A 57,671-nucleotide genomic window follows, 5' to 3' on the forward strand; every position below is an offset into this window, starting at 1 on the left:
AGATAGCATTGTCACTAATGGACGAACATTGCTAAATGCCGCTGATTTTGCGAAAGATTTATCTGTGATAAAGCAGCTGCTCAAGGAAAACGAGGTGAATATATTTATCAATGTCAGAACCGACCCGTTTTTATTGGGGCGCAATAACGCGCTGATGGAAACCAAAGAGCGTATTAAACGTTATGAGTCAGTGGGGATAGATGGCATTTTTGTGCCGTGCATAACCAATGAGAGTGATATCAGTGTCGTTGTTAATCATACAACACTTCCAATCAATGTCATGTGTATGCCAGACTTGCCTGATTTTAACGCTCTTAAAAAGTTAAACGTTAAACGCATCAGTATGGGAAATTTTGTCTTTGATAGCTTGTCTGACCGGTTTGAAGATGCTTTAGGTTCTATTGTCGAGTCGCAATCATTCAAACCTGTATTTTAACCTATTGAATGAATCATTGTTTGTGGAGCAGAGCGTTCATTAGATGTTATGAATCTAAGCAGAATTCTAAAATATAATAAAACGGCACTTCATCGTAAAGTGCCGCTCAACCGTCGAAAGCAATAAACTCAGATACTGGCCTCAGCGACATTGTTTAGTAATATTTAGGGTTACTTTTATCGTTTTGTTACGTGGCGATAAAATTACCATGAAACCCAAGTGGTAAATGATGATTCAACCACGCTCTGGCAATAGGTCCGTCGGCGATACTACTAGCGTTAAAGATATTCAGGCAAGTACGTTTGCTCGGTACATGCAAAGCTGTGCCAATTAAGTAACCTGTGCCTTCTTGGTTTGTTGGACAAACGGAAATGTGCTCTTCCACTAAGTATTCTTTACCAAAGTCAAACCTGTCTTCTTTACCTGTGCTTACATTAAAGCTGCTTACACTATCGCTCCATAGGCTATTGCGCTGTGAAGACAGGTGATATAAATACTCATTTTTCAAGCCAACTAGGTGATCACACACGCGTGGAAACTCGCTGTTAACGTCTAAAATAGCATGATTGGCCTTGCCGTTTGGCAATAAAGTATAAAGTGCTGTTTTCGCATCTATATTGACATTATTCATTTCGCCTTTCATCACATTGGCCAAGTTATGTAGCACATCTACATTAGGGTACAAACTGGCATCAAAATGTATGGTGCCATTATTCTCTTCCCATGCATTGCCATAATGAAACGCAAAACCGGCAGGTAATTCATATTCTTTGGTTAGGGTTAAATCACTTTTACTGACTACTAACACTCGCATAGCTTGATTTTTATCAAAACCTACTCTTGAAAAATAGCCACGTTGATTGTTACCAAACTCTCGGGTTGTGGTGAGTGATGGTAAAATTATCAACAGGTGTTTTTCGGTCAGTAAAAAATCATGCAACATACCGCCTTTATAGTTGGCATTTAGTATCCCCACGTTTTTTACTTGCCCAGTTGCAGCTAAATGATATAGCACAACATGACCCGATTGGTTTAAACCAAAATTCCAAATATCGCCATTTGCTTCTACTTTAGGGTGAGCAGAAAAGGGCAGTCCTTTTAAACTCTGACCGTATTTACTATCTGCACCTAAGGTGATTTGTTGTTGAAACTCTAATGTTTCGCTATTAACGCTTGTGGCTGTGCCGCCTTCCCATAATGCCCATAAGTCATCACCAACCGGGATCACGTTAGTATTCGCCGTGTTGACCATATTTGAGTTTGAAACTGGTAAGGAATCATTGAATTTTGTTTCAGGACCCGAATATAAAAATTGCTCAGCGAGTTGTTCTTGTTGAAATTTAGGGGTTTCGATAAACTTGCCCTGATGAACAATTTTTCCCTCGGCTATTTTAAAGCTTTGCAGCATGCCATCACCTTCAAAAAGGTGCTGGTAGCGTTGTTCGCCGCGTTCGTGTTTACCTGGGCCATTACGAAAAAAGATACCGACAAGATCATTAGGAATTTTTCCCTCAATAGATAATTCTTGCTTTGAAAAGTTATCTTCAATATTCGCAAAACCAATTAAATCAGGCTCACTCGCTAAGGCCTTATTAAACAGGTCTTTATAGTTAACAACTAGGCTATTACTTTTATCTGAATTGGCTAAAGCCTGAAAAGGTGAGTTAAGTAACAATGAACCAAGGCCAACGGCGCTCATGCTTTTTAATAATTCTCTGCGTTGCATGCTATATCTCCTAAAGGTATTCAACTGATCTATTATTTAATAAATAACGCTACTTTCATTAATGACTTTGCTATTTTCATCGCTAAGCATAAATTTTATTTCACTGTAACTCACCGGGCCAAAATTCGGTTTGGCATTGTTAGAAAAACCATAACCTTCAACCGGCATGCCAAATAGATTGGTTTCTAATTTACCGTTGTTATTTTGATCATGAAAAAAACGCAGGGCGTAATCTCCCTTGGGTAAATTATTGAAAGTGATAGTGGCTTTTCCTGCCACCGCTTTAGTCATGGTGGCGGATTCTGGATTTCCTGCTTGGTAATTTTTTTCACCGTTAAAGAGTTGAATGTACAGTTTGCTCGAATCATCATTAACCCCTGAAATGTTAAATTCGATTTCGCCTGCTCCAGCATTGGATGTTACAAAAAGAGCTGCGAGTATGGCTAAAAAGTATGATGAGTGTTTCATAGTGATTCCTTAAACTTTAATGTTAACTTCTAATTAATGCGATATTTACAATTGCGTCGTGTTGAAAAGACGATAGAATGGAAAAAACAAAATAAACAGCTGAGTTTCGTGAAGCAACGTAAACAATTCGTAAGTTGCTCACTTTTGGAAAATGTACCATTGACGAATCGTGAAATAAACCATGAAAATCAACCGATAAGAGCGTTGATTAGCAAAAAACAACTCATTCATGACATGTTCATAGTGTTAGTGGTTGGTATATTGTTAGGCTTTTTGGCACCGTTTGGGATGAATGAAGTGCCATTGGTTTGGGCGGTTTTTTATTGGATTTTTACTTGTGCTTGTGGTTATTTTATTTTCATGCCCTGCACCCAGTTAGGTGAGCGTTACTTAATTAAGATAGTTCCTCACTATTTTGGTCGGTTGGTAATTACTATGTTTATTGCCAGCATTGTGATGAGTTTTTTTGTGCCTTTTTCTGTGTGGTTGTTTTTTGATATTGCGATAAATTATCAGCAACAATTTTGGCAGGTTTTTCCAAAAGTCATCGTTATCGGTGGGATCTTAACTTTTATTGGCTTCGTTAAAGACTATATTCATCGACAAAACTCCAAGCTTAATGAATCTGAACAACTCATTGAACAGCAGCTAAAAAAGAATGCTAGCCAAGATGATTTGCAGCTGGAGAAGTTTATGGCGCAGCTACCTGTTGATAAGCGCGGCAAACTGTACTGTTTAGAAATGTCCGATCATTATCTGAAAGTGTACACTGATAAAGGTCATCATTTATTATTAATGCGCTTTAAAGATGCATTAGAGTTGTTGAGTGATTATAAGGGCATTCAAACACACCGCTCTTGGTGGGTGGCGTTAGACGCGATTGTAAAAGTGAATAAAGATGGTCGGAAAATTTCATTACAATTGTCCAACCAATTGCAAGTACCTGTCTCTAGAACATATGCTGAAGCAATTAGAGCGGCAGATATCCATTAAGGTTTTGCTTGAGTTATAGATGGTTCAAATGGTGTTACAAGAACGACTAAAGTGATTGCTCTACTTCATTAGCGTCTTTGATCCGTTCTAAACGGGCTTCTTCCTCTGCAAACGCCGCTTTTATTTCTTCCAGTACACTATCAACATCTGCGTTATCAGTTGCTTCAGCAAAATAGCCGGTTAATTCGCTTTCCGGGGTTAGTTCACTTTTTTCATACAGTGCCCACATCTCTTGCGCATACTTGCTACCCAGCAAATCAGGGGCAAATTGACCATAATAATTGGTCATGTTGTCCACATCACGAATTAACATAGCTTTGGCATTATTGTTAGCAGAAGCGTCTACTGCTTGCGGTAAATCGATAATTACCGGTCCGTAGGCATCAACCAATACGTTAAATTCAGATAAATCTCCATGTACAACGCCAGCGCAAAGCATACGTAAAACGTAGATCATCACTTCTTCATGATCTTCTCTGGCTTGTTCGGCAGACATACCTACATCGTTTAAACGAGGGGCTACATCGCCGTCATCATCGGTGATTAATTCCATTAATAACACCCCGTCATAACAACCGTAAGGTTGGGGCACACGAACACCTGCTTCTGCCAATAGGTACAAAGCATCTACTTCAGCATTTTGCCAAGCCTCTTCTTGTTGGGCACGGCCAAATTTAGAACCTTTTTCCATCGCGCGAGCGCGTCGGCTATTTCGACTTTTGCGACCTTCTTGATATTGTGCGGCTTTTTTAAAGCTGCGTTTATTCGCTTCTTTGTACACTTTTGCACAAACAATTTCTTCGCCGCAGCGCACCATATAGACCGTGGCTTCTTTGCCGCTCATTAATTGACAAATTACTTCGTCAACCAAGCCATCATCTACAAGGGGTTGTATTCGTTTAGGGATTTTCATAACGCCGTTATACCGTAGTTAGAAAGGAATTAACATAGTTAACAGAAATTATTTAAATGAAAAGGCTCTAGAGATCAAGCTAGAGCCTTTGGTTGTTAGATTAAATTGCAGCCAATATTAATTACTTTTCAGAAATTACCACCACAACACGCCTGTTTAAGCGGCGACCTTCCTTAGTAGTATTATCAGCAATAGGCTTTAACTCACCAAAGCCAATAGTTGTATAGGTTTTATCACTATTAGGCGTTTTTTCTTCTAAAAGAGTAGCTACAGCCTTGGCTCTGGCTTCTGATAAAATTTGGTTTTTATCTTCCTTACCTTCCCAGTCAGTGTGACCTTCAACAACAACATCAATTTCGTCATGTTGATCAATAAATTTTGCCACCCGATCAATTTCAGCTAAATATTGCTCTTTTACATTAGATTTCCAGCTATCAAATTGAATCTTAAGGGTGATAGTAGCCATGAGAGCACAGCCTTTAGCATTAACCTTAGTGTTTGCTATTGTTTCAGGGCATTTATCTGACTCATTTATAACACCATCATTATCTAAGTCAGGGTTAACGGTAACGACTTCTTCAACAACCGCTACAGGAGTTGGTTTGTGAATTGGCGCTTTTTTCACTGTTTTCTTTTTAGGCATCGCTTTTGTTGTAGAGCCAAAATATCTTGAGATACTTAAACCGATCACTTGCGCGTCTTCGTCATATGCAGTTAATTCTAAGCGAGCAAACCATTTCTCGTTAAAGTGCCATTGCGCGCCAGCACCAAAGGTTAATTGCGTACCATGATCTTGTTCAACGTTTTCACCTGTGTCGGTATCTAAAAATGACACGCCGGCTTTTGCATAAACATTCCAGGTCGATTTACGCTCATTTAGCCAAAAACCAACATTGGCACCGAAAGCAGAGTAATCAATATTTAAGGTGTCGGTAATGCTTGGATTCAAATTGTATAATTCTGCCGCGCCCATGTCTTCATAGCTTATCTCAGTAAATAAGTGATCAGATAAGGCAAGGCCAGCAAGTAACTTAAATGATGTGTCATTATCATCTGAAACTCTCCAGCTAGTGTTTTTATGTTTAGGATCTAAAGTGGAGTAACCCAAACCGGCACCAGCATACCAACAATTAACATTAGTAAACGACTTGCCTAATTCACAATTGTCGCTAGCTTGCGCATTTGATATTAGCAGTAATGGGGCAGCTAGCAGTATCAAAGTGAATTTTTTACTACTGCGAATTAAAACGATAAATATCAACAGCATGATAGCAAGAAATCCAGTTGCTCCTGCGCCTTTTACTCCAGTCTCAACTTTACCTGATGCTTGTAAACGATCATTAATGCCATCGTTATTGAAATCACCATTTTCATCACTGTCTAGAATGCCATCATTATCTGAGTCAGTATCTAAATAATCAGGAGTGCCGTCACCATCGGTGTCTACAGTGCCTTCATCGCTGTCTAAAATACCATCTGAATCACTATCTTGATTGATATCGGTAGCGACTAAATCGCTATCTAAATAATCAGGGATACCGTCACCATCGGTATCTAAAGTACCTTCATCTACATCAGGAATTCCGTCATTATCAGAGTCGGTGTCAATGTAATCTGCTTCACCATCGCCGTCGGTATCGTTGGTACCTTCATCTACATCAGGGATCCCGTCATTATCAGAGTCGGTGTCAATATAATCTGCATCACCATCTCCGTCAGTATCGTTGCTACCTTCATCTACATCAGGGATCCCGTCATTATCGGAATCAGTGTCAATGTAATCTGCTTCCCCATCACCGTCAGTATCGTTGCTACCTTCATCTACATCAGGGATCCCGTCATTATCAGAGTCAGTATCGGTATAATCTGCATCACCATCGCCGTCAGTATCGTTGGTACCTTCATCTACATCAGGAATTCCGTCATTATCAGAGTCGGTGTCGATATAATCGGCATTACCATCATCGTCGGTATCCGTTGTACCTTCTTCTACATCTGGAATTCCGTCATTATCAGAGTCGGTGTCAATGTAATCTGCTTCACCATCGCCGTCGGTATCAGTAGTGCCCTCGTCACTATCTGGAATACCATCATTATCAGAGTCAGTGTCTAAATAATTTGGCACACCATCACCGTCTGTATCAGCGACGCCTTCTTCAGTATCAGGGATACCATCTACGTCTTGATCGTTATTGTTTTTAGCTGTGCCATGTTGCTCTGGTAACATATCTTGAGCATCATCAATACCGTCACCGTCATTATCTACGCTGCTATCAATTTGACCATCATTATTTTCATCTAACGTTGACCATACTGTGGTGTCGATATCATTAATGCTATCATTGTCGCTATCAATGTCTCTGAAGTCACTAATGCCGTCATTATCACTATCAAGAGGAATTTCAACTAAAACATTTTCTAAGTCTACTAAAGCATCATTATCTAAATCGGTAGCGCCCGCTTCTGTGACATCAAAGATACTGTCATTATCGCTATCAAGATCGTGTAAGTCTGGAACACCATCAACGTCAGTATCAACAACGGTAGCGTTATCATCTATACCATCATTATTCGTATCAGTACCATTGGTTGCGTCAACGTCATAATTGTCATCAATACCATCACCATCGTAATCCAAACCTGTCATGCCAGCCTCAACAGTGTCACTTATGCCGTCATTATCGCTATCTAGGTCTAAATGATCAGGTGTACCGTCATTATCTCTATCGCTTAGTGGGAGAAGAATATCGTCAATACCATCGAGGTTTGCGTCAATGCCATCGGTGTAAGTAACATCAAACGCATCATCAATGCCATCACTATCCAGATCGACTTCTAATGTAAGCTCAACATCTATTAGATCATTAATGCCGTTATTATTAACATCCTCTAAGCGAAGGTGAGCCTCTATTACATCAGGAATAGCATCATTGTCACTATCATTATCAGTATGATCAGGAATGCCATCATTATCTGTATCCTGTAGCTGCACGTCGTCATCAATGCCATCATTATTTATATCTGTACCACCTGTTTGATCGACATCGAAGGTATCATCAATGCCGTCATTGTCAGTATCTTTACCGCTTATATTTGCTTCTCTACTGTCAGGTATCCCATCGTTATCACTGTCTGAATCTAAGTGATTTCTGATGCCATCATTATCACTATCATCAGTGCCTTCTACGATGTCTGGAATACCGTCATTGTCTTCATCAACAGTAGAATCAAGATAATCTTCAATGCCATCGCCATCTGAATCATTAGTACCTTCATCAAGATCAGAAATGCCATCACCATCAGAATCTAAATCAAGATAATTGGCAGTGCCGTCACCATCGGTATCTTCTATACCTTCTTCAGTATCAGAAATACCATCACCATCAGTATCATCGTCAGTGATATTTGGTATGCCATCTTTGTCTAAATCGGCAAGAACATTAATTGTGATGGTTGCAATTTCTGAATCTTCGGTACCGTCATTGGCATTAATCGTGAAACTGTCTGAACCGACAAAATCGGTATTAGGGCTATAGGTAAAAGTTGGAGATGCACCTGATAGACCACCATTTTCTGGGGCATTCACAATATTGAAGGTTAACTCATCTGCATCTTCATCCAAGCCGGAAAGGGCGATTTCTATTGCAATATTTTCAACTACATCGATGGTCAAGCTGTCAGCAGTTGGTCGTTGATTGGTTTCAGTAACGTTGATGTTAAATGCAGGCAATGAAACTGTATCGTCGGCATCTGTAACTGAAATTTGAATGTTATTATAATCTCCCGCATCTGAAAACCCTGGTGTACCGTTTAATGCGCCAGTTGCTGTGTCAAAATCTGCCCACGACGGTTTATTTGTAATACTAAATAGCAAGGAGTCGCCATCGGCATCGTTAAACGTTGGGCTAAAACCGTAGTTACTATTTTCAGCGATTGTCGTTGCCGGCGTACCCGAAATGGTTGGTGCCTGATTAGTCTCGGTTACACTAATACTAAACGCAGGTAGAGACACTGGTGTACCGCCATCACTGACCGAGATCACGATATTGCTGTAGGTACCCGCATCAGTAAAACCTGGGGTGCCGGTAAGGGAGCCATCGGCAGTATTGAACGTTGCCCAGTCAGGTTTGTTGCTAATGCTAAAGGTCAGGGCGTCGCCATCGGCATCGTTAAACGTTGGGCTAAAGCCGTAGTTACTATTTTCAGCGATTGTCGATGCTGGCGTACCTGAAATGGTTGGTGCCTGATTAGTGTTGGTTACACTAATGCTAAATGCAGGTAGAGACTCTGGCGTCCCCCCATCACTGACCGAGATCACGATATTGCTGTAGGTACCCGCATCAGTAAAACCTGGGGTGCCGGTAAGGGATCCATCGGCAGTATTGAACGTCGCCCAGGCAGGTTTATTGCTAATGCTAAAGGTCAGCGTGTCGCCATCGGCATCGTTAAACGTTGGGCTAAAACCGTAGTTACTATTTTCAGCGATTGTCGTTACCGGCGTACCCGAAATGGTTGGTGCCTGATTAGTGTTGGTTACACTAATACTAAACGCAGGTAGAGACACTGGTGTACCGCCATCACTGACCGAGATCACGATATTGCTGTAGGTACCCGCATCAGTAAAACCTGGGGTGCCGGTAAGGGAGCCATCGGCAGTATTGAACGTTGCCCAGTCAGGTTTGTTGCTAATGCTAAAGGTCAGGGCGTCGCCATCGGCATCGTTAAACGTTGGGCTAAAACCGTAGTTACTATTTTCAGCGATTGTCGTTGCCGGCATACCCGAAATGGTTGGTGCCTGATTAGTGTTGGTTACACTAATACTAAACGTAGGTAGAGACACTGGCGTCCCCCCATCACTGACCGAGATCACGATATTGCTGTAGGTACCCGCATCAGTAAAACCTGGGGTGCCGGTAAGGGAGCCATCGGCAGTATTGAACGTTGCCCAGTCAGGTTTATTGCTAATGCTAAAAGTCAGGGCGTCGCCATCGGCATCGTTAAACGTTGGGCTAAAGCCGTAGTTACTATTTTCAGCGATTGTCGTTGCTGGCGTACCCGAAATCGTTGGTGCCTGATTAGTCTCGGTTACACTAATACTAAACGTAGGTAGAGACACTGGCGTACCGCCATCACTGACCGAGATCACTATATTGCTGTAGGTACCCGCATCAGTAAAACCTGGGGTGCCGGTAAGGGAGCCATCGGCAGTATTGAACGTTGCCCAGTCAGGTTTATTGCTAATGCTAAAAGTCAGGGCGTCGCCATCGGCATCGTTAAATGTTGGGCTAAAGCCGTAGTTACTATTTTCAGCGATTGTCGTTGCCGGCGTACCTGAAATGGTTGGTGCCTGATTAGTGTTGGTTACACTAATGCTAAATGCAGGTAGAGACACTGGCGTCCCCCCATCACTGACCGAGATCACGATATTGCTGTAGGTACCCGCATCAGTAAAACCTGGGGTGCCGGTAAGGGAGCCATCGGCAGTATTGAACGTTGCCCAGTCAGGTTTATTGCTAATGCTAAAAGTCAGGGCGTCGCCATCGGCATCGTTAAACGTTGGGCTAAAGCCGTAGTTACTATTTTCAGCGATTGTCGTTGCTGGCGTACCCGAAATCGTTGGTGCCTGATTAGTCTCGGTTACACTAATACTAAACGTAGGTAGAGACACTGGCGTCCCCCCATCACTGACCGAGATCACGATATTGCTGTAGGTACCCGCATCAGTAAAACCTGGGGTGCCGGTAAGGGAGCCATCGGCAGTATTGAACGTTGCCCAGTCAGGTTTATTGCTAATGCTAAAAGTCAGGGCGTCGCCATCGGCATCGTTAAACGTTGGGCTAAAACCGTAGTTACTATTTTCAGCGATTGTCGTTGCCGGTGTACCTGAAATTGTTGGTGGTATATTACCACCGCCTTCATTGATATCTTGTACATTTACCGTAATGGTTTGGGTATCTGCAAGTGCACCATCACTCGCCGAAACTTCAACTATGTAAGCATTGCTTCCCGCATTTGACAATGGAGTTTCAAAATCGGGTGCACTAACAAATACTAATGCGCCACTGTTATCTATAGAGAAAAAAGAGCTATCGACTCCCCCCGAGATAGAGAAGGTGATACTGTCGTTTTCGGGATCTGTTGCTACAATGTCAGTAACAGCGGTTGTATTTTCACTGACATTTAACGAGGAAGTAGCGGCGCTGCCATCATTAGAAATAACAGGGGCTAAATTCGATAAACTCAATGGTGGACTTAACATGCCTAAATCTGCGTATGTTGCATCCCAGTCGTCAACCTTATCGTCAATACCACCAACATCGCCATTAATCGAACTGCTTTGAGTTAAAGAAACCAAGATGTATTGCATGATGGTATTCTCGTCAACATTAAGCCCCGCAATGTTGACCATCTCGGTTTGTAAGTCTGAAAAAGGAAATTCAAAAGAGATAAAATGATCTAACTTTCCGTTGGGTCCTATGTCTGTGGTAACACTATTACCATCGATGGTTTGCACAGAGTCAAAATTATAATTTAACCCTGTATAGGCAATTTCAAAGCTTGAATTATTTTCCATGCTAGTCGTATTTGGGGAAATATTGGCACCATTACCCGGATCTACGAACTCAATTGCTCTGCCATTTTGTTTGCCATTGGCATTTAAAAAGAGATCTATTTTGCCATCAAGGTTTGCATCTATACCAATAACGTATACCGCGGAGTCTTTGGTGCCACCAAGTCGAATACGGTAAGCTATGGAATCATCTGCATTGGTAACAGTCCCTTGGTCATCATATAAGGTGTAGAGCACACTGTGATCGGCATCGCCAACTAATTCTACAGCTTCTGCGCCTGCTTGCGTGTCGCCATTTGGGTCAAAATTGGAGCCTTTCATGATGGCTTTCCAGGCAGAGGATGCACCACCTAAATCTATAGTTATATCTTCTGCTTGTGCAGTGCAGGTAATAAACAGTAATGAGAAAGTGGTTAGATAAACCTTTTTGAATAAACCTAATGATTTGAAGTGCATTTTTGTCCCTAAAAACTCTACTTTTCGATTAACTATCCAATTATGTCATATCTTGAAAAATTCAATTGATTAGCGCAATGAATTCAACAGTTTGACTGGTAGCTTACTTAATCTACGTAGGTGATTTGTTTAATTATTATTCAAATTAGAATGTAAATGTTTTGTAACGACAAGTAAATAGCTGGAGGCCAATATCTAGCTTATAAAATTATATATACTGGCAAAAATGATTAAATAACTTGTCTATTTATAAATGTACTATATTTAGTGAGCGACAATCGCACATTCGTCTTTACTCATAGTTGGCATTTCACTGAAGTAGGTGATAGTCAATTACAATGGAGTTAGTAAGCCGTGGCGAACTATATTGAAGGAATAAAAAGATGAAATACTGTGTAAAAATAATAAGCCTATTAATGGTTTTTACCGCATTTACAAGTGCTGCCAATCAACTAACCAAAGAGCAATCTGAAGTTTGGGAAGTAGTAATTGCTTCTTATGCGGATATTGAAAAACAAGACTCAAATTGGACCAATAAATGGGCAACTGAAGATCTGTTAGCATGGGGTAATGCCACACCTATGCCACGTAACCGCGCGTCCATTCAACGATGGGAAAAGTTTCAATTTTCTAATGGTGGTAAAAATGTGGTTTCTGATTACACTCCTACTGGAATTGTAGTGCATGGAGATACAGCCGTAGCGCATTATTACTTTTCTAATGGTACCATTTCTAAAGACGGAAAGGCTGATACTTCCCATGGTCGCTGTAGTGATGTGTTAGTAAGAGATGGCAAATCCTGGAAGTTTGTGGCTTGGCATTGCGCTGACGAGCCTGAAAGTTAAGAGGATTAAATTAATATAAAGGAGGAGGTTCATGATAATGAATATTCCTCTTTTTTATTGTGGTCTATACTTTGATTAAACTTTGTTATTTAAGGAATTCACATAATGTTTATTACAACTAAAAAAATAATAAATATAACCCTCATCACTGCTTTAGCAGCATGTTCAAGTGATGGAGGTAATGAAGGTCCGCCACCAATTCCAGATTGTGACTACAGCACACACTCAAATTTGAATGATCAAATAAACCAGTTCATTTGGGCTGACTCTAGTCATGCAACATTTACCTCTCAGTGGCAACAAGTTGCGGTCGAACAAATCATTAAAAAATACGGTTATTTACAACGCAAAAGTTTGCCTGATGCGCAAGCCGCAGAAAAGCAGTTTCTGAAGTTCCAAAGTCAAGTAGAAGGTTTGTTGTTTACTAATAAAGATATACAAACAGGTATAGAAACTAAGCAATGCGTAGTAGGTCAAAATGGTGAACCTAGCACTAAGCTAGAAGTGCAAAATGAAAGCGTTGAATATGTACTAGCTGCTTTACCTGCCATTTTAAAGACAATACAGACTAAAAAGAATAAAATTATCCAAACTTTAGAGAAACGTTAGTTGCTGTTGTTAAAATTATTTGGCTTATTAGTGAAAAACTAATTAAAATCCATCTATTGAATACAATGAGCAAAGACATTTACTATGACCACTGAATTATTTTTTATTTACGACTCACATTGTCCATGGAGTTATGCGACTACTGCCTTGGTAAACAGCATTAGCAAAGCTTATCCTGAAATGCCAATCCACCTGTGGCACACTGCCTATTACGAAGGTAATGACAGCCCAGGTAAAAGTTCTGCTGAAACAGTGTCACGGCAAAGTGCAGCTAATTTTGGTATGGACTACATCCGTGATGCCGATAACGCTAAAGACAGTTATATGGCTGCTAATGTTATGGCATGGGTACAAAATAAACAACCTGATAAAGCTTTAGAATTGTTAAATACACTGCAGCATCAGCACTTTGTTGAAAATAACCCTTTAACCGATAAAGACGATTTTGATGCAGTTATTGAACAATTTAAATTTTCGCCACCGGCGAAGGTATTTAAATCAGAGCTAAGTAAAGATGCAGATTACTTACTTGCTGATATCGCTGAAATTCAAGAAATTATCCAAACAACGGCATTTCCTGCGTTAATGCTGGCGGTAGATGACCGCTTAGTATTGTTAAATCATAACTTGTATTTAACCAAACCCGAAAAAATTGTCGAAGCGGTTGAACTAGAACTTAAATGAGCAGCTTAAATACATGAAACGCGTCGTACTATTTACTAAGAATAGTTGCCCACATTGCGACAGCGCTAAAAAATATTTAGACCAAAATGGTATTAAGTATAGGCTTTGTAATGTGAGCACTGCCGCGGGGCGAAAAGAATACAGTTTAACTGGATATCGGGGCGTACCAGTGTTGAAAATTGGCGATCAATTTTTAAATGGCTTTACGGTAAAAGGCTTTCAAAACTTATACAGTAAGTAGCTAAACTCAACCCCAAAAGTAATAACTAAAAGAGCCTTATTAATAAGGCTCTTTTTTTACTTCAAGGACGAAGGAATGCCAACTAAACATGGATGTTATATAGTTGGCTCACTTCAGGGACGAAGGAATGCCAATCTAACATGGGTGTTAAAATATTGGCTAATGTTTATCAAAGTTAAATCTACGCGTCTTTTATATTTACCACATAACGGCCGACGGCTTTACCTTCGATGAATTTTTCTAAGTATTCAGGTACTTTATCTAGTGATATTTCTGTAGATAGTGATTCAAGGTTCGGTAATTTCATATCGGTAGCTACACGTTGCCAAATATGCTGTTTGTCTGTTAAAGCAATATTTACCGAATCAATTCCCAATAACGATATTCCTCGTGTAATAAATGGAAATACATTGGTTGAGAAAAATGGCGAAGAGACTAAACCACAAGCTGACACGCCACCGCCGGGTTTAATTTGTTTTAATAAATTAGCCAGGTAATCGCCACCAAGTGTATCAATACCATGAGCCCAAATACCTTTGCCCATCGGACGCTCAGCAATTTCATTAATTACATCTCGGTGAAGAACTTCAGCAGCGCCAAGTTCAATTAAATGTCCACTTTGTTCAGGTTTACCGGAAAAGGCTGTAACCGAATAACCGAGTTGTTTTAATAACGCAATACTGACGCTGCCAACCCCACCAGTTGCACCTGTTACAGCAACAGGGCCATCTTTAGGTGTTGCGCCCATACGTTCAATTTTTTCAATACACAGTGCAGCGGTTAAACCACCAGTGCCATAAACCATTGCTTCTTTAAGTGATAACGTAGCGGGGCGATTAACTGCCCAGTTCGCCGGGATTGAAATTCGCTGAGCTAACCCCCCAGAAGTATTCATCCCTAGATCGTAGCCAAATACTAATACCTCATCACCAGGATTGAATGTACCTGATTTATCTTCAATAACAATACCAGCTGCATCAATACCAGGTGTGTGCGGGTAAGCTTTGCTAACCCCTTTATTTCCTGATGCAGATAGCGCATCTTTAAAATTTAACGATGAGTAATACACATCTATTAGTAAATCATTGTCCGGTAGATCTGCGAGAGTTCGCTCTGTAATTTTTTGGGTAAATTTATTATCCGCTACTTCTTCAACGAGTAATGCTTTAAAGGTATTTAATTGACTCATATTAATTCTTCTTCGCTAATTAGTATTAAATAATAGTAGCAAAGCAGTCGATTAGCTGCGAGTTAACTTTAGTCTAAGTCTTATTTCCAGAACCGAAAATACACGTTTAAATTTCAAGAAATTTAATAACATTTGCACATTTCTTTTGTGATAGTTTTGTGATTTTATCGTGAAAACTTTGCCATTTTTTTTGCTCATACTGTTTTTAATCTTAATCAACAACAATATTAATAAATAACATAATAGAGGAATAATTATGAATGCAATCAACACCAAACTTATACTACCAGCAGTTTTTTTATTAACGACTATACCTGCTGTTGAGGCAGCAGAGCTTGAAGTTACTGTCACTAATTTAACCCAAGGCATTTATTACACCCCGATTATCGTCGCTGCTCACAATGGCGATACATCAATATTTAGATCTGGAGAAATGGCCAGCTCTGAGTTACAAGCGATGGCAGAAGGGGGGGATATTTCAGGGGTGTCATTGTTGCTGACAGGTGCTGCTGCAGATATAAGTGAAAACCCTGCTGAGGGGTTGCTCGCGCCAGCGATGTCGACCACGACAATGCTAAGTACATCTGCAGGTAATAACTATTTATCTATTGCGGCGATGATACTGCCAAGTAACGATGGTTTTGTTGGTTTAGATAGCTGGATGATCCCAATGGAAGCGGGTACTTACTCATTTACATTAAACGCATATGATGCGGGCACTGAAGCAAATGATGAAATCGTCAATGGTGGTGGTGCTCCTGGTGTGCCAGGCATTCCCGCTGCTCCAGGTATGGATGCTGGTAGTGGTGCAAGTGGCGTTTCAGCAAGCCAAGCAAATACGTATGTTCATATTCATCCTGGAAACCTTGGTGATATGGATGTAATGGGCGGTTCAAGTGATTTAAACCCAACAATACATCGTTGGTTAAATCCAGTCGCTAAAGTTACTGTTGTGGTTAAGTAGGAGTTTGTTATGAATACCGTTAAAAGCCAAGACAAACAAGTTAATAAAGTTATGGTCGCAATCGCTATCGCAAGTGCGTTCTTAATCACTGCTTGTGATGGAGATAGTTATAGCAATAATGACATAGACACTACAGTTACAATTGTTGATCCGGTAACTGTAAGTTATGAAGTATCGGTTGTTAATTTAACCAATGCTCAACCTATGTCACCTATAGCTGTGGTGTTGCATAATGAAGGAAACCTTTGGATGGTTGGTGAATCAGCATCCACTGCATTAGAGGCGTTAGCTGAAAGTGGCGACAACTCACAAGTGTTAAATTTAGATGTGGTTTTAGCGAGTGCCTCTGGGGATGGTGTACTTATGCCGGGTATGTCCGACACTATCATGGTAACTAGTGTCGAAATTGTACCAACGCAACTATCAATTGCCACTATGTTAGTAAATACCAATGATGCGTTTACTGGTATCAACTCAATGTCATTAGAAAATTTAGCTGTGGGCGAAAGTATTTCCATGTTAACTGGTTCTTATGATTCAGGTACCGAGAAAAATACGGAGTCAACGGCTTCCATTCCTGGACCTGCAGCAGAGGGAGAGGGCTTCAATAACGCTCGTGATGATGTTGATTTTGTTGCCATGCATCCAGGTATAGTTACTAAAAATGATGGCCTGACAGGATCAACGTTGAACTTTTCACATCGTTTTGACAACCCTACCTTGAGAGTCACGATAACTCGTACTGAATAGTACTGGTGGGTGCTGTTATATCCCACTGAGAGATTCAGTGCTTTGGTGGGACCATGACAGATACTGTACTTGTTGTAGAAGATGAACAGGATATCGCTGATTTGATCGGCGTGCAACTTAGTGAATTATCGTTGCAAACGGAGCATTGCGCCTGTGGTGAACAAGGTTTACAGAAGGCGTTAAGTAAAACCTATGCATTGATTATTCTTGATGTGATGCTGCCACAGATATCGGGCTTAGATATTTGTAGACAGGTACGCATAGCAAAACCAGAGCAGGCAATTATGATATTAACTTCGCGAAGCTCCGAAACTGACCGCGTTTTAGGTTTAGAACTTGGGGCTGATGATTACATGACAAAGCCGTTTAGTGTTCGTGAATTACAAGCTAGAGTTCGTAGCCAGTTACGCAAGGCTCATTTATTAACTAAGCTGCATTCGCAGCAACAAGCTATACCTGAGCAATCTATCTCTGTGGGCGACTTATTAATTGACCAGCTTACCCATCAAACGAGCTTTAATGGTAATGCATTAGATCTTACTTCTACAGAGTTTGATTTATTGTTATACCTTGCATCACACCCCGATCAAGTCTTCACCCGCACTCAGTTATTAAGTTCTGTTTGGGGCTATCATCATAGCGGTTATGAACATACCGTAAATTCTCATATTAATCGTTTGCGTAATAAGCTTGAAAAAGACCCAAATCAACCTGAAATTGTGCAAACGGTTTGGGGCGTAGGTTATAAGTTTAATCGACAAGGTGTGTGTGCATGAAACTGTCGCTTTATCAGCGATTATCATTAGCGCTTACGTTCGTTTTTATCGCTATCGCGAGTGTGTTTTATTTGTGGTCTGAGCAAGTAGGGCAACAATCCCGTTACTTATCGCAACAGCGATTGCATCTTTCATTAGCGGCCAATCTCGCTCGTGACAACCCATTATTACAAACAGGAAATTACGATCAAAGTGCATTAGAAAATTTGTTTCATACCCTCATGGTATTAGGCCCAGCGTTTGAATTCTATTTTATTGACCCTAGTGGCAATATTCTCACTTACTCAGCTGACCAATCATTGATTAAACGCCAACAAATTAGCTTAGTACCTATCTTTAATCTCATTAAAAACCAGGCACCTTTACCCATATTGGGCGACGATCCTAGGCATACAAATAGACAAAAAATATTCTCAGCGGCGCCAGTATTTAATGGCGACCAGTTAAAAGGCTATTTATATGTGATTGTTGCCGGTGAACAGTACGATACGGTTTTTAATTCAAATCAACTTAATCGGCAGTTAAAAATGTATATGGTGTTAACTGTGGCAGCAATTTTATTTTTATTTATTTTAATGCTTGGTTTATTTCGATATGTCACAAATCCGGTTCGACAATTGCAACATGATATGCAGATATTTATTGAAAGTCGGTTTGATAAATCTAAGGTTAATTTAACCAGATGGAAAAACCAAAGTAATAATGAAGTTCAATTAGTGGGGTGTATGTTTGTACAAATGGTTGAACAAATCAATTTTCAATTCGACCAACTTACCAGTACCGATAATGAGCGACGCGAGTTACTCGCTCACATTTCTCATGATTTACGTACCCCCTTAGCTGCTATGCAGGGTTATATAGAAACACTCAGCCTAAACTCTGCTAATTTATCTGCGGCAAAGAAAATTGAATTTATGCAAACAGTAATGAGAAATTGCCAACAATTAAATCAATTAATTGATCAAATATTTGAATTGGCCCATCTAGAAAGTGGGCAGGTATCAGTAGAGCAAGAAACCTTTAATTTAGTTGAATTAATTTATGACGTAGTGGCAAAGTTTAGTTTGCAAGCTGAAAAGCAACAGATAAATTTAACCATTTCACCATGGCAAACCAATGTGCAGGTTTATTGTGATATAGGTAAACTTGACCGGGTATTAACCAACCTTATTGAAAATGCGCTTCGTCACACTTCGGCCCAAGGAGAAGTTAGACTAGAGGTTAATGATGTAGACGCCAGCCAATGTCATTTATCTATTAATGATAATGGTACGGGGATAAAAAAAGAAGAAATAGCCTATATATTTGAACCAAGGTATCGTGCCAGTAACGCAGTTAACAATGAGCATAAACACAATGGCTTAGGTTTGGCCATTACTAAACGTTTACTGCAACTGCTTAATATTGAAATTAAAGTTACTAGCAGATTAGGGAAAGGCACACGCTTTAGTTTTAACTTACGGAAAGCGCAAAACTAATTATAAGTGTACTTCTCTACTTTTAATTTACGGTTGTAATAGCGGATAAAAACCTTAAGATAACAGTTACCTAATTGCTTTAAAAGTTACCTAAATGCTTGCATTAACCCTAATTAATATCGTGATAGTGGCACTTGTAGTACTCTTGCATTATGAAGTTTTGTTAGCATTATCAAAAAAATTACCTTACCTGCATTACAAAAATAAATATCAAATTGTTATTGGCGTTTTTGGCGCACTGGTTGCACATTGTATTGAAATTTGGATTTTTGCCGTAGCGTACTTTCTAATGCTTAAATCTGAACGATTTGGTTATTTAGAAGGTAATTTCGATGGCAGTTTGCTCGACTGTGCGTATTATTCATTTACTAGTTTTACTACATTGGGGTTTGGTGATATCGCCCCTTTTGGTGCGATTAGATTTTTTACTGGCATCGAATCTTTAACCGGTCTTGTGTTAATTACCTGGACAGCATCATTTTTATTTTTAGAAATGCAGCGCTATTGGAATAAACATTAATGGTGAAAATTAATAGCACGGTACAAGCTAAACAATTTAAGGGGCAAAGTTCAAATTTTGCCACCTTGTTAAAAACAATGCGATTACCTTTTTTAACACTTACCTTGTTTTGTGTGCTCTTAGGCTTGTCTACTGCAATTTATTCTGATGCTGTGATTAGTTGGTTTGACTTTAGTATCTGTTTAGTTGGAGCGTTTTCAGCTCACATAGCCGTTAATACTTTAAATGAATATCAAGACTTTCATTCGGGGTTAGATTTTAAAACCATTAAAACGCCGTTCAGTGGTGGTAGTGGCGGCTTAATTGAAAACTCGATGGCAGCTCCTTTAGTGCTGAAAACGGTATTGATATCTATTGCTGTTACAATGCTTTGTGGATGCTATTTCATTTACCAATTTGGCACTACTATTTTACCACTTGGTGTAATAGGTATAACGATCATTATTACCTATACCCGTTACATAAATAAATCACCATTGCTGTGTTTATTTGCACCTGGAATTGGTTTTGGCGCATTAATGGTTGTAGGAACTGACTTTGTGTTGACAGGTCATTTTTCTGTGACGGCAATGTCAGCAGGGGCGGTATGTTTATTTCTAGTCAGTAACCTTTTATTATTGAACCAAATTCCAGATGTTGATGCTGATAAAAGTGTTGGAAGAAAGCATATAGTTATAACTTACGGTATCAATAACTCACTAGTCGTTTATACGGTATTTTTAATATGCAGTGCTGCGGTAGTTATATTGGCTAGTTTTCATAACGTATTACCTAAACTCAGTTATTTTGCCTTAATACCCATGTTGGCTGGTGTTGAATCTGTAAGAGAGCTTAAAAATGCTTGCAACAAACATCAAACTATACCAACGTCAGCAATGCAAAAATCCTTGGGCTTAAATGTAATAGCGGCTAACTTCACCCCATTATTACTAGCAATTTGCATACTGACATCGACATTAAATTAGGCTTTTGGGTACATTACAATTTAAATTTTTGTGGCACTAAATATAGCAAACAGTCTGATTTAGCAATATCTTGGTTTTTAGTTGCCATAAAAATATCTAAGTCTACTTTTGACACTAGTTGATTGTCGCGTAGGGCAAAATAAGTATTTATGACATCAACACCACTTGTATCAATTACCTGTAAATTATTTAAACCATGATCATCAACCCAGCCCAGCATTTGATTAGCCCTGATAACTCCAAAGTTATGTTGTTCTATATTATTGCAAAGGGTTAGGCCATCTCTGCCTTCATCAATACAGCTATAAGAGAGTTCAACGTCTGGTTTTAATCGTAGGCGCAGCGGTTTTAAATAAATATCTACGTTAAGTTTATGATGACAACAACTAATATCATCATAACTTGCAAGTTTATCAATCCCCATAAAGGCAACTTCATGAGATTGAGCATCTTCACTACTGCCACATTCTATTGTTATGGCTTCACAGCCAAAATCTTGCTCCATTAATGCGCCTAAGCGAATGTCAGATAAAACCAATGATTGGCAAAATAAGGAGGTTAACGATAATGCCATTTCATTTTTAGCCGTGCTGACCGAAAAAGCGGGGCTAAAGCCGGAAGTATTATGCAAATCAACTACAACTTCAGGGCTGACGTCTAAAACAGCTTGTTCTATTATTTGCGCCCGTTTGAAGTATCCGTAGTCTATGTCTTTACCGAAGCATCGATTGAGATCCATTCCTCCTGGTAATATCCTGTGGCTTAATCTCGGGCTTTTGCTGGCTGCTTCAGGGGAGCAAAAAATGAATCTAAGGTTAGTTACCGGCCGTGAAGTAGAGTCGATTGCTGTAAGCCACCTATGGATTGCAATGAGCCCCGACGATTCGTTACCATGAATCAATGTTGTGATCACTCGAGTTCTAGATTGATCTTTGCCAGAGATATCAATGACCGTAGGCCCGCTAATCGACATCAGGAATTGATCATAATCGGCTTTTAAATGATTTTGATCGGGGTCTTGTAAATAATTTATTTCGTTAAAGTCTATGCTCATAATTGCTTCCAACTTGATACTGGTTTGCCCGTTTTGACATTCTTAATATATTCTTGGACGAGCGCTTGACAGGCACTGTCTTTATCAAGGGTTTGTTCATAGTGTTTCTGAGATCGTTTTTGCCAAATAGCACCGGTGACTTTGTGCTGTAAACGTTGGTCAATTACGTCAAGAAATAGAGATATTTCATCGTTATCAATATTTAGATCTTGTAAACCTTTTCTAGCGACAGGCATTAATGCAGCAATAACATCGGTGATGTTAGTTTCTTCTGCGTGGTATTTATTTTTTAATGGCCATAATATTTTGGCTTCCAGACCGTGCTTTGCCGCGCGGTAGAAATTGTATTCCGCGTAGCGAAAAGGGACTATTGCAGTCATTTCATCTATATTGCTTGCCAGCCCATTCGCTAAACCAATAGCAAAGGCCGCATTAGCCAACATGTCTATATTTGTTGGACCTGCAGGGATCGCTCTAAATTCAATACGCATGTGACCATTGTTATGGTGATCATATATTGGCCTGTGCCAAGGCCAAAGTGTGCCCATATGTAAAGACAACTCATCCAGGCGTGGTAGCTTGCCATTTGGTTTAGAATTTAGCATAACCGGCAAAACCGGAGGATATAAAGAAACTGCTTCAGCAAAAAGCTGCCACACATTGTCTCTTAGCCAACCAAAGCCAAAATTAACTCTGGCGGGTTCTTGCCAAGCACTTTTTTGTTGGCGAATATCAATGGATTGTTTAAACAATGCTATTCGAGTTTCATCCCATAACCGTTTACCTAAAAATAACGGCGAATTTGCTGCTATAGCTGTTACTAGAGGCAAGGTTAATTGAGCGGCATTAAACACTTGGTTAAATTTTTCAATTGGCGTCATCATATGCACTTGAAAAGAAGTGTTTGCTCCCTCAGCACAAATATCACTCACGGTGATTGATACTGGCTCTTCTCCACTGATGTTAATGCTAAAATCATCACCGCGTTGTTGATAAAGCTGTTTCGATAAACAATGATAACGACCTAAGTCGGTCATGAATTCACTGTTTAAATGTTGTTGTTTTAAGGTAGGCAAAATCCCAATCGGTACAACAGAAATATTATATTGCTCCGCAACCTTGTTGAGTTTATCAGTTTTAAGCTTCATTTCTGTTAGTAAAGCACTAAAGGGTTTACCTGATTGTTTAACCGGGGATAAATTCAACTCTAGGTTGTATTGATTTAATTCATGTTGAAATTGCTCGTCTTGTAGTTGATCAAGTAACAGCTGATTACTCAAACTAACTTGGCCATGTTCATCAACAAGATACAACTCTAATTCAGCACCTAATTTTAGCGGTTCCTGGCCAAAAGTCGGCTTAGCTAATACATCTTTAAGTTGCTCAAGTTGTTGGTACAAGCATTGTTGAAAATCTTCATAATCTGTTTGGCAATATTCGAGATTTTCTATATTTCGCCCCATGAAGTACGCACTTTTGATAGCTATTCGGTACTATATAGGATGCACTTTTGTATTAGGTGGTTTGTTGATTAAGGTCAAAGATGTAGCAGGTTTGTTAATCGGGTTAGTTATAATGGTTAATTAACCCGATCAGAGCTTCTGTTTACTGATGAGGTATTAAACTTTATAAGCGGGTAAATCGAAATTAAATGGTTTTACTCCATGCATGGTTAAATATCCGTTATAACTACTTTCACCATCACCACTAAATTCAAATTCGAATACGCTTTTAATGAATAAACCTTGCCTTTTTGAACAGCCAACCCCAGTTTTTGTGCGGGCTATTGCGATAAATTGCAAGCTGTTTTGTTCACAGTGTTGTTCTGCTAAGGCACGAGCACGCTCTGCAACTTTGCGTAGAAAAACAAAATACCAAATAATTAAAAACGCAAACAGTAAAACGTATATCTCAGCCATGGTAATTCCTATTATTCTATTTATTTTTTAGTTGTTTTTTACTTGAGTAAATATTTTGCCAATAGCGTTAGCCAGTTTTTCACTGCGTTGTGGGGAACGAATGCATTGCAATAATGATGGCCTAATTGCTGGCAGTGCAATTAAATCCTGAAATACAGCCATAAATACATTTTGCTCAACAATACTGACCAGTTTCTCTAAGAATAAGGTTAACGTATTCAAATCGGTCAAAGCGAACCAAGCTCGTCCAGAAATGGTGAGTAATACATTCAAATCGGCTACTTGTTTTGCTTTTATAACTTCTATGATAAGCGTTTTAACTAATGGGTTTTCAGCACTGGCTGAAATTGCTCTAATTAAATTAGCCAAACACTCGAAGTCAGTAGAACCTTTGGTTAATTCATTTTGCGCCATTTCAATAAGTTGTGTAAGTAAAGAAATTGGCAATACTTGGTTTTCTAATGCTGAACAAAGAGGCGTAAATACTGTTATAGGTAAGTGTGGTAAGGCTTGCATCAATGCGTTGCAGTTTTCTTCGGTATCTATTCGAGCAGCAAAATCACACAAGCCTTGAACACCAACCCCTTGCCAGGTTTCCCAACCAAGCTTTCCGGAAAAAAATAGCTGACAATGTTCGTAATACTCAGAAGATTTTTGCTTCAAATCACGTTTAACCACAGCATTTAATGCCGCTAATTTGTATTGAGTTGGAGTGAAGTTATAGGGGTTAGCTTGTAACAATTCTTCTTGTTTTGTTGTTGGATCTTGGGTTAGATCACTGCCTAATGCCTCAAGAATAATCGCTAAATAATGATTACGAGCACCTTGATTTAATAGACCGCGTTCATCCAATGGAAACTTTACAAACCAAATATAAGGAATATCTGGTTTATTCTGCCAAAACACAATGGCAAAACAAGCGTGTCCTTGAATGGGATAAGGATAAGGCTGCATTGCCTGTTCAACTTTTTCAAATTCTCGCTTGCTTATTTTAGTCACTTTTCGGCCCATATCGTATAAGCGATATGACGAATCAGAAAGTTGTAAAAGCTCTGAAATGGTAGAAATATTGTTCATAATGTTAGGTAAGCAGCCAGTTAATACAGATAATCGATGAATAATGGCGTGATTATAATTATAATTCACACTTAACTCCATGTAATTTTTAATTGAGTACCTATTGGCAAATTCAAAGCACTTACTTGTTTTACTCTCTAAATTGGCAGCAGAGCTTAAAGCATTAAACTTATGGCAACAACAGCGCCCTACAGAACAGGAGCTTAGTAGCTTACAACCATTTTGTATCGATACCTTAACTTTTGCACAATGGCTACAGTTTATTTTTATTGAGCGTATGAAAGCATTAGTAGCTGATAAAATGGCGCTGCCGGCACAAATATCACTTTGCCCTATGGCTGAGGAGTCTTTTAAACATAAGGGCGAGTTGGCTGCGAATTTAATAAATTTAATTGCTGACATAGATGAGTTATTAAGTGGTAAAAGAGAGCAAAGCCTTTATGTTAGAAAATAATAACGCTAACACCAATGAGGTAGAGTGTGACGATGTGCCTCCTAGCTTGACCATTCTTTATCAAGATGAGCACTTAGTCGCAGTCAATAAACCTAGTGGCCTATTTGTTCATCGCTCATTTATGGATAGAGATGAAAAGTACTTTGCTCTACAATTGGTCAGAGATATGGTGGGAAAGTATGTATATCCATTACATCGCCTAGACAGACCAACATCAGGTGTGCTGTTATTTGGGCTGTCTGAAGATGTTGCCCGTAAAATGGGTCAAGCATTTACCGATAAAACGATTAAAAAAACCTATTACGCTATAACTCGCGGATTTCTTGAGGGAGAAGGGCAAGTTGATTACCCATTAAAAGAAAAGCTGGACAAGCTCGGTGATAAATTTGTATCTCAAGATAAACCGCCACAAGATGCTATAACTGATTATAAAAGTATTTGCACTGCATCTTTACCTATTCCATTAGGCAAGTTTCCTAGTGTTCGCTATTCTTTGGTGCAATTAAAGCCACATACTGGTAGACGTCATCAGATAAGACGACATCTGGCACATTTACGTCATCCAATAATCGGCGATATTAATTATGGTGATAATAAACAAAACCCATTCTTTGGTGAACATTTTGGTTTTAAACGGTTAATGCTTCATGCGCAAAAATTAAAGTTTAATCACCCAATAACGAATGAAGCTGTTTGTATAACTGCAGAATTTGACCAAGACTGGGAATGTGTATTTACTGAACTGAATTGGCAAACTCCTGACTAGAATAGTAAGCATTAAAAGCAACTCATCAGTACTGTTAATGCTTTAAGGTAATACATTGTTAATACCTTTTACTGTCATCTTCAGTTATTAAGCCTTGTTTTAGTAATTCAGCTTTAATCGATGCGGTAGTGCGCTGAAAATGCTGAGCTAGTTGTTTGAAGTTTTCTCCGTTATTAAAGTTTTCCGCTAAACTCGTTTTAACGTCTCCTGTCCAAGGCAAGCCACAATTCTTAGGTAGCCCTTTAAGCTCATTTGCCTGTTGTTTTTGTTCAACACTCATTCTTCCTCGTTTAAGCGGATTTTTGATATGTTCTAAACACGTGAATAGAGCTCTGATAATTTCGGGACTGTTATAAGGCGATTCTGCCGGAAAAACTTCACCTGTAATTGGGTTAACACCGTTGGCAAGGGTGATTATAGTCTGTATTGATTGTTGAATATCCATATCCATTCTCCATTTTTTTGATGTTTAAGCGAAATTCACTTATTAATTAGTGTAGAACAACCTTGTCTAATGTCATATTTTGTAATGCAAAATTACAAAATAAGTGTATATACCAAGTCCATTAATTATCTGCTCATTTTTACTGGTTAAAATGAATAACTACTGCGTTATAAAATTTTATGCCTTGTATTTACCCCTTTTTCCTCAATAAAAAGTAGATCACATAATTAATAGAATTGGTATCACCCATCAGCTTGCTTTACATTTTTGCAACTTTATAGAAAATAACTACTTTAATACTTGCTAACACTATTTAAACCGGTATACTCCTTTGCGCAAGCTTGAAATGCAATACGTTTTATCTCGATTTATAAGTTCAACAAGTTCCAACATCTCGACATAATAAGTAATACATGAAAAAAGCTATATCTCCATGTCGGAGTTGTAACACAATTAATTTATAAATTTAGGAAGATATTATGTCTGATATGAAAAGCGGTACAGTAAAATGGTTTAACGACGAGAAAGGTTTCGGATTTATCGAACAATCTGAAGGTCCAGATGTATTTGTTCATTTCCGTGCTATCGAAGGTACAGGTCGTCGTACATTGACTGACGGTCAACAAGTTGAATTTGAAGTAGTTCAAGGCCAAAAAGGCCCACAAGCTGAGAACGTAAAACCTTTATAAGTTTTACTCTAGCTTACGCTACTCAAGAAAGTCGATGATTGCATCGGCTTTTTTTATGCCTGAAAATAAATATAAATAAACAGAGTCAGATCTAAATTAAATTCTGTAAGTCTGCAATTTATTGATAGATAGATACATAATTTAACAGCAAGGTTGTCCAAATTATTACAAATAGGATGGGCGTATATTTGGAGGGGGCATCACCTAATAAGATCAATTTCTTGCGCTTGTCACTATTCCAAAAGTTTTTGAATGCTTGATTTGAACGTTTAAAACGCTCATCTGAAAGTAACTTTATCGACTCTCTGGTTGAGCTAAGTGAAAACCACACCATAATAGAAAGAATGATAGAGCCAATCGGAATTAGTAACCACAATATATCGGCTACTACTTTATTGCCATTTACCCCAGTGCTGATCGCAAACCCTGTGAATAAAAAAGCCTGAGAGGTTACGTACCAAGTCATTCTTTGATTTATGTGACTATGCTCACGTGAAATTTGTGTGGTTAGCCATTGCCATTCGGGTGTTTCAATGTCCCATTTACTTGTTGAGTTGTCTTCGCTCATGCCTTTGTTCTCTTCGAATTAACATGCATTAGTGATTTTACACATAAGAAGTATAGCTGTTATGCCTTAAGCTGATTAAATAGTTGATGGAAACCAATAGAATAAGTTTAATGATTTACTCGCTTAAACATTAAAAAATCAGACGGTTTGAGAAGCCAACCCCTAATAAATATTAGTAATTTCTCACTAATCATTCGTACTTTTAAGTTTTTAGCCAAAATAGTAAAAAATATAGTTGCACATTTATTCCAATTAACTACAGTTTTTTTAAGTTTCTATAAAAAATGCTTATAAGCAATAATGTGAATATTTACCCATTTTAATCAAATATTGAGGTGACAACCCACCGAACTTTTATAATTGTTTTGATGTTGTTGCTGCTTATTTGAACGTATCTTATTGTTTTTTTGTCCTATATGAATAACCTTGCAAGCCTTTACCTACGAAGGTTTAGGTAAACTTGTTTGTTATAATTTTTTGTTCTAGAAAAATTATTCTTATTTCTTACACTCATATGCTAACAATTCGTTTGTTAACAAATTTTTAACGTCCTCTGTTTGATTATTTTAAATAGTTAAATTTGATTTCCTAAATAATAAATTTAAGAAGTCGTAGATCGTTAAATCAAAAATAAAATTAATAATATATGTGGGAGTTTGAATGTTTAATTCAAAAAAAATATCTCTAGCTTTAGTGTTGGCGGGGTTATCTTGTGTAACTAATGCAGCTTCACATGCACAGAGTAAGAGTTCTGGCGCATTTGATTTGGCCGTTGCTAACGAGCATAAGCTAATTGAAATGCTGAGAGAGTCAGGAAAAATATCAAAAGATGCCAGCATGAATGACGCAGAAGCAGCGTTAAGTGGTTATTTAAAAACACGCCAACAACAGGAGCGAGCGAAAGCTGGAGTTCAAGACTTTGACGTAGCAAAAATGTTCAAGTCGAGTGGCAAAAATAAATTGCATCATTCATTAACAAATGGTCAAGGTAACAAATTAGGTCAAGCTAAAAAAAATGCACCAGCACCTGTAATGTTAGAAAGTTATGAGGGAGATGTTCGAACTGCTAAGGTATTAGCATTATTAATTGAGTTTCCAGACTTTGAACATAATTCAATTCTAGCTGAAAATACTGGAATGTATTTTGAAGACTACACCCCCGCTCATTATGCCGACATATTATTTGGCGCTGATGGCTGGTTTGCACCCAATGGTCATAAAGCCAATTCAATGAAAATGTATTATGAAGCTCAATCAGGTGGTAGTTATTCTGTTGAAGGGGCTGTTGCTGGTTGGTATATGGCACAAAAGCCTGCCGCATTCTACGGTAACAATGAAGATGGTGATGCACGTTCATTAGTTCGGGAAGCATTAATGCATGCAGCAGCAGATCCAAGCGTTGACTTAGCTGATTATGATATCGAAGACCGCTACGACTTAGACGGAGACGGTAATGTATGGGAGCCAGACGGATTAGTTGATCACGTTATGATATTCCATTCAAGTGTCGGTGAAGAAGCTGGTGGTGGACAGCTTGGCGAGGATGCTATTTGGGCTCATCGCTGGAACTTAGGTGGAGTCTTTGCTGTTGAAGGTACCAGTGCAGAAGTTCCATATTGGGGCGGCGTTATGGCAGCCTATGACTATACCATTCAACCAGCTGACAGTGCTGTTGGGGTTGTAAGCCACGAATACGGTCATGATCTAGGTTTACCTGATGAATACGACACTAATTATACTGGTAGAGGTGAGCCTGTTTCTTCCTGGTCAATAATGTCTAGTGGCAGTTGGGCTGGTAAAATTGGCGGCACGGAGCCGACTGGTTTTAGTGCCTGGGCAAAAGAGTCTCTACAGCATTCTATGGGGGGAAATTGGTTACATGGCGCTACTGTTGAGTACGATCAAATTGATAGTAAAGGCTTAACTGGTTTACTTGATGAAGCTGTAACTAAAGGCAGTAATAATGATGCGATAAGAATTAACTTGCCGCAAAAACAAACGTTTATTACCCAACCAAGCAGTGGTGAATATGCTTATTTTAGTGGCTCTGGAGATAACTTATTTAACGAAATGATGTTTGCAGGCGATTTGAGCTTAGCGACTTCGGCAAAGTTAACCTTCAAAACTTGGTATGATATTGAAACCGATTGGGATTATGCTTATGTATATGTATTAAGTTCAACGGGCGTTAGTTTTGTAAAAGGCAATATAACAACCGATGAAAATCCAAATGACCAAAATAGAGGTAATGCAATTACAGGTAGCTCTAATGGCTGGGTTGATGCTGAATTTGATTTATCAGCTTTTGCCGGTGAAACCATTGAAGTTTACCTAGCTTATGAAACAGATGGTTACGTGGCCAATCCTGGTATTTATATCGATGATATTAACTTAACCGTAGATGGTAACGCTACATTTATGGCAAATGCAGATACTGAAAATGAACCTATGTCATTAATGGGCTTCAGCACTGATAAAGGTTCAAAACTCTCTGATCATTATTACTTGGCTGAGTGGCGATCGCACAATGGTATTGATGCTGGATTAGCTCATGTTAGTGTGGCCGGGCAATTATTACCGTTTGAACCAGGATTATTAATTTGGTACGTAGATAATGCCTTTGATAATAATTGGGTAGGTGATCATCCGGGTGATGGCTTCTTAGGTGTGGTTGATGCGGATAGACATAGTAATAAATGGAATGATCAAGAAGTAGCCTCTACACGTTATCAAGTACATGACGCTACATTCTCGTTAACAAAAGATTCGAATGTTACCTTGGATCTGAAAGATAGTTATGGCATATCATTAACAGATAACTTCACTCAGCGTAATCCGGAGTTTGATGACAGTACATCATTTATTTCGGCAGATATTCCTGACGCAGGTAGAAATGTTCCTACCTATGGGTTAAAAATTAGAGTTGTTTCTCAAAGTAAAGACGGAACCGTAGGTAAAATTTTAATTTATCGTTAAATTATAACTTTTACTTTTTCAAAGGCGCAGTTCATGCGCTTTTGATCCTTTCCCCCTTTGTAACCTAAAGATAAATTACCTATACTATTTTTTAGAACAAAAAATAGGATATGAAATGACCTACCAAACGGCTCTGCATAACTTTTTAGAAAATAGCCAAAAATACCGTGAACAAGAATTTTTACATCAACCCATAAGTGGTGTATGGCACACTTTTTCTTTTACTGAAGTAGAGCAACAAGCGAGAAAAATTGCTTCTGGTTTGATAAACCAGGGCTTTGAGCAAGGTGATCGCATTGGCATTTTATCTAAAAACTGTGCCGAATGGTTTATTGTTGATTTAGCCATAATGATGGCGGGCATGATCAGTGTCCCTATCTATTCTACCGCAGGGGCTAAAACAATTCGTTATGTTATTGAGCATAGTGCGATGAAAGCCATGTTTATTGGTAAACTTGATTCGTTTGAAGCAACACAGGCAGGGGTGAGCGATGACCTGCTAACCATATCTTTTCCATATCCAACTTTAAGCTGTAAAGAGAGCTGGCTAAATTGGTTAAACACATACTCACCGTTAGAAAATATTCATATGTCTGCTTTAGATGATTGTATGTCTATTGTTTATACATCAGGTACAACCGGTGACCCCAAAGGGGTTATGATAAGCTATTTAAACCTTGCTAGTGCTGCCCGTAGCACTTGTGAGAGTATTGAAGTCACTCGCAATGATAGGTTTGTATCTTACTTACCCCTTGCTCATATTACTGAGCGCAGTGTTGTTGAATGTGCCGCTTTTGATTCAGCTATGCAGGTTTATTTTGTCGAAGGCTTAGATACCTTCATAGATGACTTACAGCATGCATCACCTACATGTTTCCTCTCAGTCCCTAGATTATGGGCAAAGTTTCAAGCCCAAATATTTGTAAAAATGCCGGCTAAAAAACTCAAGTTGTTGCTGAGTTTGCCAATTATAGGCAAGCAAGTAGCTAAGAAAATAAGAAAAAAATTGGGTTTGTCGGCGACAAGAGTTTTTGCCTGTGGTTCAGCGCCAATTGCTATATCATTATTAGACTGGTACCAAAAGTTAGGCATCAACATCAGCGAGGGGTGGGGCATGACTGAAACTTCTGGTTTATCTTGTGGTAACTTCCCATTTAAAGTCTCAATGCTTGGCACTATTGGTGTGCCCGTTGAATGCGTCGAAATGAAATTGTCAGAGCAACAAGAAATTTTGATCCGTGGTGATGCCGTATTCAAGCAGTATTATTTAAATCCAGAAGCGACCGCGCAAGAATTCACCGACGATTGGTTTCATACCGGGGATAAAGGGGAAATATCCAATGATGGAGCCTTTAAAATAGTAGGGCGTATTAAAGAGCAGTTTAAAACGTCTAAAGGTAAGTATGTTGTGCCCGTGCCAATTGAAGGTATGTTATGTCGTAACAGTTCAATTGAACAAGTGTGTGTCATGGGGTTAGGGCTTAAACAGCCTATTGCATTAGTTGTGTTAGGCGAAGGTATCGACAGGCATGACAAAATTATTCAGCAAGGGTTGCTGGCGACTATTAAAGAAGTAAATAATGAACTAGAAAGTCATCAGCGCTTAGATTTTATCTATGTTTGCGGTGATGCCTGGGATATTGAAAATGAACTATTAACGCCAACATTAAAATTAAAGCGCGCTAGTATTGAACAATTTTACTCAGCTAAGCTACCTCAAAATGATAAAAATAAAGTAGTCGTTGAACCGTAATTAATAAATGTTGAGTCAGAATTAATAAAAAACCCTGTTAGTTGGATAAACTATCAGGGTTTTATTTAGAGAGATAAAATACGTTCTATACGTTAAACCTGAAGTGAATTACATCACCGTCTTTAACTTTGTACTCTTTCCCTTCTAAACGCCATTTACCGGCTTCTTTAGCGCCAGATTCACCATTGTTATCAATGTAGTCATCGTAGCCAATAATTTCAGCGCGGATAAAACCTTTTTCAAAATCTGTATGAATAACGCCAGCTGCCTGTGGGGCGGTAGCATCTACTTTTACTGTCCATGCACGTACTTCTTTAACGCCAGCGGTGAAGTAAGTTTGCAGGTGCAATAAGCTATAACCTGAATATATTACTCGATTTAGGCCCGGTTCAGTAATCCCCAAGTCTTCCATAAATTCAACGCGTTCGTCTTCGTCCATCTCTGACAATTCACTTTCGATTTCAGCACAAACAGCAACCACTACTGCGCCTTCTTTTTCAGCAATTTCCCGCACTTTGTCTAAATATGGATTATCTTCAAAGCCATCATCATTTACATTAGCAATGTACATGGTTGGTTTAGAGGTTAAGAAATTAAAATAAGCAACTGCGGCAAGTTCTTCTTTAGTCAGGTCTAAAGAGCGGATCATTTCGCCGTCTTCAACGTGCTTAAGTATTTTTTCTAATACCGACACTTCAAATTTAGCGTCTTTATCGCCGCCTTTAGCGCGTTTTGCTTGACGAAATATAGCGCGTTCAGCAGTATCCATGTCAGCAAGGGCTAATTCAGTATTGATAACGTCAATATCGTCTTGCGGGTTTACATCACCAGCAACATGCACAATGTTTTCATTGTCAAAACAACGAACTACATGGCCTATTGCATCTGTTTCACGGATGTTGGCTAAGAATTTATTACCTAACCCTTCACCTTTTGACGCACCTGCAACTAGGCCGGCGATATCAACAAATTCCATGGTGGTTGGTAATACGCGCTCAGGGTTAACTATGCTAGCTAATTTGTCTAAACGCGGGTCAGGTACAGGAACTACGCCGGTGTTTGGCTCAATTGTACAAAACGGAAAGTTAGCGGCTTCAATACCGGCTTGCGTTAATGCGTTAAATAAAGTTGATTTACCGACGTTTGGTAAACCGACAATGCCACATTTAAATCCCATGATAAGTTCCTGTGTGTTTAGCTTGCTTTAAAAGTATGAAGTCTATTTTGAGCTTTTTTGAGACCATCTTTTTCCCAGATCTCAAAACAACGAGCACCTTCATCGATGCTTTGCTCTAATAAGGTTTGTTCACTTGCCGGAGCTTTACCCAGCACGTAACCGGTTACCCGGTCTCTATGCCCAGGATGGCCGATGCCGATCCTAAGCCGATAAAAATTTTTATTATTAGCCATGCAAGAGATGATATCTCTTAAGCCATTATGACCGCCGTGGCCACCGCCTTGTTTTATTTTACAAACGCCTGGATCTAAGTCTAACTCGTCGTGAGCAACTAAGATGTTTTCTACCGGGATACGGAAAAAATTCGCCAATGGAGCAACTGCTTTACCACTGCGATTCATAAAGGTAGTAGGGATCAGTAAATGGACAATTTCAGCGCCAATAAGGCCTTTGCCATATAAGCCGCTGTATTTTTTATCGGGCGATAAGGAAATGTTGTATTGTCTTGCCAGTTCTTCTACGAACCAGACACCTGCATTATGGCGGGTTTTGGTATATTCGGGGCCTGGATTACCCAGGCCCACAACCAACTGAATATTAGTCGTCAAGGAGATTCCTTAGCGATTATTCTTCAGTTGCTACTTCTGCATCACCTTCAGCAGCTTCTTCTTCATCTGAAGATTTAGCAGCTTTTGGAGTGCTAGCTGATACTACAGCTGCGTCGTGGCTTTCACCTTTAGACAACTCAACTGATGTTACGCCTTTTGGAAGAGCGATATCAGATAAGTGTAATGGGTGACCAACTTCTAAGTTTGCAACATCTACTTCGATGAACTCAGGTAAGTTCTTCGGTAAACATGCAACTTCGATTTCATTCAAGTTGTGAACAACGATGTTACCAGCTTTAGTTACTTCTTCTTCATTGATGAAGTGAATAGGAACTGAAGTGTGTAACTCAGTTTTAGCATCAGTACGTAAAAAGTCTAAGTGCATTACTTGTTCTTTGTACGGGTGACGTTGCATATCTTTGATTACAACTTTAACTTTCTTTTTACCAATGTTTAACGTAAGAATGTGAGAGTAAAACCCTTCTTCTTGTTGTGCACGCCAAACTTTGTTGTGAGTTAAAGTAATAGATACTGGTTCTTGACCGGCACCGTAAACGATTGCTGGAACTAGGTTCGCGTGACGTAGGCGGCGGCTCGCACCTTTCCCCATATCTGTACGAACTTCAGCATCTAAAGTATATAAATCCATAATGATTTCTCTATCTTAATAGTAAATATTGTAATTACTCTTTGCGACCAAGAGTAATCTCTAATGCCCTTGTTGGGCTGCTTTTTATAAGCCTTACACAAGAATAAACCTGCACTGAGCTAAAAAAGGCGGCGAATGATAACATTTTTAAGGCTGTTAACAAACAAAAAGTGCGCTAAAAAGCGCACTTTATTGAATTTTTTTGTAAAGTGAGGAAGATAACTCCCCGACTTTAGAAATTATTCTTCAAACATTGCCGAAATAGATTCTTCATTGCTGACGCGACGAATGGCTTCAGATAGCATACCTGATAAGCTTAATTGACGAACATTTGATAATGCTTTCATTTCATCTGTTAATGGAATTGAGTCGGTAACGATCATTTCATCAATCACTGAGTTTTTAATGTTTTCAACTGCACCGCCAGATAATACTGGGTGAGTGGCATAAGCAAATACTCGCTTAGCACCATGCTCTTTAAGCGCGGCAGCTGCTTTACATAACGTACCACCAGTATCAATCATGTCATCAACAATAATACAGTCACGGCCATCAACATCACCAATAATATGCATTACTTGTGAAACGTTTGCTTTCGGGCGACGTTTATCAATGATAGCTAAATCGGTATCGTCTAATAATTTTGCTACTGCACGAGCACGTACAACACCGCCAATATCAGGAGAAACTACCACTGGATTATCCAGTTTCTTGTTTAGCATATCTTCAAGTAATATTGGTGTACCAAATACGTTGTCTACTGGTACGTCAAAGAAACCTTGAATTTGTTCTGCGTGTAAATCAACGGTAAGAACACGGTCTACACCAACACTTGATAAGAAATCAGCAACAACTTTTGCCGTAATTGGTACACGAGCACTACGTACACGACGGTCTTGGCGAGCGTAACCAAAATATGGAATAACGGCTGTGATACGACCGGCCGAAGCACGACGTAAAGCATCAACCATTACAATAAGTTCCATAAGGTTATTGTTAGTAGGGGCACAAGTAGATTGGATTATAAAAACATCCGCACCACGAACGTTTTCAGTAATCTCAACGCTGATTTCACCGTCACTAAAACTGCCAACTTTTGCATCACCTAAATTAATATAAAGACGGTCTGCAATTTTCTTAGCCAGTTCAGGGGTGGCGTTACCCGCAAAAATTTTCATTTCAGGCACTGTCAGTTCCTCAGAAACTTCGACATCATTAAACATAATACACTAAACCTTAATAACAATAATTATTACAATAAATCCAATGCGTGTGGGCTAACCTAATGTTAGCAGAAGCTAAATAATACAAACGTATTTATTAGCAAGAGTTAAAGCTAATTAACCCTATACCATCACCTTATCAATCTAGCTCAGCTAAAATAGGCGAATGGCTTAAACCTTTTGCGACAAATGATTTTACACCATTTGGCAACTTTGATTGTACTTGCTCGGCTGATTTTTTATCCTTAAAAGATGAAAAAATACAAGCTCCGGTGCCAGTTAATCTTGATGGCGCGTATTCTAACAACCAAGACATCAATTTGGCAACCTCAGGGTAGCGTTTTATAACCAACTTTTCACAATCATTATGACAACTGTCAATATCAACATTGTTAATGTCTATTTTTGCTGTATTTCTTGGTAATTCTTTTGCCCCAAATATTTCAGCCGTAGAGATTGAACAGTTAGGGATTGTTACTAAAAACCAAGGCGTATCAACGACTATTGGAGTAAGATGCTCACCTATACCTTGGGCAAAAGCGGTGCAGCCGCGAACAAATACAGGCACATCGGCACCCAGGCTTATCCCTAACTCGGCAAGTTGGTCAGTTGTATAATTAAGTTGCCAAAGTTTATTTAATGCCAGTAAGGTTGTTGCCGCATTTGAAGAGCCACCTCCTAAGCCGCCGCCCATAGGTAATTGTTTTTGAAGTTTAATTTCTACGCCTAATGAGCAACCTGCCTGTAATTGTAAACGTTTAGCAGCTTTAACAATTAAATTACTGTCATTACTAACGCCAGCAATAGGGGTTAACAAATTTACTTGCCCACTATTATTAATTTTGAATTCAAGTGAGTCGCCAAAGTCAAGAAACTGAAAAATCGTTTGTAATTCATGGTAACCATTGCTCCGTTGGCCGGTAATATGTAAAAAACGATTTATTTTAGCGACTGAAGAAAAACGTTGAAAGGAGTTGTTCACTAATTAATTTCCCAAGTATGGATAGCCATTTTTATAACTAATTGCTGATGTTTAATCGTTAACTGACTTGCCAAACGTAAGTTATTCACTAAATTGTATTTTTTATAGTGTAATTGCCAATAGGTATTATTAACCCAAGCATTTAACGTTTGGGGTAAAAGTGTTGTTTCGGAGTAAGTTATTTGATCTTCGTTTTGTGCTTTTAAACCTTTTATCCAATAAACCAAGGCATTAACGGGTAAACGGATGCCAGAAACCTGGTTTAATAAATCTTCTAAATTATCATCTTGGTAGGTTTTGCCATTGGCTGTTAAAATATGAATATCGTTTTTTGAACTTAGCGTTAAAACATTTACCCCTAGAAAAGTGGTGAGTTTTAAATTGGTAGAATGTTGAGTTTGACGCCAATATAAATTAGCACTTTGCTTACTGTTGCCCTCAATAAAGGCTATTTTACCTTTTATTGTCCAATTATGAAGACGGCTTAACTGTTCTGCACGTTGAGTTTTGTTTTGAAACAATTGTTGATCTGTTGCAACTTTTGTTGTGCTACAAGCTGTTAACATGGCGACTAAGATAAAAATTAACGCATTCATCAAAGTAACAGGGCTATTTTTGCTGTGTTTTAACATTTTTTTGATAAAAACCTTTAATTTTTTGTTGTTATCTTGTGGTGCATCTTTCAATCAGCGCGGTTATTTCGTAAAATTAGCGCCACTATGATAAAATTTTTTTATTGTTAGTCAATACTAAGTTATTTCATCGGGTGAATATCTGAGTTCAAATTAAACTCAATATTGTTTTTTATATTAACAGGTTATTTATATTTTCATATGTCCATTTTTGCTGTAGGAATTAATCACAAAACTGCGCCAGTATCCGTGCGTGAAAAAGTGGCATTCACTCCTGATAACCTTACTCATGCATTGCAACAAATGATAGACGAGCTTGCTTGTAAAGAAGCAGCTATTTTATCTACCTGTAATCGGACCGAATTATACTTTGTTCAAGATAAGCCTCTATTAGAGGTACAGCAGCGTATAACTGCTTGGTTGGAAGATTACCATAAAGTACCTGCAAGTATGATCTCACCAACGTTGTATTGGCATCATGACCAACAGGCTGTTAACCATATGATGCGTGTTGCTTGTGGGTTGGATTCACTCATCTTGGGTGAGCCACAAGTACTTGGTCAAATGAAACAAGCTTATAGCCAAGCGAAAGCGGCAGGCTCTATGCAAATGATCATGGAACGTTTATTTCAACGTACCTTTGGCGTTGCTAAGCAAGTCCGTACCGATACTGAAATAGGTGCCAGTGCTGTTTCTGTGGCTTTTGCAGCAGTAAACCTTGCCAAGCACATTTTCGCCAAATTAGAAAAAAGCAAAGTGCTGCTTATTGGCGCAGGTGAAACTATCGAATTAGTTGCTAAACACTTATACGATAATAAGGTAGGTAAAATAACAGTTGCCAATCGTACTGTCGCGCGTGCTGAAAAAATGGCGTCAGCAATTGGCGCAGAAGTGATAACCTTAGCGCAAATACCAGAACACATCAGTGATGCTGACATAGTAATAAGCTCGACTGGTTCAACCTTACCTATCATTGGTAAAGGTATGGTTGAAACTGCATTACAGCAGCGTCGTCATCGGCCAATTTTTATGGTAGATATTGCTGTACCTCGCGACATCGAAGAGCAAGTAGGTGAACTACAAGATGTATTTTTATATACGGTAGATGATTTACAAGGTATTGTTGCGCAGAATATGGAAAACCGTAGAAAAGCGGCAGACCAAGCTGAAAAAATTGTAGTTACTCAAACTGATGATTTTATGGCCTGGTTGCGTGGTTTAAATACTCAAGATGCAGTAATCGCTTATCGTAATCAATGTTTAAGTAAACGTGACGCACTATTACTAAGAGCCAAGCAACAGCTTGAAAATAATAAAAGTCCTGATGCAGTTATTGCTGAACTGGCAACCAAGTTAACTAATAACTTAATGCACGCCCCAACCCGAGCATTGCAGTCTGCTGCGCAGGGTGGCGAACTAGATAAAATTATATATCTACACGATGTTTTTGATTTAGACAAAAAAGATAACTAAATTAAACAAATAAATATCGAAGATAACCTTACAAATTAACCTTTTGGTGAAAATAATTAAATGAATGAATCTGTATATCAAAAGCTTGAAATAATAGTAGAGCGTTTTGAAGAAGTGCAAGCGCTACTGTCTGATCCGGAAGTAATTGGTGATCAGAATAAATTTAGAGCTTTATCACAAGAATTTTCGCAGTTAGAAGAAGTGACTAAAGTCTTTGGCGATTACAAACAAGCAGAAGATAATTTTGCCATGGCACAAGACATGATGAAGGACGAAGATCCTGACATGCGTGAAATGGCTCAAGAAGAATACAAAGATGCAAAAGCTGAAATTGAAAAATTAACAGGTGATTTGCAAATCCTATTAATTCCGCGTGATCCTAACGATGACAATAACTGTTTTGTTGAAATAAGAGCGGGCGCTGGTGGTGATGAAGCGGCTATTTTTGCCGGTGATTTATATCGTATGTATACTCGTTATGCTGAAAAGCAAGGCTGGCGCACTGAAATTTTAAATATGAATGAAAGTGAGCAGGGCGGTTATAAAGAAATTATCGTTAAGCTTGCCGGTGAAAGTGTTTATGGAAAAATGAAGTTCGAAAGCGGCGGCCATCGAGTTCAACGTGTACCTGAAACAGAATCACAAGGTCGAGTTCATACGTCCGCTTGTACTGTAGTAGTTATGCCAGAAATCCCTGAGTCGCAAGCGATAGAAATTAATAAAGCTGATTTAAAAGTTGATACTTTCCGGGCCTCTGGTGCTGGTGGTCAGCACGTTAACAAAACCGACTCAGCGATACGTATTACTCATATCCCAACTGGCGTAGTAGTAGAGTGTCAGGATCAACGTTCACAGCACAAAAACCGCGCACAAGCGATGTCTGTATTACAGTCTCGTTTACAACAGGCTGAAGATGAAAAGCGCCGCAGCGAAGAAGAGTCTTCTCGTCGTAATTTAGTGGCCAGTGGCGATCGTTCTGAACGAATTCGCACCTATAACTATCCACAAGGACGTATGACAGATCACCGTATTAACTTAACGCTATACCGTTTAGGCGAAGTGATAGAAGGTAATTTACAACTTGTACTTGATCCTATTTTACAAGAAAACCAAGCGGACCAACTTGCGGCCCTTGCCGAACAAGGCTAAAGCTTACTTTGCACGCACCTAATGTAAACCCGGCTATGGTAGGGTTAACTACTATTAAGCAGCTTTTCGATTATTCGAAACGCTGCTTTTTAGCATTTGAAAATGACTTTGATGCCAAGGTAGACAGCCAAAGCTTACTGGCTACTGTGCTTGATAAACCAACAAGTTATTTAAGCACTTGGCCAGAGAAACAGTTAACTGAAGCACAAATATCTTTATTTGGCAGCTTTGTGAAACGTAGGTTAACAGGCGAACCTGTTGCGTTTATCACTGGCAGGCGCGAATTTTGGTCATTAGAATTTTTAGTCGCTCCATGTACACTGATCCCAAGACCTGACACAGAAATATTAGTTGAAACCGTGTTGGATAATAACCCAACCGAACAACTTGCCTTGTTAGATTTAGGTACTGGCACTGGCGCAATAGCATTAGCGTTAGCTTCAGAGCACAAACTTTGGCAGATTGATGCAGTTGAATTTAACTGTGATGCGGTACTTCTCGCCCAATCAAATGCGCGACAACTTGATTTAACTCATGTTGCTATTTATCAAAGTGATTGGTTTAACGCCATCGATAAAAATAAACGTTTCAACGTGATAGTTTCCAACCCACCTTATATAGCAGATGATGACAAACATTTAGTTGAAGGTGATATTCGCTTTGAGCCAAAATCAGCATTAGTTGCCAGCGATGAAGGTTATGCTGATATTCGCCATATCATTGATACAGGAAGGGCGTTTCTAAGTGCAAATGGCCAAATGTATTTAGAGCATGGCTTTGAACAGGGCAAGCGAGTGCAAGCTTTGTTTGCTGAATATGGCTATCAAGAAATTGAAACCATTAATGACTTTGGCGGTAATCCTAGGATCACCAAAGCAATATACGGTACTAGAAACCGACCTTAGTCGTCCCGTACTTGATACGGGATCTAAATAAGTGACCCCGTTAAAATCTACTGAGCGTTAAGGCGTTGGCCATTTACGGCTTTGCTATCATCACTCATCAAGTATAAATACAATGGCATTATGTCCTCGGCTTCGGCGATTAAGCTTTTATCTTCAGCAGGAAACGCAGTCGCTCGCATACTTGTTTTAGTTGCACCTGGGTTAATGGCATTAACTCGTAAACTTGAACCTTCATATTCATCTGCAATTACTTGCATCATGCCTTCGGTTGCAAATTTTGAAATGCTGTACGGTCCCCAAAATGCACGGCCTTGATTACCCACTCCTGATGTTGTAAAAATCAGTGACGCTGAATTTGATTGAGTCATTGTCGGAATTAATGCCTGGGCAAGTTGCATTTGTGCATTTAAATTCACTTGCATGACATCTTGCCAAATTTGCGCACTAATTTGCGTAAATGGTGTTAGCTCACCCAATATTGAAGCGTTTAAAAGCGCACCATCAATGTGCTTTAGTTGGCCAACTATAGTGGAAACCATATCTTTGTAATGCTGGGCTGTCGCACCTTTCATATCTAACGGAATAATCGCAGGCTCAGGGTAGCCCAAATTTACTATTTCGTCATAAACTTGCTCAAGCTTTTCAACGGTTTTACCTAGTAAAACAACGGTAGCACCAAATTTAGCGTAATTAAGCGCGGCGGCACGGCCAATGCCAGCTCCTGCGCCGGTGACTAAAATAGTTTTATTTTGCAGACAGTTAGGTTGAGCTTGATAATCGAACATAGTTAATCATTATAAAAATTTATATTAGCGCTATTCTACCTGTAGTGAATGCAGCTTTCGAGAATATTTTAAAAAATATATTTGTTTATATTTTGTTGGAAGTTGTAAAAAAGTGTAGCAAACTGCTAAATGTTCCGGTAAGTTATAATTATCATGTGTAACTGGTCGTACTAGTTAACAATAAAAAAACTATTCGCTAACAAAACAATAACATTAAGCGATGATACTACAGTCCTTTGGGGAGCAAAGATGAAAAAACTACTAATTGGCCTCGCAATTGCGAGCGCACTTGGTGTGTCTGGTTGTGATGATGAAACCATTGCCGACATTGAAAAAGAAAATAATGTTGTAAGTGCAACTGGTACTGATACTAGTTTTTCAAAAGTTTCAAGAGTTAGGTTCGATCCTGCTGCCGGAGATGTTGCTCCACCAAATGATCTACTGTTTATTGGTACTGAGGATGGCACACTAAACATCCCTTTAAATGGTGGTGATCCTACCGATTTTTCTAACCCATTTGTTGCAGCTAATGCGCTTGACGGCTGGTCAACAAACCAACCATTCGTGTTAAATTTCGATTTTGCTGATGGAGTATCATTAGATCCTGCATCGTTATTTGATATTGGCGCCATTGCAATTTATGAAGTTGTTTTAGGCGCAAATATTGATGATGCAGACTGTGCTTCAGTACCCGCACTTGTTGGCTGTAAACCGGTAAAAGAACTAGTATTGACTGACGATTATTTTGTGCAAGCCATGGGTAGTAGCCTAGCCGTTATTCCATTAAAACCATTAAAGCCTAAAACAAGCTACATAGTCGCACTAACAAATAAATTAAAAGATACCAATGGTGATGCAATCAATGGTTCACCTACTTATAATCTGATCAAACAAGATGTAAACGAATCACCTATTTCGAACCCTGATCTTCTGGGGTTACAGCAATTAACTAATAGTTATGAAGACATTGCTGAAGGTTTTGGACTGAATAAAGACGAAATTATTTATACCATGACCATGACGACACAATCAGTTGGTGATGTTTTAAGTGTAACTAAACAGTTATTAGCAGCTTCTGTAACGCCTAATGCTTTGTTCGCGCCACCATCGGTTATTGTTGCCGATACAAATTTAACCGCTGCAGATGCATTAAATGCAATGCTTACAGAGTTAGGTGCAGATCCTCTTAGCGCTGAACAATTTGGCTTATATTCGAGTGCCAACCTTTATTCTGGCTCGGTAACTATCCCTAATTACTTCACTGAACCTTCAATGGAAAATCCAATGGCGCCAATTAATGTGCCATGGAAAGCATTATGTGATTCTGGTGTTACATTAGCTGGATTAAAAGATGCGCTAGGAGAAAATGCCGCACAATTAATTCCTGCTGAACCACAAAGTGTTGATGACGGAGTTTGTATGGCACTTAGCAAAGGTGCGCTAAGAGAAACAAGTAGTTGGAATTTGTCAGCCGCAGGTATTTCTACTCCAATTGATACAGAGCGTAACCTAACTAAATATAATTCAATTCCAAAAGTTACCGGCACGCAAACTGTTGATGTACAAATGACAGTGCCGGATATTGATACGGTAAACTACATTAGAACAACTATGATGGGCCTAGAAGCGTTATCTATGCCTGAAAATGGCTGGCCGGTGGCTATTTTAGCGCATGGTTTTACACGTAATAAAGAATTTATGTTACCAGTTACTGGCGCGTTATCATTAAATGGTATTGCAACTGTAGCAATTGACCATCCATTACATGGCAGCCGCGGCTATGATTTGGACATGGATGGCACCATGGACATAGAGGCAGGTGCTAACCCGTTTGCTTACATGAATATTGGTAATTTATTGCAAATGCGAGATAATCTTAAGCAAAGTGTTACTGATACCTTAGCTTTACGTTTAGGTTTAAACTTTAGTAATGCTCCTATTGATTCAACGCAAGTACATTACCTAGGACATTCACTAGGCGCTATGAGTGGCGTTAACTTTTTAGCGTTAACCAATTCAAGCTTAGACCCTATGATCGATCCTCTTTTTGCTATTCAAGACGCTTCTCTTGTTTCTCCTACTGGCGGCGCCGCGAATATGGTATTGGATTCACCTTCATTTGGACCTTTAGCTAAATTTAATTTAGCTTATAGCCAGTCGGCTGATTTTAAAGGTGCTGTTGATGCTACGTTTGGCGAAGCAGGACCTACACCTGATCAAATGGAAGCCTTTTGGAATGACTTCGTCGCTTCTGAACATCCAGCATTAGGTGAATTGAATGGTGCATTTGAACAATTTGTCTTTGCTGCGCAAACTATCACAGATTCTGCGGATATGATGAATTATGCTCAAAAGTTAGTTGATACGGGTACTCCGCTACACACCATTGAAATTATTGGTGATGGTATGGATAATTTGCCAGACCAAGGTGTAATTAATAGCGTAGCCTCAGCTCCGTTAGCCGGCTCTACACCACTTATAGATCAATTATTAGGTCTATCAACTGTGTCAGAAACTACAATGGCGGAAGAAGGTACTATATCTGGCGCTGTTAAGTTTCTAAATGGTCATCATAATTCATTGGTTTGGCCTGGTACTCGACCTGAGTCGATGGATGCTGTACTTAGTGCACGAGCTACTCAAGAAATGCAAATGCAAATAGCTACTTACTTTGCCTCTGGTGCAAAAGCTATCGTAATTACTGATGAAGCTGTTGTTAAGTAATATATAGACACAAAAAAACATGTTTAAAAAGGAGGCTATGCCTCCTTTTTTGTTTCAACTGATCAGTAATCGTGTAAAATCGTTTTATATTAATTTTAATCATTCAAGTATTAGGAGAACTTACTTGGAATTTCTTTATGAATACGGCTTGTTTTTTGCCAAAGCCATCACCTTTGTTATCGCCGTTATTGCAATCATTGCCGCCATAGCTGGTGCAGCCCACAAACAAAAACACAAAAAGGGTGAGTTGGATATTACTGATTTGTCTGAGCAATTTGATGACGTTGAACATCATATGACTGAACATTTACTTAGCAAGGAAGAGTTTAAGCAACACGAAAAAGAATTAAAAAAACAACAAAAGCTGCAAGACAAAGCAGATAAAAACAGCGAGAAAGAAACACCGCATCGTTTATTCGTTGTTGACTTTAAAGGCAGCATTGACGCTCGTGAAGTGAATAGTCTGCGTGAAGAAATTAGCGCGATATTAGCCGTGGCCAATAAAGATGATGAAGTGTTTGTGCGTCTTGAAAGTGGCGGTGGTATGGTGCACGGTTACGGCCTGGCTTCGTCACAACTTGACCGAGTTCGCCAGCAAGGTATCCCATTAACAGCCTCTGTTGATAAAGTTGCAGCAAGTGGTGGTTATATGATGGCCTGTGTTGCTGATAAAATTATTTCAGCTCCGTTTGCCATTCTTGGCTCTATTGGCGTAATAGCGCAAATTCCAAACTTTAATAAACTGCTGAAAAAAAGCAATATTGAATTTGAGCAATTAACTGCAGGTGAATACAAGCGTACGTTAACTATGTTTGGTGAGAATACTGATAAAGGCCGTGAGAAGTTTGTTGAAGAACTTGAAGAAACACACTTATTATTTAAAGAGTTTGTTAGCGAACATCGTCCATCATTAGATATTGCTAAAGTAGCAACGGGTGAACATTGGTTTGGCTTAAAAGCGAAAGAGCTGGGTTTAGTTGATGATATTCAAACCAGTGATGATTACTTATTACAGGCGTCAAAAGAGCGTAAAGTAATTGCTATTAAATATGAAGTTAAAAAAGGTCTGGCGGAAAAGTTTGGTAAAGCGGCATCTATCTCGGTAGAAAATGTAGTAAATAAGCTTTGGCAAAATAACCGCATTTTTCCAAGCTAAGATAATCTTATAGCAAGCGGGTTAAATATTTAATCCGTTTGATTTTAGTCTTTGGGGTAATGATGAAACAACAATTTTGGCATGACTGTTGGGACAACACTCATATTGGTTTTCACCAAGATGAGTTACAACCGTTATTAGTTGAGTATTTTCCAAATTTACTTGAGCCACAAGACAGTCGAGTATTTGTGCCATTATGCGGTAAAACTTCGGATTTATTTTTCTTCGCTGACCGATTTAAAGTGATTGGTAACGAATTGAGTGCGGTCGCCTGTCGAGATTTTTTTCAAGAAAATCAACTTATTCCAAAAATTCAGGAAACCATGTCGTTTAATATTTACCAGCAAGGCAATATTGAACTTTATCAGGGCGATTTTTTTGCTCTTTCACCAGAGCAATTTCAACCATTTGACTGGATTTATGACCGCGCTGCGTTAATCGCATTCCCTCAGGATATGCGAATTGAGTATGTACAGCATATTAAGCATTTTATCAAAGCAAACACACGAGTGTTTTTGTTAACCCTAGAATTCCCTCAAGAAGAAATGTCAGGTCCGCCATTTTCAGTGGATGAAAATGAAGTTATGCGCTTGTTTAAAGATTACAAGATATTAAAGAAAACACAGCGTGATTTAACCGGTCAAAAGTTTGCTCGCAGAAAATTTCCTGTCACTAAGTTAATCGAAAAGCTTTATATTATTTCAAAGTAACTATCCTTACGAAAGACGAAAGACGAAAGACGAAAGACGAAAGACGAAAGACGAAAGACTAAGGACTAAGGACTAAGGACTAAGGAGAGGGAAGTTATCAGGCTCAAAAAAGGCGCTAAATATTATAGCGCCTTTATTATATCTTAAACCATTGCTAATCGATCTTCTGATCTTTCAAATGATGAAAGTCAATACGGTCGGTACTTGTGTCATCAACAGAATTGAATACTTCCTCATCAAACTGACCTTCAGACTTACCAACAACAACCGTAACCATAGAATCGCCAGTAATATTAACCGCAGTACGGACCATATCTAATAAACGGTCAACACCAATTATTAAGCCGATACCTTCTACAGGTAAACCAACTTGGGCTAATACCATGGCAAGCATGATTAAACCTACCCCTGGAACACCTGCTGTACCCACGGAAGCAAGGGTAGCTGTGACTATCACCATTAAGAAGTCACCAACACTTAAATCAATGTTAAATACTTGTGCAATAAACACTGTTGCCACACCTTGCATGATTGCAGTGCCATCCATGTTAATGGTTGCACCAAGCGGAACAGTAAATGAAGCAATAGAATTATCTACTCCTAATTTTTTGGTGGCAGTATTCATTGTTGAAGGGATAGTGGCATTACTACTTGCTGTACTAAAAGCGAATAGGGCCGTCGTGCGCATTTTCTTTAAGAAAATAATTGGGTTTAAACCGGTTAATGCTTTTAAAATTACCGGATAAGTAACCAGTGCATGAATAATCAATACTCCTAATACTAATAAGAAATAGGCAAGTAAATTCATGATCGTGCTCATTTCTATTTCAGCAAAGAGAGTGGTCATTAAGCAGAACACACCATAAGGAGCAAGGTTCATCAAAATAACAACCAAGCGCATGATGACTTCATTAAAGTCTTCAAACAGTTTTGCAATTCGTTCACCAGCTTTTCCTGCCAAGGCTACCGCCAATCCAAATAACAAGGCAAAAACGATAATTTGCAGCATGTTACCTTGTACAAACGCATCAAATGGGTTGCTTGGAAACATATCAATAATAACTTGTGCTAACGAAGGTGCTTCTTTGGCGCCATAGGTAACATCCGCGGTCATATTCACGCCTTCACCCGGAGCAACGACTAAAGCTGCTAATATAGCGATTGAAATCGCAATAGCAGTGGTCATTAGGTATAAACCGACAGCCCTACCACCAATACGGCCAAGTTTGGAGGTGTCGTTAAGTGAGCAAGTACCACAAATAAGTGATACAAAGACCAAAGGTACTACTAACATTTGTAAGCTTGATACAAATATTTTCCCACCTATTTCAAAAATACCATCGACAAAAAAGCCGCGTACAGAAAAGTCAAAAAGGTAGAGAGGGATCAGCAGATCACCATTTTTAGGTAGCATTGCTTGAAATATACCGCCAAGAATAATACCGGCAATCATGCCTATTACTATTCGGCGAGTTAAACTATTCGCACTTTCTTTATTCATATTGCCCACTTGTCTAGTTATAGTTATTTTAACCTTATCAATTCTACTACCTTTTCAATAATAGTGATAATGGTATGTTAATGAATTTATTAAAATTAAAACCTGTATTTATTGTTATCTATTTGAATAAAGTTCGCCAATAAATTTTTTGTAGTTAAGGGTAACTATTTTGTAATTAATCAGTTAAGATGAGATTAATCAAAATAAAAATAAAGTCAGGGAGAGCGCTTTTTATGAAGCAATTTCAGCATTTTTTCTACCTATTCTTACTAATGTTCTTAACTGCTTGTGACGGTGACTCTTTTACCGCAGAAGACAAAGACGACGTTAATCCTCTAGAGCCTACTACCACCGTAGAACTTACCATAAATAATACCTATGTTGATGCAGCTACTCCTGCAACGGTCACTGCAAAAGTGCAAACGGATGGGGTTGCAGTTGAAAATATTGTTGTCACCTTCAGCTCTGAAATTGGATTATTCGATGTTGAATCATCAACTGCTCTTACCAATTCGGATGGCATAGCTACAATAGGCTTAACCGCGGGGGCCGTTGAGGGAGCTGGAACGATTACCGCCTCCATTGAAACCGGTGAACTCGGAACTATTGGTTTCGAATCTGCGGGTGATGGTATTGACCCTGATGCTAACCAAAACCAAGGCGATACAGACAACGTAGTGTTAGTGAATATGAGTATTTCTGCCAGGCAGGTTTCTGCTGACACTTTTCAAATTGTTACAGCAAATATCTCCGATCTTGATGGCCCAGTTGAAGGTGCTGTAGTTACATTTTCTGCTACAACTGGTTATTTATTGCCAGCATCTGGCACAGCATTAACCAACAGCAATGGTGATGCAACTATTATCATTAATGCCGATAATGTTGAAGGGGCAGGTAACGTAATTGCTACTGCGCCTAATGGTGAATCAGCCACAATAGGCTTTATAAATGCTGGCGATGGCGGTGTTATTGCTGGTAAACAAGTTAAGCTCAGTTTATCAAATAACCAAGTATCTGCAGCAAGCCCTGCAACAGTTATGGTAACCGTAACTGATGAAGATGGCGCAGTTGCTGGTGAAGTTGTTAATTTTTCTAGCAGTATTGGCGTATTAAACCCATTTTCAGGAACTGCACTTACAAATGCGACAGGTGTAGCAACGATTACTTTGATGGCAGGTAATGTTGAGGGGGCAGGATTAATCAGTGCGGCATTGGTAACTGGTGAATTTGACTCGCTTGGTTTCTCAACTGCAGGCGATGCATCTGAAGTAGCTGGTAATGAGGTAACCTTGACTGCATCGATAACAAATATCTCTGATGGAACGCCATCGGTATTAACAGCAACAGTAACAAATGCTGGTGACCCTGTTGTTGGTGAAGTTGTTAATTTTTCATCAACTTTAGGTTCGCTATCTCCTGTTTCTGGTACAGCGCTAACGAATGCTTCTGGTCAAGCTGTAATTACGCTTAGTGCTGGTACTAACGCCGGAGCTGGAGTTGCATCGGTTACATTAGAAAATGGTGCAACGGATAAAGTTGGTTTTGAAACCGCTGGTGATGCAAGTTTAATCTCTGGTAATAGTGTTACATTAAGTATTTCAGCTACTCAAGTAGATGAAGCTAATCCTGTGACTATCTCTGCTTTGGTGAGTGATGAAAATGGGCCTGTAGTTGGTGAAGTTATAAGCTTTTCAACCTCGCTTGGTGTTTTCTCACCAGTGTCGGGAACAGCCTTAACTGATGGAACTGGACTTGCAACTATAGTGTTAACTGCGGGTAGTATAGAGGGGGCTGGTGTCGTTACGGCTACTCTCGCTAGTGGTGAGTTAGATACCATTGGTTTTACCACGTTAGGTGATGCATCTGAAATCGCCGGAAAATCAGTTAGTGTAGCTATTTCTAATGCATCAATTGATGCCAACACTCCTGCTACTTTAACCGCTACTGTTACTGATGCTGGTAACCCTGTTGCTGGAGAGGTTGTTAATTTCTCTGCTACATTAGGATTATTATCGCCAGCTTCAGGTACGGCATTAACAGATGTTAATGGTTTAGCTACAATTACTTTAAATGCAGGTAATGTAGCAGGTGCTGGGGTTGCTTCAGCAACCTTAGACTCAGGTGCGACGGATCAAGTCGGCTTTGAAACTGCTGGCGATGCAAATTTAATCTCAGGTAATATTGTTTCATTAAGTATTTCAAATACTCACGTTGATGAAGCAAACCCCGTGACTATATCCGCTATGGTGAGTGATGAAGACGGCCCTGTAGTTGGGCAAGTAATACGATTCTCATCATCTCTTGGCGTCTTTGCTCCTGTATCAGGAACAGCATTAACTGATGGTACTGGACTTGCTACCATAGTATTAACTGCTGGTAGCATAGAGGGGGCTGGTGTCGTTACGGCTACCCTTGCTAGTGGTGAGTTAGGTACCATTGGTTTCACAACGTTAGGTGATGCGTCAGAAATTGCTGGCAAATCAGTTAGTGTAGTTATTTCAAATGCATCAATAGATGCCAATGCACCAGCTACATTAACCGCTACCGTTACAGATGCTGGAAATCCGGTTGCTGGAGAAGTTGTGAACTTTTCTGCTACTTTAGGTTTATTATCACCTGCCTCTGGTACGGCTTTAACAGACGTAAATGGTTTAGCGACCATAACTTTAAATGCCGGTAATGTAGCCGGTGCTGGTGTCGCTTCTGCAACCTTAGATTCTGGTGCTACTGATAAAGTTGGTTTTGAAACAGCAGGTGATGAATCATCCACTGTTAATACACTAACGTTAACAATAGATAATACAAGTATTGACAAAAATACTCCTGCAACGTTAACGGCAACGCTGCTAAATGGCTCTGATCCTGTTGCTGGCGACGTAGTTACATTTACGACTTCTTTAGGTTTATTTGCCCCGGCAAGTGGTACTGCACTTACCGATGTAAATGGTGTAGCAACTATTACCTTAACTGCCGGTGACGTTGAAGGTGCAGGCCTTGTGACTGCTCGCTCAAGTAATGGGCAAGTTGACACTGTAGGTTTTTCTACTGCTGGCGATCAAGTATCTGTGATCAGCGTTGATGTAATATTAGTTGAGCCAGGTACATCTAATGAAATTTCAGTAATTAATGCCACAACACCAGGGCAATTGATTGCCACCGTTACTGGTATTAATAAACAAGTTATTGTTACTTTTACAACTGATATAGGTGAGATACCTATCCCTACAGCGATTACAGATATTGGTAATAATCAAGCTGTTGTGGATATTTATGCTGGTAATGATCTCGGTGCAGGCACCGTGACTGCAACACTCAAAGATGGTGAGACCGGTGAAGCCTTGCTGGTGGTTGGCGCGAATAACTTAAGAATGGGTAGTGGTATGCCATTCACAGAAAATGTTGCCGAATTAACTTTAGCGCAAGTATCCGCTGGTGGCACAAGTGTTGTCACTGTAGATATTGTAGATGAAAATGATAATCCGTACACGCTTCCGGTAGAAGTTTCGTTCAGCTCAAATTGTGCTTTATTAGGAGATTCTACTTTAAGTAGTCCAATAACAACTTCTAACGGCAGTGCATCAAGCACCTATCTTGCGCAAGGTTGTGTTGGCGATGATCCTATCACTGTATCGGCGAATGCTGGCGGAGTTAACTTAACTGCTTCCACCACAATTAATATATTAGGCGCAGATGCCGGTAGTATTGAATTCATAAGTGCCAGCCCTGAAAATATCTCATTAAAAGGTGTAGGCGGTGAGGAAAGCTCAGTTGTTAAGTTTAGAGTATTGGATACAACGGGCAATCCAGTAAATAATACTGTTGTTGATTTTTCATTGAATACAGAAGTTGGTGGTATCAACTTAGACCCTGTTTCAGCCACATCTGATAATGAGGGTATTGTACAAACGATTGTTAATTCAGGAACCGTAGCAACATCGGTTCGAGTTACAGCAAGTATCAATGGTTCATTGCCTTTAATTTCGTCCCAGTCTAGTTTATTGGTAGTATCGACAGGTATACCAGATCAAGATAGCTTCAGTCTTTATGCTGAATATCTAAACCCAGAAGGTTGGGATGTATTTGGTACACAAGTTTCTGTAACTGCCAGTTTAGCGGATGCTTTCAATAACCCAGTTCCAAATGGTACCGCGATATCTTTTACCACTGAAGGCGGGACAATTGAACCATCTTGTATTACCACAGATGGTGTATGTTCAGTCACCTGGACAAGCACAAATCCTAAACCTGAGGGTAATGAATTAGGTGGTCCAAATGTTCCTGAAGTGATAAATACCATGGGACAAAAATTTGGCGGAAGAGCAACTATATTAGCTACTGCAATTGGTGAAGAGTCGTTCCCTGATTCAAATGGTAATGGCAGATTTGACGCAGCAGAAATGGCAGCCTTTGCCGGTAATGATGTGAGTGGTAATCCATATGATTTACCGGAAGCGTTCGTTGATCACAATGAAGATGGTGCATTTAATTTATTAGCTACAGGCGGTGAGAATGAAGAATTTACAGACTTTAATTTTGATGGTCTATACGATAATGCAGATACCATGTATAACGGCAGTTTATGTGCTGAGCCTGCGCATGTAGGATGTGCTACAGAGCAATCGTTAAATGTTCGTGGTTCTCTTGTACTTGTAATGTCTGGTAGTGATGCGTATTTAACCGTTAATGCAACAATTGATGCTCATGAAACGATTGATGATATTTCTGATTTAGTCGTTAATATAACCGGTGAAAATACAGGAGCTGCAAGTGTGATAATTGCAGATTTACACAATCAACCAATGCCAATAGGCACAATCATTGAGTTTACTGCAACCGCAGGCTCAATTGTTGGTCCGGATACGTTTACTTGGTCAAATGATAACCATAACGGTGGTCGAGCATTTAGTGTGTCTATTAAAGGTGAAGATGAGGCGAAATCGGGAGGCCTAATTGTACAAATTACAACCCCTTCTGGCGCTAGCACTACATATTCTCCGGTAAGTATTGTTATTGATGAACCTGCGGTGGTTGTTCCTTAAGGTAAGCAAGGTCACATTTTAGTAAAAGCCTCGCAAGAGGCTTTTTTTATGGAAGAAGTACACAGGAATAGTTAAATCTGCTTGTTATTTGAGCAAACAGGACAAATAGTTAATAAAATTGAATATTTTTCTTTATGTTTTAATTTAAATTTTATTATGATGACGCCTCTAATATTGCTGATTATTAATAATTATCTGCTACAGCTTGAATAAAATTTAAAAATAATTGCTTGTCAGTGGTAAAATTTATAGTTATACCTAATAGCAATTAACACATTTTTTTGAGTTATAAGCTAAATTTAACTCAATACAACATTATTTCAGTTTGAATAATCAAGGCCTGAATACAGGAAAGTAAACGTTTATGGCAAAATCTCTGGTAATTGTCGAGTCACCTGCAAAGGCAAAGACGATTAACAAATATCTCGGCAAAGACTTCATTGTTAAATCAAGTGTTGGTCATGTGCGAGATTTACCGACAAGTGGCACAGGTAAAAAAGCAGCAACTAAATCTCCAGCTGAGGTTCGGGCGATGACGCCTGCGGCAAAAGCTAAATATAAAGCTAAACGTGAAAAAGTTGCTTTATACAATCGTATGGGCATAAACCCGGAAAAAAACTGGGAAGCAACCTATGCGGTGTTGCCTGGTAAAGAAAAAGTCGTTGATGAATTAAAGAAATTAGCGGATAAGGCCGACATGGTCTATCTCGCAACCGATTTGGATCGCGAGGGAGAGGCGATTGCTTGGCATTTAAAAGAAATAATCGGCGGTGAAGACGAACGCTTTCGCCGGGTAGTATTCAATGAAATTACCCAAAGTGCGATTCAGGAGGCCTTTAAACAGCCTAGTGAGTTAAATATGAATGGCGTTAACGCCCAACAGGCTCGGCGCTTTTTAGACCGAGTAGTGGGCTTTATGGTAAGCCCACTACTTTGGAAGAAGGTAGCTCGTGGTTTATCGGCGGGTCGAGTACAGTCTGTCGCCGTTAAACTTGTGGTTGAACGAGAGCGTCAAATTAAAGCATTCGTTCCTGAAGAGTTTTGGGAAATAGAAGCTGATACCATTACCAATTCTGATGTTGCGTTAAAATTAGATGTTGCCCGTCAAAATGGTAAAGCCTTCAAACCAACCAATGAAGCGCAAGCTATGTCTGCAGTTGCAACACTACAAGCAAGCGAGTTCAAAGTAACCAAGCGTGAAGATAAACCATCAAAAAGCACACCTTCTGCACCATTTATAACGTCAACGTTACAGCAATCGGCAAGTACCCGTTTAGGTTTTGGGGTGAAGCGCACTATGGGCTTAGCGCAGCGTTTGTATGAAGCAGGGCACATTACTTATATGCGTACCGATTCAACAAATTTAAGTAAAGAAGCTGTTGCAGGCTGTAGAGATTACATTAGTAAAAACTTTGGTGATAATTATTTGCCAGAGCAAGCAAAGCTGTATGGCGCAAAAGCTAATGCCCAAGAAGCGCATGAGGCCATTCGACCATCTGATGTGACCAAAGAAGCTGCATTTTTAGATAAAATGGAAGCCGATGCTCGTAAATTATATGATTTAATTTGGCGTCAATTTGTTGCCTGTCAAATGACAGCAGCACGTTATGATCTAACCACGTTAACAGTTACCGCTGCAGAGTTTGACTTAAGAGCCAAAGGCCGTGTTATGCGCTTTGATGGTTGGACGAAAGTTCATTCAAGAAGTGCGGGTAAATCAGGTAGTGAAAATGATACGCATTTGCCAGATATTGCGGTAGGAGAATTGGTAAGTTTAAAGCACTTAGAGCCAAGCCAGCATTTTACTAAACCAATTGCCCGTTTTGGCGAGGCTTCACTGGTTAAAGAATTAGAAAAACGAAGTATCGGTAGACCTTCAACTTACGCATCAATCATTTCAACCATTCAAGATCGTGGTTACGTGCGTCTCGACACTAAGCGCTTTTATGCTGAAAAAATGGGTGAGATCGTAACAGATAGTTTATCTGGTAGTTTCAAAAAATTAATGAACTACGACTTTACCGCCAATATGGAAATGCGTTTAGATGAAATCGCTGACGATAAAGCATTTTGGAAAGATGTGTTAACAGAGTTTTACACTGAATTTACCGGTCAGTTGGCAATTGCTGATAAAGATATGGGTGAAGGTGGTATGCAACAGAATTTACCTGTTGTTACCGATATTGATTGTCCAACTTGTAGCCGTAAAATGGGTATTCGTACCGCGTCTACCGGGGTATTCCTAGGTTGTTCAGGTTATAGTCTGCCACCAAAGGAGCGTTGTACAAAAACAATGAACCTTACGCCTGGCGAAGAAGCGGTAAGTGTATTATCAGAAGATCAAGAAACTGAAGCCTTAATGGCAATGCATCGTTGTGGTAAATGTGGCACTGCGATGGACAGCTATTTAATTGATGAAACACGAAAACTTCATGTTTGTGGTAACAATCCTGTTTGTGATGGTTATGAACTTGAAATGGGTGAGTTTAAAATTAAAGGCTACGATGGTCCTGTACTTGAATGTGACCGTTGTGAGTCTGATATGGAGCTTAAAAATGGTCGTTTTGGTAAGTACTTTGATTGTACCAATGAAGACTGTAAAAATACTCGTAAATTATTAGCAAGTGGTGAAGCAGCTCCTCCTAAAGAAGATCCTGTTGATTTACCTGAGCTTAAATGCGAGCAGTCAGAAGCGTTCTTTAAATTAAGAGATGGTGCAGCAGGTATTTTCTTAGCCGCTAGCACTTTCCCTAAATCGAGAGAAACCAGAGCGCCTAAAGTTGCTGAGCTGCATCGCTTTAAAGATAGAATTTCAGAGAAATTTTATTACTTAGCCGATGCACCGCAAAAAGATAGCGATGGTAATCTTTATGTTGTTCGCTACTCTCGAAAAACTAAAGAGCAGTACGTGATGACTGAGCTAGAAGGTAAAGCAACCGGTTGGGTAGCTAAGTACGTTGATGGCAAATGGGTTGAAGAGCAAACCAAAAAATCAGCAAAACCGAAGAAGGCTGCAACCAAAAAAGCACCAGCTAAAGCTAAAAAGGCTGCAGCTAAGAAGTAGTTTAAATTAAAAGCTATAAATTTCTATTTTATTAAGCCGCATTTATGCGGCTTTATTATTTAATTTTCAAAAAAATCAAATAAAAAGGTATAAAAAATAAATTTTTATAACAAAAAGTTAACTTTTATATAGATTATATTTCTATATTGATATATATTTTGATTCTAAGTACGCAATTATCTATATCAAATAAATATGAAACTACAGCAACTACGTTATATCGTCGAAGTTTTAAATAATAACCTTAATGTATCAGCAACCGCTGATAGCTTATTTACCTCACAGCCGGGTATTAGCAAGCAAGTACGCATGCTAGAAGATGAGCTTGGTATTCAAATTTTTGGTCGTTCAGGTAAACATTTAACGCACGTGACGCAAGCGGGCCATGAAGTTATACGTATTTCTGCTGATATTTTATCGAAAGTTGAAGGTATAAAATCAGTAGCTAGTGAATATACTCAACCTGATGAAGGTAAATTACGTATTGCTACAACTCATACCCAAGCAAGGTATGCACTTCCTGAAGTGATCAGTGGCTTTGTCAAAAAGTATGACAAAGTTTCATTACACATGTATCAAGGTACACCGGCACAAATAAGTGACGCTGCTGCTAAAGGTGAAGCTGATTTTGCTATCGCGACTGAGTCTTTGCATTTATACAATGATTTGATCATGCTGCCTTGTTATCACTGGAATCGAAGTATCATAGTTAGAAAAGATCACCCCTTAGCTAAGCTTGAAAACCTCACTATAGAAGATGTTGCTGCATATTCGCTTGTTACTTACGTGTTTGGTTTTACCGGTCGTTCAGTGTTAGATAAAGCATTTCAACGCGCTAATTTAAAACCAAAAATTGTTTTTACTGCAACAGATGCTGATGTAATAAAAACCTATGTGCGCTTAGGTGTTGGTATTGGTGTAGTAGCTACTATGGCAATAGATCCTGAGCAAGATAAAGATTTAGTCGTATTAGATGCAAGCCATTTATTTGAACAAAGTACGACTAAAATCGGTTTCCGTCGAGGCACCTTCTTACGTGGTTACATGTTTGATTTTATTGAACGTTTTGCTCCTCATTTAAATAGAGATATTGTCACCAAGGCAATGCTGCTCAAAAATAATGATGAGATTGAAAACTTGATTGGTGATATTACGTTACCGGTTAGATAGAAACGAGAAACGAGAACCGCGGATTGGCTCAATCCAATGGGACGTTTTAAGTTAAATGTTTAATAAAAAAAGCACCGTTAGGTGCTTTTTTTATTTGTGGGTACCGCAAACTATCTTTAAGTGTTTTAGCTTAGCTGCAGTTCTATTTTATCACCATGTACCATGGGTTATTTAAACCAATATTGTACATTTCAAAGACGGTCAAGGCTGTTCGTTTATCGTTTCTAGCCTCTCGTTTCTTTTATCTAACACTCGATAATATTAACCGCTAAACCACCACGAGAAGTCTCTTTATATTTAGTTTTCATGTCGTTGCCGGTTTCCCACATGGTTTTAATCACTTTATCAAGTGATACTTTCTGGGTACCAGTGCCGCGCATTGCTAAGCGAGAAGCATTAATGGCTTTTACCGAACCCATAGCATTACGTTCAATACATG

At 39.2% G+C, this 57,671-nt stretch carries 46 protein-coding genes (2 of these 46 only partly in view); 26 read left to right on the plus strand and 20 right to left on the minus strand.

Going from position 1 to position 57,671, the window contains the following annotated elements; all coding sequences use genetic code 11:
• Window positions 1-436, plus strand: the 3' portion of a protein-coding gene (locus tag RI844_RS00765) for an isocitrate lyase/PEP mutase family protein (RefSeq protein ID WP_348396579.1). The gene continues 320 nt to the left of window position 1, outside the view; only the last 436 of its 756 coding nucleotides appear in the window; its start codon lies off the left edge, out of view; its stop codon occupies window positions 434-436.
• Between the two features lie 187 nt (window positions 437-623).
• Here RI844_RS00765 and RI844_RS00770 read toward each other — a convergent pair whose 3' ends face one another.
• Both RI844_RS00770 and RI844_RS00775 read right to left on the minus strand, forming a co-directional pair.
• A complete protein-coding gene (locus tag RI844_RS00770; protein WP_348396580.1) occupies window positions 624-2,162 on the minus strand; it encodes a carotenoid oxygenase family protein in 1,539 nt (512 codons plus the stop codon).
• A gap of 36 nt (window positions 2,163-2,198) precedes the next feature.
• A complete protein-coding gene (locus tag RI844_RS00775; RefSeq protein ID WP_348396581.1) occupies window positions 2,199-2,630 on the minus strand; it encodes a DUF2141 domain-containing protein in 432 nt (143 codons plus the stop codon).
• Window positions 2,631-2,789: 159 nt separating this feature from the next.
• Between RI844_RS00775 and RI844_RS00780 the strand changes: the two genes are divergently transcribed.
• Window positions 2,790-3,623, plus strand: a complete 834-nt coding sequence (locus RI844_RS00780; protein WP_348396582.1) for a LytTR family DNA-binding domain-containing protein — start codon at window positions 2,790-2,792, stop codon at window positions 3,621-3,623.
• Between the two features lie 46 nt (window positions 3,624-3,669).
• On the opposite strand, the gene RI844_RS00785 is transcribed toward RI844_RS00780, so the two are convergent.
• Window positions 3,670-4,536, minus strand: a complete 867-nt coding sequence (locus tag RI844_RS00785; RefSeq protein ID WP_348396583.1) for a PA4780 family RIO1-like protein kinase — start codon at window positions 4,534-4,536, stop codon at window positions 3,670-3,672.
• 121 nt (window positions 4,537-4,657) lie between these two features.
• On the minus strand, window positions 4,658-11,563 hold the full coding sequence (locus tag RI844_RS00790; RefSeq protein ID WP_348396584.1) for a putative Ig domain-containing protein: 6,906 nt from the start codon (window positions 11,561-11,563) through the stop codon (window positions 4,658-4,660).
• Window positions 11,564-11,946: 383 nt separating this feature from the next.
• Here RI844_RS00790 and RI844_RS00795 point away from each other — a divergent pair, with 383 nt between their 5' ends.
• The 4 genes from RI844_RS00795 (at window position 11,947) to RI844_RS00810 (ending at window position 13,942) form a co-directional block, all read left to right on the plus strand.
• Window positions 11,947-12,408: a YybH family protein gene (locus RI844_RS00795; RefSeq protein WP_348396585.1), complete on the plus strand. Its 462-nt coding sequence runs from the start codon at window positions 11,947-11,949 to the stop codon at window positions 12,406-12,408.
• A 105-nt stretch (window positions 12,409-12,513) separates the two neighbouring features.
• A complete protein-coding gene (locus RI844_RS00800; protein ID WP_348396586.1) occupies window positions 12,514-13,017 on the plus strand; it encodes a hypothetical protein in 504 nt (167 codons plus the stop codon).
• A gap of 84 nt (window positions 13,018-13,101) precedes the next feature.
• Window positions 13,102-13,701 (plus strand): protein-disulfide isomerase, encoded by a 600-nt coding sequence (locus tag RI844_RS00805; RefSeq protein ID WP_348396587.1) that lies wholly within the window; start codon window positions 13,102-13,104, stop codon window positions 13,699-13,701.
• A 13-nt stretch (window positions 13,702-13,714) separates the two neighbouring features.
• Window positions 13,715-13,942, plus strand: a complete 228-nt coding sequence (locus RI844_RS00810; protein ID WP_348396588.1) for a glutaredoxin family protein — start codon at window positions 13,715-13,717, stop codon at window positions 13,940-13,942.
• A 181-nt stretch (window positions 13,943-14,123) separates the two neighbouring features.
• Here the strand turns inward: RI844_RS00810 and RI844_RS00815 are convergent, their stop codons facing one another.
• A complete protein-coding gene (locus RI844_RS00815; RefSeq protein WP_348396589.1) occupies window positions 14,124-15,131 on the minus strand; it encodes a YhdH/YhfP family quinone oxidoreductase in 1,008 nt (335 codons plus the stop codon).
• 256 nt (window positions 15,132-15,387) lie between these two features.
• Here RI844_RS00815 and RI844_RS00820 point away from each other — a divergent pair, with 256 nt between their 5' ends.
• The 6 genes from RI844_RS00820 (at window position 15,388) to RI844_RS00845 (ending at window position 20,584) form a co-directional block, all read left to right on the plus strand.
• Entirely contained in the window at window positions 15,388-16,095 is a 708-nt protein-coding gene (locus RI844_RS00820) for a spondin domain-containing protein (RefSeq protein WP_348396590.1), read from the plus strand.
• Window positions 16,096-16,104: 9 nt separating this feature from the next.
• Window positions 16,105-16,845 carry a spondin domain-containing protein gene (locus RI844_RS00825; protein WP_348396591.1) on the plus strand — a complete coding sequence of 247 codons (741 nt, stop codon included), beginning with the start codon at window positions 16,105-16,107 and terminating at the stop codon, window positions 16,843-16,845.
• Window positions 16,846-16,898: 53 nt separating this feature from the next.
• Window positions 16,899-17,621: a response regulator transcription factor gene (locus RI844_RS00830; RefSeq protein WP_348396592.1), complete on the plus strand. Its 723-nt coding sequence runs from the start codon at window positions 16,899-16,901 to the stop codon at window positions 17,619-17,621.
• On the plus strand, window positions 17,618-19,099 hold the full coding sequence (locus RI844_RS00835; RefSeq protein WP_348396593.1) for an ATP-binding protein: 1,482 nt from the start codon (window positions 17,618-17,620) through the stop codon (window positions 19,097-19,099). Before RI844_RS00830 ends, RI844_RS00835 begins: the two co-directional genes overlap by 4 nt.
• Before the next feature lie 94 nt (window positions 19,100-19,193).
• Window positions 19,194-19,619, plus strand: coding sequence for a potassium channel family protein (locus RI844_RS00840; protein ID WP_348396594.1), 426 nt, complete (start codon window positions 19,194-19,196; stop codon window positions 19,617-19,619).
• Window positions 19,619-20,584 (plus strand): prenyltransferase, encoded by a 966-nt coding sequence (locus RI844_RS00845; protein WP_348396595.1) that lies wholly within the window; start codon window positions 19,619-19,621, stop codon window positions 20,582-20,584. Before RI844_RS00840 ends, RI844_RS00845 begins: the two co-directional genes overlap by 1 nt.
• 13 nt (window positions 20,585-20,597) lie before the next feature.
• Here the strand turns inward: RI844_RS00845 and RI844_RS00850 are convergent, their stop codons facing one another.
• The 4 genes from RI844_RS00850 to RI844_RS00865 all read right to left on the minus strand — a co-directional run bounded on the left by RI844_RS00850 (window position 20,598) and on the right by RI844_RS00865 (window position 24,703).
• Window positions 20,598-21,638, minus strand: a complete 1,041-nt coding sequence (locus tag RI844_RS00850) for a M14 family metallopeptidase (protein WP_348396596.1) — start codon at window positions 21,636-21,638, stop codon at window positions 20,598-20,600.
• Entirely contained in the window at window positions 21,635-23,101 is a 1,467-nt protein-coding gene (locus RI844_RS00855; RefSeq protein WP_348396597.1) for a hypothetical protein, read from the minus strand. Before RI844_RS00855 ends, RI844_RS00850 begins: the two co-directional genes overlap by 4 nt.
• A gap of 156 nt (window positions 23,102-23,257) precedes the next feature.
• Window positions 23,258-23,557, minus strand: a complete 300-nt coding sequence (locus RI844_RS00860) for a DUF3301 domain-containing protein (RefSeq protein ID WP_348396598.1) — start codon at window positions 23,555-23,557, stop codon at window positions 23,258-23,260.
• Window positions 23,558-23,584: 27 nt separating this feature from the next.
• Window positions 23,585-24,703: a DUF3549 family protein gene (locus RI844_RS00865; protein WP_348396599.1), complete on the minus strand. Its 1,119-nt coding sequence runs from the start codon at window positions 24,701-24,703 to the stop codon at window positions 23,585-23,587.
• 34 nt (window positions 24,704-24,737) lie between these two features.
• On the opposite strand from RI844_RS00865, the gene RI844_RS00870 reads away from it, so the two are divergent.
• Both RI844_RS00870 and truC read left to right on the plus strand, forming a co-directional pair.
• Window positions 24,738-25,088, plus strand: a complete 351-nt coding sequence (locus tag RI844_RS00870) for a YqcC family protein (RefSeq protein WP_348396600.1) — start codon at window positions 24,738-24,740, stop codon at window positions 25,086-25,088.
• Entirely contained in the window at window positions 25,075-25,854 is a 780-nt protein-coding gene (gene truC / locus RI844_RS00875; RefSeq protein WP_348396601.1) for a tRNA pseudouridine(65) synthase TruC, read from the plus strand. Before RI844_RS00870 ends, truC begins: the two co-directional genes overlap by 14 nt.
• Before the next feature lie 58 nt (window positions 25,855-25,912).
• On the opposite strand, the gene RI844_RS00880 is transcribed toward truC, so the two are convergent.
• A complete protein-coding gene (locus RI844_RS00880; RefSeq protein WP_348396602.1) occupies window positions 25,913-26,299 on the minus strand; it encodes a hypothetical protein in 387 nt (128 codons plus the stop codon).
• A gap of 479 nt (window positions 26,300-26,778) precedes the next feature.
• Between RI844_RS00880 and RI844_RS00885 the strand changes: the two genes are divergently transcribed.
• On the plus strand, window positions 26,779-26,988 hold the full coding sequence (locus RI844_RS00885) for a cold-shock protein (RefSeq protein ID WP_348396603.1): 210 nt from the start codon (window positions 26,779-26,781) through the stop codon (window positions 26,986-26,988).
• Window positions 26,989-27,106: 118 nt separating this feature from the next.
• Here the strand turns inward: RI844_RS00885 and RI844_RS00890 are convergent, their stop codons facing one another.
• On the minus strand, window positions 27,107-27,556 hold the full coding sequence (locus RI844_RS00890) for a hypothetical protein (RefSeq protein ID WP_348396604.1): 450 nt from the start codon (window positions 27,554-27,556) through the stop codon (window positions 27,107-27,109).
• A 660-nt stretch (window positions 27,557-28,216) separates the two neighbouring features.
• Between RI844_RS00890 and RI844_RS00895 the strand changes: the two genes are divergently transcribed.
• Together RI844_RS00895 and RI844_RS00900 are read left to right on the plus strand one after the other, a co-directional pair.
• Window positions 28,217-30,532, plus strand: coding sequence for an immune inhibitor A domain-containing protein (locus RI844_RS00895; RefSeq protein ID WP_348396605.1), 2,316 nt, complete (start codon window positions 28,217-28,219; stop codon window positions 30,530-30,532).
• A gap of 115 nt (window positions 30,533-30,647) precedes the next feature.
• The gene (locus tag RI844_RS00900; RefSeq protein WP_348396606.1) at window positions 30,648-32,285 is read left to right on the plus strand and encodes an AMP-binding protein; all 1,638 of its coding nucleotides are present in this window, start codon (window positions 30,648-30,650) and stop codon (window positions 32,283-32,285) included.
• Window positions 32,286-32,370: 85 nt separating this feature from the next.
• On the opposite strand, the gene ychF is transcribed toward RI844_RS00900, so the two are convergent.
• The 6 genes from ychF to lolB form a co-directional block, all read right to left on the minus strand.
• On the minus strand, window positions 32,371-33,462 hold the full coding sequence (ychF, locus tag RI844_RS00905) for a redox-regulated ATPase YchF (protein ID WP_348396607.1): 1,092 nt from the start codon (window positions 33,460-33,462) through the stop codon (window positions 32,371-32,373).
• Between the two features lie 17 nt (window positions 33,463-33,479).
• Complete coding sequence (gene pth, locus RI844_RS00910; protein ID WP_348396608.1) at window positions 33,480-34,070, minus strand: aminoacyl-tRNA hydrolase; 591 nt, start codon at window positions 34,068-34,070, stop codon at window positions 33,480-33,482.
• Window positions 34,071-34,086: 16 nt separating this feature from the next.
• Window positions 34,087-34,719 (minus strand): 50S ribosomal protein L25/general stress protein Ctc, encoded by a 633-nt coding sequence (locus RI844_RS00915; protein ID WP_348396609.1) that lies wholly within the window; start codon window positions 34,717-34,719, stop codon window positions 34,087-34,089.
• A 239-nt stretch (window positions 34,720-34,958) separates the two neighbouring features.
• Window positions 34,959-35,906 carry a ribose-phosphate pyrophosphokinase gene (locus RI844_RS00920; RefSeq protein WP_348398294.1) on the minus strand — a complete coding sequence of 316 codons (948 nt, stop codon included), beginning with the start codon at window positions 35,904-35,906 and terminating at the stop codon, window positions 34,959-34,961.
• 175 nt (window positions 35,907-36,081) lie between these two features.
• The gene (gene ispE / locus RI844_RS00925; protein WP_348396610.1) at window positions 36,082-36,924 is read right to left on the minus strand and encodes a 4-(cytidine 5'-diphospho)-2-C-methyl-D-erythritol kinase; all 843 of its coding nucleotides are present in this window, start codon (window positions 36,922-36,924) and stop codon (window positions 36,082-36,084) included.
• Window positions 36,924-37,556 (minus strand): lipoprotein insertase outer membrane protein LolB, encoded by a 633-nt coding sequence (lolB, locus tag RI844_RS00930; RefSeq protein WP_348396611.1) that lies wholly within the window; start codon window positions 37,554-37,556, stop codon window positions 36,924-36,926. The genes ispE and lolB overlap by 1 nt, the downstream gene beginning before the upstream one ends.
• Window positions 37,557-37,757: 201 nt before the next feature.
• On the opposite strand from lolB, the gene hemA reads away from it, so the two are divergent.
• Genes hemA through prmC form a run of 3 tightly spaced genes read left to right on the plus strand, consistent with a single transcriptional unit; the run spans window position 37,758 to window position 41,083 of the window.
• Entirely contained in the window at window positions 37,758-39,029 is a 1,272-nt protein-coding gene (gene hemA / locus RI844_RS00935; protein ID WP_348396612.1) for a glutamyl-tRNA reductase, read from the plus strand.
• 60 nt (window positions 39,030-39,089) lie between these two features.
• A complete protein-coding gene (prfA, locus tag RI844_RS00940; protein ID WP_348396613.1) occupies window positions 39,090-40,178 on the plus strand; it encodes a peptide chain release factor 1 in 1,089 nt (362 codons plus the stop codon).
• A gap of 8 nt (window positions 40,179-40,186) precedes the next feature.
• Complete coding sequence (gene prmC / locus RI844_RS00945; protein WP_348396614.1) at window positions 40,187-41,083, plus strand: peptide chain release factor N(5)-glutamine methyltransferase; 897 nt, start codon at window positions 40,187-40,189, stop codon at window positions 41,081-41,083.
• Window positions 41,084-41,130: 47 nt separating this feature from the next.
• Here prmC and RI844_RS00950 read toward each other — a convergent pair whose 3' ends face one another.
• Window positions 41,131-41,868, minus strand: a complete 738-nt coding sequence (locus tag RI844_RS00950) for a YciK family oxidoreductase (protein ID WP_348396615.1) — start codon at window positions 41,866-41,868, stop codon at window positions 41,131-41,133.
• 249 nt (window positions 41,869-42,117) lie between these two features.
• On the opposite strand from RI844_RS00950, the gene RI844_RS00955 reads away from it, so the two are divergent.
• The 3 genes from RI844_RS00955 (at window position 42,118) to RI844_RS00965 (ending at window position 46,458) form a co-directional block, all read left to right on the plus strand.
• Window positions 42,118-44,592 (plus strand): VolA/Pla-1 family phospholipase, encoded by a 2,475-nt coding sequence (locus tag RI844_RS00955; RefSeq protein ID WP_348396616.1) that lies wholly within the window; start codon window positions 42,118-42,120, stop codon window positions 44,590-44,592.
• A gap of 124 nt (window positions 44,593-44,716) precedes the next feature.
• The gene (gene sohB / locus RI844_RS00960; RefSeq protein WP_348396617.1) at window positions 44,717-45,748 is read left to right on the plus strand and encodes a protease SohB; all 1,032 of its coding nucleotides are present in this window, start codon (window positions 44,717-44,719) and stop codon (window positions 45,746-45,748) included.
• A gap of 62 nt (window positions 45,749-45,810) precedes the next feature.
• Entirely contained in the window at window positions 45,811-46,458 is a 648-nt protein-coding gene (locus RI844_RS00965; RefSeq protein WP_348396618.1) for a thiopurine S-methyltransferase, read from the plus strand.
• Between the two features lie 154 nt (window positions 46,459-46,612).
• On the opposite strand, the gene RI844_RS00970 is transcribed toward RI844_RS00965, so the two are convergent.
• Entirely contained in the window at window positions 46,613-47,959 is a 1,347-nt protein-coding gene (locus RI844_RS00970) for a dicarboxylate/amino acid:cation symporter (RefSeq protein WP_348396619.1), read from the minus strand.
• Window positions 47,960-48,192: 233 nt separating this feature from the next.
• Between RI844_RS00970 and RI844_RS00975 the strand changes: the two genes are divergently transcribed.
• The 3 genes from RI844_RS00975 to cysB all read left to right on the plus strand — a co-directional run bounded on the left by RI844_RS00975 (window position 48,193) and on the right by cysB (window position 57,232).
• Window positions 48,193-52,998, plus strand: a complete 4,806-nt coding sequence (locus RI844_RS00975) for a beta strand repeat-containing protein (RefSeq protein WP_348396620.1) — start codon at window positions 48,193-48,195, stop codon at window positions 52,996-52,998.
• 364 nt (window positions 52,999-53,362) lie between these two features.
• Window positions 53,363-56,062 (plus strand): type I DNA topoisomerase, encoded by a 2,700-nt coding sequence (gene topA, locus RI844_RS00980; protein ID WP_348396621.1) that lies wholly within the window; start codon window positions 53,363-53,365, stop codon window positions 56,060-56,062.
• 195 nt (window positions 56,063-56,257) lie between these two features.
• Window positions 56,258-57,232 (plus strand): HTH-type transcriptional regulator CysB, encoded by a 975-nt coding sequence (gene cysB / locus RI844_RS00985; protein WP_348396622.1) that lies wholly within the window; start codon window positions 56,258-56,260, stop codon window positions 57,230-57,232.
• 245 nt (window positions 57,233-57,477) lie between these two features.
• Here cysB and RI844_RS00990 read toward each other — a convergent pair whose 3' ends face one another.
• A protein-coding gene (locus RI844_RS00990) for an L-serine ammonia-lyase (RefSeq protein ID WP_348396623.1) crosses the window boundary here: on the minus strand, window positions 57,478-57,671 show its final stretch. Its footprint extends 1,183 nt past the window's final position; the window shows 194 of its 1,377 coding nt (coding positions 1,184-1,377); the start codon falls outside the window, past its right edge; it ends in the stop codon at window positions 57,478-57,480.

The sequence above is a fragment of the Thalassotalea fonticola genome, from assembly GCF_032911225.1.
Classification (GTDB): Bacteria; Pseudomonadota; Gammaproteobacteria; order Enterobacterales; family Alteromonadaceae; genus Thalassotalea_A; species Thalassotalea_A fonticola.

Bases quoted from the DNA above. Each gene is read 5' to 3' on its own strand.
- RI844_RS00775 (WP_348396581.1), bottom strand. From the start codon at position 2,630: ATGAAACACTCATCATACTTTTTAGCCATACTCGCAGCTCTTTTTGTA.
- RI844_RS00975 (WP_348396620.1), top strand. From the start codon at position 48,193: ATGAAGCAATTTCAGCATTTTTTCTACCTATTCTTACTAATGTTCTTA.
- RI844_RS00970 (WP_348396619.1), bottom strand. From the start codon at position 47,959: ATGAATAAAGAAAGTGCGAATAGTTTAACTCGCCGAATAGTAATAGGC.
- RI844_RS00880 (WP_348396602.1), bottom strand. From the start codon at position 26,299: ATGGATATTCAACAATCAATACAGACTATAATCACCCTTGCCAACGGT.
- RI844_RS00855 (WP_348396597.1), bottom strand. From the start codon at position 23,101: ATGGGGCGAAATATAGAAAATCTCGAATATTGCCAAACAGATTATGAA.
- RI844_RS00850 (WP_348396596.1), bottom strand. From the start codon at position 21,638: ATGAGCATAGACTTTAACGAAATAAATTATTTACAAGACCCCGATCAA.
- RI844_RS00840 (WP_348396594.1), top strand. From the start codon at position 19,194: ATGCTTGCATTAACCCTAATTAATATCGTGATAGTGGCACTTGTAGTA.
- RI844_RS00965 (WP_348396618.1), top strand. From the start codon at position 45,811: ATGAAACAACAATTTTGGCATGACTGTTGGGACAACACTCATATTGGT.
- RI844_RS00800 (WP_348396586.1), top strand. From the start codon at position 12,514: ATGTTTATTACAACTAAAAAAATAATAAATATAACCCTCATCACTGCT.
- RI844_RS00950 (WP_348396615.1), bottom strand. From the start codon at position 41,868: ATGTTCGATTATCAAGCTCAACCTAACTGTCTGCAAAATAAAACTATT.
- RI844_RS00820 (WP_348396590.1), top strand. From the start codon at position 15,388: ATGAATGCAATCAACACCAAACTTATACTACCAGCAGTTTTTTTATTA.
- RI844_RS00860 (WP_348396598.1), bottom strand. From the start codon at position 23,557: ATGGCTGAGATATACGTTTTACTGTTTGCGTTTTTAATTATTTGGTAT.
- RI844_RS00915 (WP_348396609.1), bottom strand. From the start codon at position 34,719: ATGGATTTATATACTTTAGATGCTGAAGTTCGTACAGATATGGGGAAA.
- cysB (WP_348396622.1), top strand. From the start codon at position 56,258: ATGAAACTACAGCAACTACGTTATATCGTCGAAGTTTTAAATAATAAC.
- hemA (WP_348396612.1), top strand. From the start codon at position 37,758: ATGTCCATTTTTGCTGTAGGAATTAATCACAAAACTGCGCCAGTATCC.
- RI844_RS00810 (WP_348396588.1), top strand. From the start codon at position 13,715: ATGAAACGCGTCGTACTATTTACTAAGAATAGTTGCCCACATTGCGAC.
- prfA (WP_348396613.1), top strand. From the start codon at position 39,090: ATGAATGAATCTGTATATCAAAAGCTTGAAATAATAGTAGAGCGTTTT.
- topA (WP_348396621.1), top strand. From the start codon at position 53,363: ATGGCAAAATCTCTGGTAATTGTCGAGTCACCTGCAAAGGCAAAGACG.
- RI844_RS00790 (WP_348396584.1), bottom strand. From the start codon at position 11,563: ATGCACTTCAAATCATTAGGTTTATTCAAAAAGGTTTATCTAACCACT.
- RI844_RS00825 (WP_348396591.1), top strand. From the start codon at position 16,105: ATGAATACCGTTAAAAGCCAAGACAAACAAGTTAATAAAGTTATGGTC.
- RI844_RS00845 (WP_348396595.1), top strand. From the start codon at position 19,619: ATGGTGAAAATTAATAGCACGGTACAAGCTAAACAATTTAAGGGGCAA.
- RI844_RS00795 (WP_348396585.1), top strand. From the start codon at position 11,947: ATGAAATACTGTGTAAAAATAATAAGCCTATTAATGGTTTTTACCGCA.
- RI844_RS00890 (WP_348396604.1), bottom strand. From the start codon at position 27,556: ATGAGCGAAGACAACTCAACAAGTAAATGGGACATTGAAACACCCGAA.
- RI844_RS00785 (WP_348396583.1), bottom strand. From the start codon at position 4,536: ATGAAAATCCCTAAACGAATACAACCCCTTGTAGATGATGGCTTGGTT.
- RI844_RS00955 (WP_348396616.1), top strand. From the start codon at position 42,118: ATGAAAAAACTACTAATTGGCCTCGCAATTGCGAGCGCACTTGGTGTG.
- RI844_RS00895 (WP_348396605.1), top strand. From the start codon at position 28,217: ATGTTTAATTCAAAAAAAATATCTCTAGCTTTAGTGTTGGCGGGGTTA.
- truC (WP_348396601.1), top strand. From the start codon at position 25,075: ATGTTAGAAAATAATAACGCTAACACCAATGAGGTAGAGTGTGACGAT.
- ychF (WP_348396607.1), bottom strand. From the start codon at position 33,462: ATGGGATTTAAATGTGGCATTGTCGGTTTACCAAACGTCGGTAAATCA.
- RI844_RS00835 (WP_348396593.1), top strand. From the start codon at position 17,618: ATGAAACTGTCGCTTTATCAGCGATTATCATTAGCGCTTACGTTCGTT.
- RI844_RS00805 (WP_348396587.1), top strand. From the start codon at position 13,102: ATGACCACTGAATTATTTTTTATTTACGACTCACATTGTCCATGGAGT.
- RI844_RS00830 (WP_348396592.1), top strand. From the start codon at position 16,899: ATGACAGATACTGTACTTGTTGTAGAAGATGAACAGGATATCGCTGAT.
- lolB (WP_348396611.1), bottom strand. From the start codon at position 37,556: ATGTTAAAACACAGCAAAAATAGCCCTGTTACTTTGATGAATGCGTTA.
- RI844_RS00900 (WP_348396606.1), top strand. From the start codon at position 30,648: ATGACCTACCAAACGGCTCTGCATAACTTTTTAGAAAATAGCCAAAAA.
- RI844_RS00885 (WP_348396603.1), top strand. From the start codon at position 26,779: ATGTCTGATATGAAAAGCGGTACAGTAAAATGGTTTAACGACGAGAAA.
- RI844_RS00770 (WP_348396580.1), bottom strand. From the start codon at position 2,162: ATGCAACGCAGAGAATTATTAAAAAGCATGAGCGCCGTTGGCCTTGGT.
- RI844_RS00815 (WP_348396589.1), bottom strand. From the start codon at position 15,131: ATGAGTCAATTAAATACCTTTAAAGCATTACTCGTTGAAGAAGTAGCG.